A 56,235-nucleotide genomic window follows, 5' to 3' on the forward strand; every position below is an offset into this window, starting at 1 on the left:
TTGCCCTGGTCCTTGGTGTCGAGCTCGTCGACCTGCTTCTTCAGGGAGGCGTACGAAGCGGAGATCGCGTTGAGCTCCTTGACCGCGTCCTGCTGCTTCTTCTCGCCGTTCTCGACATCGGGCGCCCCGGCCTTGTTCACGGCCGTCCCGATCGCCTTGTAGGCGTCGGACATGTCCTGGAACGCCTGGGCGTCGGTCTTCTGGACGTCCTTCGGCGTGCTGTTGTCCGAGGTCTCCTTCTGGATCGCGGCATTGGCCGACTCGATCTTCTTGGCCTGCGGCTGTACGGCGTCACAGACCTGCTTGGCCCAGGAGTCCAGTTTGTCGTTGCTGTCGTCGCCGCCGCAGCCCGACAGCGCCAGTACCAGTACCGCACCGCCGGACAGTGCGGCCGCGAGCTTCTTGTTCACCGGATTGGTCCCTTCCATGGCTCTCGGCCCCGGAACATACACGCCAGATGCACGACAACCGCACGCCGGTCGTCCAATAAAACCTTTTTGTAACCTTTTGCACCAAGCGAGAGAAGGCTCACGCGTGAGCGTGTACCCACACAGCGCGGGCGGGCGACGCGTCAACACGCGCCGTCCGCCCGCACCTTGAGCTGGGGCTGGGGAACCTCCCTACGAAACCACCGCCGGATCGGCCGACTTGGGCTCCGAATCGGCGTTGTCTTCGTCACCCATGGCGATTCCGCGCCGCTTTGACACGTACACCGCCCCGGCGATCACGAGGAACGCGAGGACGGCGACCAGGATCCGCACCCCGATGCTCCGGTCCGGACCGTAGGAGAACTTGATCACCGCGGGTGCGATGAGCAGCGACACCAGGTTCATGACCTTCAGCAGCGGGTTGATCGCGGGGCCCGCTGTGTCCTTGAAGGGGTCGCCGACCGTGTCTCCGATCACGGTCGCCGCATGGGCCTCGCCGCCCTTTCCGCCGTGGTGGCCGTCCTCCACGAGCTTCTTGGCGTTGTCCCAGGCGCCGCCGGAGTTGGCGAGGAACACCGCCATCAGCGTGCCCGCGCCGATCGCGCCCGCCAGGAACGCGCCGAGCGCCCCGACGCCGAGCGTGAACCCGACGAAGATGGGCGCCATCACGGCCAGCAGACCGGGCGTGGCCAGCTCGCGCAGGGCGTCCTTGGTGCAGATGTCGACGACCTTGCCGTACTCCGGTTTCTCGCTGTAGTCCATGATCCCGGGCTTCTCGCGGAACTGCCGCCGCACCTCGTAGACCACGGAACCGGCCGACCGGGACACGGCGTTGATCGCCAGACCGGAGAAGAGGAAGACGACCGCGGCGCCGACGATGAGACCCACGAGGTTGTTGGGCTGCGAGATGTCCATCATCAGGCTCATCGGGGCGCCCTCCCCGCTGAGTTTCTCGCCCACGTCCCGCGCGCCGGTGATGATCGCGTCGCGGTAGGAGCCGAACAGCGCCGCCGCGGCGAGCACAGCCGTGGCGATCGCGATGCCCTTGGTGATCGCCTTGGTGGTGTTGCCGACCGCGTCCAGGTTGGTGAGCACCTGTGCGCCCGCCCCCTCGACGTCGCCGGACATCTCTGCGATGCCCTGCGCGTTGTCGGAGACCGGTCCGAAGGTGTCCATCGCGACGATCACACCGACCGTGGTGAGCAGGCCGGTGCCGGCCAGGGCCACCGCGAACAGCGCCAGCATGATCGACGTGCCGCCGAGGAGGAACGCCCCGTACACGGCGAGACCGATCAACAGGGCGGTGTAGACGGCGGATTCGAGACCGACGGAGATACCGGCCAGGACGACGGTGGCCGGGCCGGTGAGGGAGGTCTTGCCGATGTCCCGCACGGGTCGGCGGGTGGTCTCCGTGAAGTAGCCGGTCAGTTGCTGGATGAGGGCGGCGAGCACGATGCCGATGGCCACCGCGACGAGCGCGAGGATCCGCGGATCGCCGTCCTTGCCCTGGATCGCGGCGTCGGTGACCCCGTCGAGCTCGGAGTACTTCCCCGGCAGATAGACGAAGACGGCCACCGCCACCAGCACCAGCGAGATCACCGCGGAGATGAAGAAGCCGCGGTTGATCGCGCTCATGCCGCTGCGGTCGGCCCGCCTCGGCGCCACCGCGAAGATGCCGATCATGGCGGTGACCACACCGATCGCCGGCACGAGCAGCGGGAAGCCGAGCCCCACGTCCCCGAACGCCGCCGAGCCCAGGATCAGCGCGGCGACCAGCGTCACGGCGTACGACTCGAAGAGGTCGGCCGCCATGCCCGCGCAGTCGCCGACGTTGTCGCCCACGTTGTCGGCGATGGTCGCGGCATTGCGCGGATCGTCCTCCGGAATGCCCTGCTCGACCTTGCCGACCAGGTCGGCGCCGACGTCGGCGGCCTTGGTGAAGATGCCGCCGCCGACACGCATGAACATGGCGATCAGCGCGGCCCCGAGGCCGAAGCCCTCGAGCACCTTCGGCGCGTCGGCCGCGTACACCAGCACCACGCAGGAGGCGCCGAGCAGGCCGAGGCCCACCGTGAACATGCCGACCACGCCACCCGTGCGAAAAGCGATCTTCATCGCCTTGTGCGAGACCGCGGTCAGATCCTTTTCCGGCTCGCCTTGAGCCGGAGTGGCTTCACGCGCCGCCGCGGCGACACGCACATTGCTGCGGACGGCGAGCCACATGCCGATATAGCCGGTGGCCGCCGAGAACGCCGCTCCGATCAGAAAGAACACCGACCGTCCGGCACGCTGACTCCAGTCGTCCGCGGGCAGCAGCATGAGCAGGAAGAACACGACCACGGCGAATACGCCGAGCGTGCGCAGCTGACGGGCCAGATAGGCGTTGGCCCCTTCCTGTACCGCCGCCGCGATCTTCTTCATGCTGTCGGTGCCCTCGCCGGCCGCGAGTACCTGGCGCACCAGGACGCCCGCGACCGCCAGCGCCGCCAGTGCGACGACCGCGATGACCACGATGAGAACGCGGTTGCCATCGGTCAGTACGGCGGCTGCGAGGTCTGTGGGATGGCCCGACTGTTGTGAGAGGGAAAGCCCCGCCATTCGTCCTCCTTGACGCTTGGGCTGAGCTCAAGATGTGGACGGGATTGTAGGTACCGGAACCTGATCAAAACAGAGCGCGATAAACGGAATTGGCCTTCTGAGGTAATGCCCTGAAAGCATTCCGAGGCTGCCGGAGAGCACGCGAATGATCGTGAACGAATTCACGCGATGAACGGCACAGGAACTACTGTAAAGGCGAGCACTGACACCCGCACACGACGAAGGACCCCACGGGTGGTGGGGCCCTTCGGAGACACGGGTGCGAGCGGTGGCGGTGTCAGACCAGAATCGTCGGCGGCGGTGTGGTCGGCCAGGTCATCTTGATCAGCCCGCCGTGCTCCCCGGCGCTGACCTCGACGTCGTCGACGAGGCCACTGATGACCGCGAGGCCCATCTCGTCCTCGTCGGCCTCACCGTCGGGGTCGCCGGGTCCGGCGCCCGGCGCACCGGCCACCGCGTGCGCGGCCTCGTCGCCGACCTCGATGGAGAACTGCTTCTCCTCCTCGATCAGCAACACCTTCACCGGCGCCGAGATCCCGCCGGTCTGGTGCAGCCCGACGGCTCGGGTGCACGCCTCACCGACGGCGAGCCTGACCTCGTCGAGGACGGCCTCGTCCACCCCGGCCCTGCGCGCCACCGCTGCCGCCACCAGCCGGGCGGTCCTGACGTGCTCGGGCAGCGCGCTGAAGCGGAGCTCAACGGTGGCCATGCATCCCCCTCGCAATCACGGGCGTGCTGTCGAGGGGCTCCGGGCCGCCGAAACCCGGCCCCCTCGGTCTTCACTTTCGCCGAACATCGGCCGCCCCGGGCCGAGGGCCCGGGACCGGCGTCAGTCGGTGGCCGCAACCGCTTCCTCGACCGAGGTGTGAATCGGGAACACCTTGGTGAGACCGGTGATACGGAAGATCTTCAGAATGCGCTCCTGGTTGCAGACCAGGCGCAGTGAGCCCTCATGGGCCCGCACACGCTTCAAGCCACCGACCAGTACGCCGAGCCCGGTGGAGTCGAGGAAGTCCACGCCCTCCATGTCGACGACAAGGTGGAAACTGCCGTCGTTCACCAGCTCGACCAACTGCTCGCGCAGCTTGGGCGCGGTATATACGTCGATTTCGCCACCGACCCTGACGATCGTGCGATCGCCCATGGTTTCGGTCGACAGGGACAGGTCCACGGATCCTCCAGCACCTTGCTATCGAGCGGTCGCCCTAGGGGCATTCGGCTTCAGCCCCTGGACGCTTCGCCAGCCGCGATGGCATTCAATCACTTACCGGCAGGCGTGCACGACGCCTTGGCTCCATTGTCCGTCACGCCAGTGACACACTCGGTGCCGATGGCCAAGAATCACCGATCCGATCGAACCCCGCCGGACCCCGCCTCCCGGCCCGCGCCGGGCGCGGTCCTGGACCGGCTCGCGTCCGGTCCGAGCAGGGCTTCGCGCATTACTCATACGGAGCACTTGCCCCCGCGTGCGGGTCGCCATGCCGTCTGGCCCGACCGGATCCGACCGGAGGTCGTGGCGGCCGTGGCCGCCGCGGGCATCGAGCATCCGTGGGCCCACCAGGCACGGGCGGCCGAGCACGCCCTCGACGGCGACTCGGTCGTCGTCGCCACCGGCACCGCCTCCGGCAAGTCCCTGGCCTACCTGGTGCCCGTCCTGTCCACCCTCATGGACGGCGCCGAGGCCCCGAACGGCCGGGGCGCGACCGCCCTCTACCTGTCCCCCACGAAGGCGCTCGCGGCGGACCAGTGCCGGTCCGTGAAGGAACTTTCACACCCCTTGGGCCATTCGGTACGCGCCGCCGTGTACGACGGCGACACTCCGTTCGAGGAACGCGAGTGGATCCGCCAGTACGGCAACTACGTCCTGACCAACCCGGACATGCTGCACCGCGGCATCCTGCCGTCCCACCCCCGCTGGTCCTCCTTCCTGAAGTCGCTGAAGTACGTCGTGATCGACGAGTGCCACACCTACCGCGGTGTCTTCGGCTCACACGTCGCCCAGGTGCTGCGGCGACTGCGCCGGCTGTGTGCCCGCTACGGCGCGTCGCCCGTGTTCCTGCTGGCCTCGGCGACGGCCGCGGAGCCCGCGGTGGCAGCCCGCCGCCTCACCGGCCTGCCGGTGCTGGAGGTGGCCGACGACGCCTCCCCCCGCGGTGAACTGGTGTTCGCCCTGTGGGAGCCGCCGCTGACCGAGCTGCACGGCGAGAAGGGAGCCCCCGTCCGCCGCACGGCCACAGCGGAGGCCGCCGACCTGCTGACCGACCTCACCGTGCAGGGCGTGCGCTCGGTCGCCTTCGTCCGCTCCCGGCGTGGCGCCGAACTGATCTCGGTCATCTCCCAGGAACGTCTGGCCGAGGTCGACCGGTCGCTGTCCCGGCGTGTCGCGGCGTACCGGGGCGGCTATCTCCCGGAAGAGCGCCGCGCTCTCGAACAAGCCCTCCATTCGGGTGAACTGCTGAGCCTCGCCGCGACGAACGCCCTCGAACTCGGCATCGACATCTCCGGTCTCGACGCGGTCGTCATCGCCGGCTACCCGGGCACACGGGCCTCCCTGTGGCAGCAGGCGGGCCGGGCCGGACGGTCCGGGCAGGGGGCGCTGGCCGTCCTGGTCGCCCGCGACGACCCGCTGGACACCTTCCTCGTCCACCACCCCGAGGCCCTGTTCGACCGGCCCGTCGAATCGACCGTCCTCGATCCCGACAACCCCTACGTGCTGGCGCCGCACCTGTGCGCGGCCGCCGCGGAGCTGCCCCTGACGGACGAGGACCTCGACCTGTTCGGCCCGGCCAGCGAGGGCCTGTTGCCCCAGCTGGAGGCCGCGAAGCTGCTGCGCCGCCGTACCAGGGCCTGGCACTGGACCCGCCGTGAGCGCGCCGCGGACCTGACGGACATCCGCGGAGAGGGCGGACGCCCGGTCCAGGTCGTCGAGACCGGCACGGGCCGGCTGCTCGGCACGGTCGACGCCGGCGCCGCGCACTCGACGGTGCACGAGGGGGCGGTCCACCTCCACCAGGGCCGCACCTACCTGGTGCGGTCGCTGGACCTGGAGGAGTCCGTCGCCCTCGTCGAGGAGGCCGCCCCGCCGTACTCCACGGTCGCCCGCGACACCACGTCCATCTCCGTCCTGGAGACGGACGTGGAGGTCCCCTGGGGCGACGGCCGCCTCTGCTTCGGCTCCGTCGAGGTCACCAACCAGGTCGTCTCCTTCCTGCGCCGTCGGCTCATCACGGGTGAGGTCCTGGGTGAGACGAAACTCGACCTCCCTCCTCGTACGCTGCGCACCCGCGCCGTGTGGTGGACCGTCACCGAGGACCAGCTGGACCGCGCGCGGATCAACCCGGAGATCCTCGGCGGCTCCCTGCACGCCGCCGAGCACGCGTCGATCGGCCTGCTGCCCCTCTTCGCGACCTGCGACCGCTGGGACATCGGCGGCGTGTCGATCCCGCTGCACCCCGACACGCTGCTGCCCACGGTCTTCGTCTACGACGGCCATCCGGGCGGCGCGGGCTTCGCGGAGCGCGCCTTCCACACCGCCCGCACCTGGCTGACCGCCACCCGCCAGGCCATCGCCTCCTGCGAATGCGACGCCGGCTGCCCGTCCTGCATCCAGTCCCCCAAGTGCGGCAACGGCAACGATCCGCTGCACAAGAGGGGGGCGGTGCGGCTCCTCACCGTGCTGCTGGAGGGGGCCCCGGAGGAGAACCAGCGGGAGGACGAGGCGGCAGGGGGTGAGGCGCCGGATGACGCGACACCAGGGGGCGAGGCCCCGGGAGAGCAGGCCCCAGGGGGCGTGGCGTCGCGGCAGTCGCCGGGAGATCCAGCGGGGTCGTCGGAGGGCCCGCCCGCGCCCTGACCTCCACCGTGAACGGCCCCCGTCCGGACGCCGCCGTCACGTCCGAGATCTCCCCGGCGACCTCGCACCGCACCAGCCGCACGCCCTGCGCCCGGGCCACCCGTCCCGCCCAGCCGCAGGCCGCCGCACCCCCGTCGGCCCAGTGGTCGGCCGCGGCGAGCGCCGCGAGATCGGCACCGCCCGCCGCACGATGCCGGAGGACGACGGCCTGCCCGAGCGCGAGAACCACCCCGAACACCACGCACAGGACGGCGATCGCTCCGACGCTCCAGACGGTGGCGGAGCCCCGATCGGAATCAGCGCCCCACGGCCCCGCCGGCCCTCCGCCCGAACCGGCGCTCCGGACCCCGGCCGATCCCCGTCCCGCGCCCGCTCTCGCTCCGCACCCGCTCACGTGCCCACCGCCTCCTCCACCGACGCCACCGCCTCCTCACGCACGGCGAAGGACAGACCGCGCAGCACCGGCGGCTCGGCCACCACGGTCACCCGGACGTACTCCGCGTCCCGGCTGACCGTCACCTTCGCGCCGGGCGGCGCCGCCTCCCGGGTCAGTTCCACGACCGCGCCGGGCGGGTCCTGGCGGGCCGCCGCACGCGCGCCCGTCCGCGCCGCGTCCACGCACTGGATCTGCGCTGCCACCACCAGCAGCCCCGACACCAGCGCCATCGCGAACATCACCAGCACCGGCAGCACCACGGCCGACTCCGCCGTGACGAAGCCCCGGTCGGCGCCCCGCTCACATCCGCGCATTGAGGGCGCCCTTCACGATGTTCTGCAGCTCCGCACTGACCGGGCCGCTCGTGACGACCTTGTAGAGCACCACGGCGAACGCCACCGCGGCGACGATTCCCATCGCGTACTCGGACGTGACCATCCCCGCGTCCCGCCGCGCCGCACGCATCCCGCACACCAGGGCACACAGCCGTGCCCGTACCGCCTGATACATCCCAACCCCCGTAGGAAAGAGTCCGCATTTGTCGTTTGCTGTCGCTCACTTGTTCCGGGTCCGCTGCCGCGTCATCCACCACCCCCTCCGAGCACCCCGCCCGCGAGTCCGATCACCACGGGCAGCACGCCGACTGCGATGAACGCGGGCAGGAAGCAGAGTCCGACCGGTGCGCTGACCATCACGCCCGCCCGGCGGGCCCCGGCCGTCGCGGCGCGGCCCCAGTCGGCCCGGGCTTCGGCGGCGAGCCGTGCGACCGGCACCGCCGCGGGCGACCCGGACACATCGGCGCGCTCGAGAAGCCGGGCCAGACCTCCGGCACCCGGCAGGGCAGCCAACCTCCGCCAGGCCGAGCCCGGTTCGCCGCCCAGCCGCACCTCCGCCGCACCCCGGGCGAGGGCATCGCCGACAGGTCCGCCCAGGGCCTCACCCACCGCCTGTGCCGCGACGACCGGGCCGGCGCCCGCCGCGATGCACGCCGCCAGCAGGTCGGCGGCGAGGGGCAACTGCCGGGCCGCCTCGGCGAGTCCGGGCGCGCCCTGGTCCGCCTCGGACGTCTCCCGCCTCAGCCGCCACCGCCAGACCCCCGCCGCGCCGGCCAATCCGACCGCGGCCCCGGCGAGGCCTCCGACCAGCACCCACCCGGCGCACGCCACGCCCACGGGGGCCGACCACCTCCGTGCGGCCCCGCGCCATTCCGGCCGGGGGACGGCGATCGCCGCTTCCCGGATCCCGGACAGCTCGGTCAGTCGCCGGCGCATGCTCCGACGGCGCCGCGCCCGCACCAGCCGACGCGCCACCCATGCGGCGGCCAGCACGATCCCCACGGCCGCCCCCAGCCTGTGGACGACTTCCCCGCTCATGCCGCCGCCTCCGCGCCCCGCACGATCCGCCGCACCCACCACAGCCCCGCGCCCTCCAGCACTCCGCCGGCCGCCAGACAGCCCAACCCCGCTCCGGTGTGCAGCAGGACGTGGAGGGGGTCGGCGCCCAGGGCGGTGCCGATGAGGAGCCCCAGAGCCGGCAATCCGGCGAGCATCACCGCCGTGGCCCGAGCACCCGCCAACTGGGCTCGCAAGTCCTGCTGTTGATCGCGCTCGGCGCGCAGGGCCGCGGCGAGCCGGTCGAGTCCGGTCGCGAGTCCCGCGCCCTGGCCCACGGCCACCCGCCAGCACGCCGCGAGTCCCCGCAGCCCCTCGGCACCCGGTTGGCGTGCCGCCGTGGCGAGCGCGTCCGGCACGTCACCGCCGAACCGCGCCGCCGCCAGCACCGTGGACCGCGCGTCCGCGAGCCCGCCGCAGTCCCGGGCGGCCCGGAGCAGTGCCTCTCCCGGCTGCCGCCCGGCCCGGACCTCACCGGCCAGCGCCCCGCACAGCGCGATCACCGCGTCCGTCCGGCGCTCCCGGTCCCGCCGGGCCCGGGCGGCCAGCCGGGCCCGGCGCAGCAACGGCACCCCGGCCGCCCCCAGGACGGCCGGCAGCACCGACGTCCCGAGCACCGCCAGCAGCAACCCGGCCACCGGCGACCACCACTCGGCGCGCAGCCGCCCGCGGACGCGCCACCACGCGTCGGCCCTCCACCGCCACCCGGGCGACCCCCTCCCGGTGTGGCCGCCCTCCGCGAGCAGCAGGCGCGCCCGCCGCGCCGCCTCCTCTCGCTCGCCCAGCATCCAGACGGCAGCCCCCATGCAGGCCACGGCCGCACCCAGCGACATCTCAGACACCCCGGTCATGACACGCCCCTTTCATCTCACCCGGCTCCAAGCCACTCGCCCCGCCCCGCAGCAGTGCCCTCAATCGCTCCCATCCGCGCTCGCGCACGAATGCCTGCGCGCCCCACCGCAGCGCCGGCACCGTCCGCACCAGTCCCGACGCGTCCCGTTCCAGCACGTGCACCTCGGCGATCCGCCGCCGCCCGGTCCGGTCACGCACCAGGTGCAGCACCACGGAGAGGGCAGCCGCCAACTGGCTGTGCAATGCGGCCCGGTCCAGTCCCGCCGCCGTGCCGAGCGCCTCCAGGCGGGCCGGTACATCGGCGGCGGCGTTGGCGTGCACCGTCCCGCAGCCGCCCTCGTGGCCCGTGTTCAACGCGGCCAGCAGATGCACCACTTCGGGCCCGCGCACCTCGCCCACAACCAGCCGGTCGGGTCGCATCCGCAGCGCCTGGCGCACCAGGTCCTCGAGGGTGACGAGGCCCGCGCCCTCCTGGTTGGCGGGTCTGGTCTCCAGCCGCACGACGTGTGGGTGGTCGGGCCGCAGTTCCGCCGAGTCCTCGGCGAGGACGATCCGCTCGCCCGGCCCCACCAGTCCCAGGAGGGCACTGAGCAGCGTGGTCTTGCCGGTGCCGGTGCCGCCGCTGACGAGAAAGGACAGCCGGGCGTCGAGCAGGGCGCGCAGCATGCGGTCCCCGCCCGGCGGCACCGTGCCCGCCGCGACCAGCTCGCCGAGCGTGAAGGCTCGCGGTCTGACGACCCGCAGCGACAGGCAGGCGCAGCCCACGGCGACCGGCGGCAGCACCGCGTGCAGCCGCGTCCCGTCGGGCAGCCGGGCGTCGGCCCAGGGCCGGGCGTCGTCCAGCCGGCGTCCGGCCACCGCGGCGAGGCGCTGGGCGAGACGCCGCACGGCAGCGGCGTCCGCGAACCGCACCGGCGTCAGCTCCAGTCCGCCGCCCCGGTCCACCCAGACCCGGTCCGGTGCCGACACCAGCACGTCCGTCACCGACGGATCGGCGAGGAGCGGCTCCAGCGGCCCGCTTCCGACCAGCTCGGACCGCAGCTGTGCGGCCGCCCCGAGGACTTCGGCGTCCCCGAGGACCCGCCCCTGCTCGCGCAGCGCCTGCGCCACGCGCGCGGGGGTCGGCTCGGCCCCGCTCTCGGCCAGCCACCGCCGCACCCCGTCGAGCAGCGCCGCGCCCTCGAGTCCGGCCAGGGTGCTCATGTCGTACCCGCCTCGACGAGTGCGCGCTCCCAGAACCCCTTGCAGAACCGGGCGAGCGGTCCTCGCGGGGCGGCGCCCGGGGGTGCCGTGCCCTGGTCCGGGCGGGACAGGCCCGGCTCGACCGGAACCTCGCCGACCAGGGGCAGACCGAGCAGGCGGGCCACCTCGCGGTCGTCGAGCCCCGGCGGGTACGGCCCGCGGACCGCCACCCGCAGATCCCGCAGGACCATGCCGACCGCGGAGGCCACCCGCCCCGCGGCCGCGACGGCCCGCAGCTCGGCGGGCACCACGAGCACGCCCAGGTCCAGTTGGGAGAGGACCTCGGCGACGCCGTCGTCGATCCGGCGTGGCAGGTCGACCACGACGGTGCCACCCCGGCGCCGGGCCGCCGCGAGCACCGCGCGCACCGCCTGCGGCGGGACCGCGATCCGGTCGCCGCGGTCCCAGCTGAGCACCCGCAGCGCGTGCAGCTCGGGCAGCGACTCCTCCAGGGCTCCGCCACCGACCCGCCCGCGCGAGGATGCGAAGGCGGGCCAGCGCAGCCCCTCGGCCGTCTCGCCGCCGAGGAGGACGTCGAGTCCGCCGCCCAGCGGATCGGCGTCCACGAGGAGGGTGCGCAGCCCCTCCCGCGCGGAGGTGACGGCGAGGGCGCATGCGAGCGTGGACGCTCCGGCCCCGCCCCGGCCGCCGATGACGCCCACGGTGAGGGCGGGCCGGCCGACGCCCTCGGCCACGTCGGCAATCCGGTCGACCAGCCACTGCTCGCCGTCGGGGAGCATCAGGACGTGCTCGGCGCCGATCTCGACGGCCCGCCGCCACACCCCGGAGTCGTCCTGGTCCCGGCCGACGAGGACGACGCCCCTTCTGCGGGCGGCCCCGCGCACCCGCCGCGCGGCGTCGTCGCCGACCAGGACGAGCGGTGCGGCCTCCCAGCTGCCTCTGTGCTCCGGCACCCCGTGGTGCACCTCCGGTGTGGCGCCGGCTGCCGCGCACAGGCGCAGCAGGTCGTCGAGGAGTTCGGTGTCCTCGGTGACGATCAGCGGTCCTCCCTGCCGCCCTCCGGCGGCCGGCGGCGGATCGTGTGTGACGGTTCCGGCCACGGTTTCCAACCCCCTTCGCTGCATGACTCGCAGAGCCACTGCGGCCCCGCGATTCCCATAGGTGGGAAGAACCGACAAGCGGCCTCCCTGTGAACGGCCGACAGAAACCGGCCAAACGCTCCCGGGTACTCGGAACCGGCCATGAACTCGCCGCGAGCGGGATGCGTCGGAATCACGGTGCAGCGATCCCGGAAATCGTGTGGATCTTGGTGGATAACTGTGGACGTTCCGGGAGTTGTGAATATCGCGGTCACCCATACCGGTGAGTCACTCGGGCCCTGCGCACGGCCCTGTGCACGGCCCTCACAGAGCAGTCCCGCAGCTACACACCGTGACAAATCATGAGCATGACAACACTTTGCCGAAAGCCACACCTCAACGGCTGCCAGGCCACGCTGAGAAGGAAAAACCCACCCGGACATGCGACGACCCCCGCCGGGGGGGAGAGCGGGGGTCGTCCCCACGGCCGACTCGGGGGGGGAGGAGTCGGGCCGGGTTAGCACGGTCGCGAACGATCCGTGACTTCCATGGTGTACCCGAGAGCCTTCTCAGGCAAACCCACGCGCCCCACCTTACGCCGAATGGGCTGCGCCTATGCTCTGGGACGTGGAAAACCACTCGATGCCCCGCACAGCCGCCTTCTTTGACCTGGACAAGACGGTCATTGCGAAGTCGAGCACGCTCACGTTCAGCAAGTCGTTCTACCAAGGCGGTCTGATCAACCGCAGGGCCGTCTTGCGTACCGCATATGCCCAGTTCGTCTTCCTCGCCGGCGGCGCGGACCACGACCAGATGGAGCGCATGCGCGCATATCTGTCCGCCCTGTGCCGCGGCTGGAACGTGCAGCAGGTCAAGGAGATCGTCGCCGAGACGCTGCATGACCTGATCGACCCGATCATCTACGACGAGGCCGCCTCCCTCATCGAGGAGCACCACACCGCCGGCCGCGACGTCGTGATCGTGTCCACGTCGGGTGCGGAGGTGGTCGAGCCGATCGGCGAGCTTCTGGGCGCGGACCGGGTGGTCGCCACCCGCATGGTCGTGGGCGACGACGGCTGCTTCACCGGCGACGTGGAGTACTACGCCTACGGACCGACCAAGGCGGAGGCCATCAGGGAGCTGGCCGAGTCCGAGGGGTACGACCTCAGCCGCTGCTACGCCTACAGCGACTCGGCGACCGACGTGCCGATGCTGGAGTCCGTCGGCAACCCCCATGCCGTGAACCCGGACAGGGCGCTGCGCCGCGAGGCCCTCGCGCGCGGGTGGCCGATCCTGGACTTCCACCGCCCGGTCCGGCTCAAGCAGCGCATCCCCGCGTTCTCCGTACCGCCGCGCCCGGCGCTCGTCGCCGTCGCCGCGATAGGCGCCGCGGCGGCCACCGCGGGACTCGTCTGGTATGCGAACCGGCGCCGGGCCACAGTCGCTTGACCTCTGGCGTCACCGCTTCTTGCGTGAACCCGAAAGTAAAGAAGTACAACCTGGGCTTCCGCTTGCCGCGGGGCAGGAGTACAAAGGATTCAACGGCCCGCGAGACCAAGGACATCCGAGAGGATCACCTTTAAACGCATTTGGCCCCACGGACCGCGCATGAACACCGGGCACCCACGCGACGTCGACCCGTCGAATACGGGCCAGCCGCACCAGGTGACGGGCAAAGCCCCCGACCTGATGGGCACATATCGAGGACGCTTGGTAACCCGGTGCTCATGCCAGCGGCGGTACGAGAACTCGTACCGCCGCATCACTTTGTGGACCGGCAGATGTCACGCCGCTCCGCGCTGCAGCGCCTCGCACACCGCCATCGACTCGCGCGCTCCCAGTTCGACCGCCCTGCCGCAGTGGGCGATCCAGGCGGCGACGCCCTCCGGGGTACCGGAGACGTACCCGCTGAGGGCCTCCAGATAGGCGTCCCGCCCCAGCTCGGCGTGACCGACCTCGGCCGCGCACACCGACTTCGGGTCCAGCCCGCTGCCGACCAGGACGATGCGCTCGGCAGTGCGCGCGACCAGGCCGTTGTGGGAGGTGAAGGGGCGTAGCGCGAGGAGTTCGCCGTGCACGACGGCGGCCGTCACCAGCGCCGGCGCGGAACCGCCCGCGATGATCAGACCGGCCAGTCCGTCCAGCCTGCCGTGCGCCTCCGCGGCGCTCGGCAGCGGCAGCCCAACGAGCGGCTCGTCGACCGGTTCGCCCTCCTGCCGCGGCCGTCCCACCTGCTCTGCCTTGTCCGCCGCGGCCACCAGGTGCAGCCGGGCCAGCACGCGCAGGGGCGACTGCCGCCAGATCGACAGCAGCTGGCCCGCCTCCGCGGTGAGCCGCAGGGCGGCACCCACGGTGCGGGCCTCGTCGTCGCCGCTGAAGTCCGTGCGCCGGCGGACCTCCTCCAGGGCCCAGTCCGCGCCGGACAGCGCGGCCGAGCCGCGGGCGCCGCGCAGCGCGGCCTCGGAGGTGATGGCGTTGCTGCGCCGCCGCATGATCCGGTGCCCGTAGACCCGGTCCACGGCCTTGCGTACGGACTCCACGGAATCGGCCACTCCGGGCAGCGCCCCCAGGGCCGCGAGGGGATCGGCGCTCGCGCCTGCTGTACTCATGAGTACGACCCTACGCACCCCTGGGGCCCGCGCCGCGGCGGAGTGGCCATCTTCACGCGCGCGTGCGCCGTGCGATGTCCGCCCTGAGGGCTACCTCCCGGCCGCCGGAGCCCCGGGCACACCCTTGGGCGCCGGGGCGGGCCGGTCCGACAGGAAGGACGCCCAGCCCTCCTTGGGTGCCTGGCCCACCTGCAGGGTGCGCAGCTTCTCCAGCGTCTTCGGGTCCTGGGCGTCGAGCCAGTCGGCGAGCTGCCGGAACGAGACGCAGCGCACCTCCTCCTTGGTGCACACCGTCTCGATGACCTCCTCGACGGCCCGCATGTAGGTGCCGCCGTTCCAGGACTCGAAGTGGTTGCCGATGATCAGGGGCGCCCGGTTGCCGTCGTAGGCCCGTGAGAAGCCCTTGAGCAGGCCGTCGCGCATCTGGTCGCCCCAGAAGTCGTGCAGGGCGGGGTTGCCCTGGGTCTTGGTGCCCGACTGGTTGACCATGAAGTTGTAGTCCATGGAGAGCTGCTCGAAGGAGTGCCCGGGGAACGGCACGAGCTGCATCGACAGGTCCCACAGACCCATCTTCTTCTTCGGCCAGACCTGGTCGTTCACGCCGCTGGTGTCGTAGCGGAAGCCCAGGTCGCTCGCGGCGCGCATGAAGTTGCGCTGGCCCTCCAGGCAGGGCGTGCGGGCGCCGATCAGCTCCTTGTCGTAGTCGAAGGGCAGCGGCGCGGCGCCTTTCAGGCCGGTGTTGGTCTTCCAGGTCTTCACGAACTGCTTGGCCTGGGCGATCTCGTCCTTCCAGTCCTCCACCGACCACTCGCCGACGCCCCCGCCGCTGCCGCAGAAGTGGCCGTTGAAGTGGGTACCGACCTCGTTGCCCTCCAGCCACGCCAGGCGCAGCTGCTCGGCGGTGGCGGCGATGCCGCGGCGGTCGTTGAAGCCGATGTCGGAGCGGCCCGGGGAGTGCTGCGGCGGCCGGTACCGGTCGCGCTGGTCCTCCGGCAGCATGTACACGCCGCTCAGGAAGTACGTCATGGTCGCGTTGTTCTCCTTGGCGACCTTGCGGAAGTGCGAGAACAGCTTCTGGCTGTCCTCGCCCGCACCGTCCCAGGAGAAGACGACGAACTGCGGGGGCTTCTGGCCAGGCCGCAGGCGTTCGGGGCGTGGCAGGTGCGGCTGGGCGCCGGTGTAGGCGGTGGAGCCGTCTCCGATCAGCCGGACCGAGCTCTTCGGCGCCTGTGCGGGCATCGGCTTCCGCGGGGCCGGGGCCTCCTGCCGGGGGGTGCCGGTCGCGCAGCCGGCGAGCGATGCGGCGCAGACCGCGGCGATGACGGAGCCCGCGGCGATCCTGTGGGTGGCGGCCATGTTCCGCCCACCTTCTTCCTTCTCTCGGGTGCGGACAGCGCCGCCAAATTCGCACGAGACCGAGAAGGAATTAGTACGACAAGCCGACCAAAGAGCTACTTCACCCTTCAGAGTGATTTATGGGCCTATTTGCCCGTAAAGTCTATGCCTGCCCTTTACTCTGCATTACGATCCGTTTACCGACCGTTGTTTCATCCCGCCGTATTACGCCGTGACCGCCGCGACCGACAGCCCCGCCCCGAGCGGACCCCACTTCACGCGACCGCGCAGCCCCGGAGGAGACGGGAAACCATGTCAGCCTGCGTCCCCACACGCGCCGCCGACCCGAACCGGACCGAGCACACCCACCCACCCCACAGTCCGCCGCCGACCGGCCCCCGCCGATTCCGGATCGCGGGTGCCGACGTCTCGGCCTCGATCGCGGTCTTCCTGATCGCGCTGCCCCTGTCCCTGGGCATCGCCCTGGCCACCGGCGCCCCTCTCCAGGCCGGCCTCGTCGCCGCCGCCGTGGGCGGGCTCGTCGTCGGGCGGCTCGGCGGCTGCCCGCTCCAGGTGAGCGGCCCCGCCGCCGGGCTCACCGTCGTCACCGCCGACCTCATCCAGCGCTACGGCTGGCGGACGACCTGCGCCATCACTGTCCTCGCCGGCCTCGCCCAACTGGGCCTCGGCTGCCTGCGCGTGGCACGGGGCGCCCTCGCCGTCAGCCCCGCCATCGTGCACGGCATGCTGGCCGGGATCGGCGTCACCATCGCCGTCGCCCAGCTGCACATCGTGCTCGGCGGCACACCGCAGAGCTCCGTCCCGGACAACCTCCGCGCGCTGCCCGCCCAGTTGGCGCACATGCGCCCCGCGGCCGTGTCCGTGAGCGTCCTGACCCTGGCGCTGCTGTTGCTCTGGCCGAGACTGCCCGGCCGGGCCGGACGCCTGCTGCGCAAGGTCCCGGCGGCGCTCGTCGCCGTCGCCGGAGCCACCGCGGCCGCCGCCCTCGCCGGGCTCCGCCTGCCCAAGGTCGACCTGCCGTCGTGGAGCAACCACGCCCTGGCCGGGCTGCCCGAGGGCCCCGTGCTCGGCCTGGTCGCCGCCGTGCTCACCACCACGCTGGTGTGCAGCGTGCAGTCGCTGCTCGGCGCGGTCGCCGTGGACAAGCTGGTGGCCGGCCGCCCGGGGCTGTCGCCCCGTGTCGGGCGCTCGCACCTCGACCGCGAACTGCTCGGACAGGGCGCCGCCAACATCGTCTCCGGATCACTCGGCGGACTGCCCATCGCGGGTGTGGCCGTGCGGAGTTCGGCAAATGTCCACGCGGGCGCGGTCAGCCGGAACTCCACGATGCTGCACGGCGTTCTCGTAGTGATCGCCACGCTGCTGATGGTCCCGATCCTGGAGCTCATCCCGCTCGCCTCGCTCGCCGCCCTGGTGATGGCCGTCGGCATCCAGATGGTGTCCCTGAACCACATCCGCACGGTGACCCGCCACCGGGAAGTGTGGGTCTACGCCGTCACCACCCTCGGCGTGGTCTCCCTCGGCGTCCTCGAGGGCGTGGCGCTCGGTGTCGCCACGGCCGTCGGCGTCGCCCTGCACCGCCTCACCCGCACCCGCATCACGCACGACGAAAAGGAAGGAGTCCATCACGTACACGTCAGAGGCCAGTTGACGTTCCTCGCGGTGCCACGGCTCAGCCGGGCCCTGCATCTCGTGCCCCACGGCGCCGACACCGTCGTCGAGCTGGACGGGTCGTTCATGGACCACGCCGCATACGAGACGTTGCAGGACTGGCAGAAGACGCACACCGCGCAGGGCGGCACCGTCGAGATCACCGGCCGGCATCCCGGCACCCGTATCTCCGAGCCCCAGTCCTCCGGCGACTGCCGCTGCCGGCCCTGGACACCCTGGCGCAACCACCAGTGCGACAGCCCCCGGTCCGCACCCCCCGCCGAGAAGAACGCGGACGGACCGGACGGCTCCGAGCCGGATCCGACGGGCACCGGCGGCATCGGCGGAGGCACCGGGCACGAACTGGCGCGTGGCATCAGCGCGTTCCAGCGCAACACCGCACCCCTGGTGCGCAGCGAGCTGGCCCGGCTTGCCAGAGAGGGGCAGCAGCCGTCGCAGCTGTTCCTCACCTGCGCCGACTCCCGGCTGGTCACCTCGATGATCACCTCCAGCGGGCCGGGCGACCTGTTCGTCGTGCGCAACGTGGGCAACCTCGTCCCGCGCCCGGGCGAGGAGAGCGGTGACGACTCGGTGGCGGCGGCGATCGAGTACGCCGTGGACGTGCTGCAGGTGCGGTCCATCACGGTGTGCGGGCACTCGGGATGCGGCGCCATGCAGGCGCTGCTCAGCTCCGAGCCCGGCGGCGCGCAGACCCCGCTGAAGCGGTGGCTGCGGCACGGGCTGCCGAGCCTGGAGCGCATGGCCGACGACCGTCTGTCCTGGGGCAGGCTGGCCGGGCGCTCCCCCGAGGACGCGGTCGAGCAGCTCTGCCTGACCAACGTGGTCCAGCAGTTGGAGCACCTGCGCGCGCACGACTCGGTGGCCCGGGCCATCGACGAGGGCACCCTGGAGCTGCACGGGATGTACTTCCACGTGGGCGAGGCCGAGGCGTACCTGCTCACCGAGACGGACGCGGACGGCGTATTCGACCGCGTACGGGAGTCCGGCCTGACGGCATGAGCACGGCACGGGGCGCCGGGCCAGGACATCCTCCCGCCCGGCGCCCCGTCACGTCGCCGCCCCACCGGCCCGCCGGGGCGGGGTCTCTGCCGCTCGGCCCTCCGGGTCAGGGTCTCTCCCGCCCGACATGCCGGGCGCGGTCTCTCCCGCCCGGCACGCCGGGCCACGGCATCTCCCGCCCGGCCCCAAGGGTGAGGGCGTGCCCCCGTGCCGGTGAACTTTCCCTGGTCGGCGTCCGTGGGTACGGATGACCCCCGGTCCCGACCGCACCGCCGACAGGTCTAAACCAATCGGCGGTCGGCCCTTGTCATCGCACCCCCGGGTCTGATGAGCTGTGGCCTGGGACACAACGGACACCCTGGGAAAGGCAGATGCCGTGAGCAACGAGAGCCTGGCCAACCTGCTCAAGGAAGAGCGCAGGTTCGCACCCCCCGCCGACCTGGCCGCGAACGCCAACGTCACCGCGGAGGCGTATGAACAGGCCAAGGCTGACAGGCTCGGCTTCTGGGCCGAGCAGGCCCGTCGGCTGACCTGGGCCAAGGAGCCCACCGAGACCCTCGACTGGTCGAACCCGCCGTTCGCCAAGTGGTTCAAGGACGGCGAGCTCAACGTCGCCTACAACTGCGTCGACCGCCATGTGGAGGCCGGGCACGGCGACCGGGTCGCCATCCACTTCGAGGGCGAGCCCGGCGACAGCCGCGCCATCACCTACGCCGAGCTCAAGGACGAGGTCTCCAAGGCGGCCAACGCCCTGCTGGAGCTGGGAGTCCAGGCGGGCGACCGGGTCGCCGTCTACATGCCGATGATCCCCGAGACGGCGATCGCGATGCTGGCCTGCGCCCGGATCGGCGCCGCCCACTCGGTCGTCTTCGGCGGCTTCTCCTCCGACGCGCTCGCCACCCGCATCCAGGACGCCGACGCCCGCGTGATCATCACCTCCGACGGCGGCTACCGCCGCGGCAAACCGTCCGCGCTCAAGCCGGCCGTGGACGAGGCCGTCGAGAAGGCCGGCATCGTCGAGCACGTCCTGGTCGTACGCCGCACCGGCCAGGAGGTCGCCTTCACCGAGGGCCGCGACGTGTGGTGGCACGACCTGGTGGAACGGCAGAGCACCCAGCACACCCCGCAGGCCTTCGACGCCGAGCACCCGCTGTTCATCCTCTACACCTCGGGCACCACGGGGAAGCCGAAGGGCATCCTGCACACCTCCGGCGGCTACCTCACGCAGACCGCCTACACCCACCACGCCGTCTTCGACCTCAAGCCGGAGACCGACGTCTACTGGTGCACCGCCGACGTCGGCTGGGTCACCGGCCACTCGTACATCGTCTACGGCCCGCTCGCCAACGGCGCGACGCAGGTCATGTACGAAGGCACGCCCGACACCCCGCACCAGGGCCGCTTCTGGGAGATCGTGCAGAAGTACGGCGTGACGATCCTCTACACCGCGCCGACCGCGATCCGTACGTTCATGAAGTGGGGCGACGACATCCCCGCCAAGTTCGACCTGTCCAGCCTGCGCGTGCTGGGCTCGGTCGGCGAGCCGATCAACCCCGAGGCCTGGGTCTGGTACCGCAAGAACATCGGCGGCGACCGCACCCCGGTCGTCGACACCTGGTGGCAGACCGAGACCGGCTCGATGATGATCAGCCCGCTGCCGGGCGTGACCGCCACCAAGCCCGGTTCGGCGCAGACCCCGCTGCCCGGCATCTCCGCGACGGTCGTGGACGACGAGGCCAACGAGGTGCCCGACGGCGGGGGCGGCTACCTGGTGCTCACCGAGCCGTGGCCGTCGATGCTGCGCACCATCTGGGGCGACGACCAGCGGTTCATCGACACGTACTGGTCGCGCTTCGAGGGCAAGTACTTCGCCGGTGACGGTGCCAAGAAGGACGACGACGGCGACATCTGGCTGCTCGGCCGGGTCGACGACGTCATGCTCGTCTCCGGGCACAACATCTCCACCACGGAGGTCGAGTCGGCGCTCGTCTCCCACCCCTCGGTCGCCGAGGCGGCCGTGGTCGGCGCGGCGGACGAGATGACCGGACAGGCCATCGTCGCCTTCGTGATCCTGCGCGGCACGGCCGCCGAGACCGAGGACCTGGTCGCCGAGCTGCGCACGCACGTCGGCACCACCCTCGGCCCGATCGCCAAGCCGAAGCGGATCCTGCCGGTGGCCGAGCTGCCCAAGACCCGCTCCGGCAAGATCATGCGCCGACTGCTGCGGGACGTCGCGGAGAACCGCCAGCTCGGTGACGTCACCACGCTGACCGACTCCACGGTCATGGACCTCATCCAGGCCAAGCTGCCGGCCGCGCCCAGCGAGGACTGAGCCGGCACCGTGAGGACTGAGCGGGCATAGCGGAACCGACGACGGGCACCCGGCGGCCAGCGAGCCGGGTGCCCGCGTGGGTGCCCGTGGTGCCCGTCGTGAGGTGCGCGGGTGCGCCCCCGCCCATGGTGAGGGCGCTGAAAGTGCGCCCCGCCACACCCTTAGCTAAACTAAGCAAAACAAGTGCTCCATGGTGCGCCGGGAAGTCTGGTCGGCATGCGTTCAGCCCTGCCCACCGACCGGAGGTTTCCCTCGTGACCGCGCCCCGCCCCAGCACCCCCCGCAAGGTCCTCGGCCGGCTGTCGCTGCCCGAGCGGACGTATGTGGCGGACGCGCTGCGCACCGAGACCGTCGGCGGGGTGCTGCTGCTCGTGGCCGCGGTCGCCGCGCTGCTCTGGGCGAACATCCCCGCGTTGCAGAGCAGCTACGAGAGCGTCTCCCACTACCACCTGGGCCCCGCCGCCCTCGGCCTCGACCTGTCCGTCGCGCACTGGGCCGCCGACGGACTGCTCGCGATCTTCTTCTTCGTCGCCGGCATCGAGCTCAAACGGGAACTCGTGGCGGGCGACCTGCGCGACCCGAAAGCCGCCGCGCTGCCCGTCGTCGCCGCGCTGTGCGGCATGGCCGTACCGGCGCTCGTCTACACCGTCACCGCCGTCGCGGGGGGTGGCTCCCTGGCCGGCTGGGCGGTGCCGACCGCCACCGACATCGCGTTCGCGCTCGCCGTCCTCGCCGTCATCGGCAGCTCCCTGCCGAGCGCGCTGCGGGCCTTCCTGCTGACCCTCGCCGTCGTCGACGACCTCTTCGCGATCCTGATCATCGCGGTGTTCTTCACCGCCGACCTGAACTTCGCCGCGCTGGGCGGGGCCGTCGCGGGGCTGGTGCTGTTCTGGCTGCTGCTCCGCAAGGGCGTGCGCGGCTGGTACGTGTACGTGCCGCTGGGCCTCGTCGTCTGGGCGCTGATGTACAACAGCGGCATCCACGCCACCGTCGCCGGTGTCGCCATGGGCCTCATGCTGCGCTGCCACCGGCGCGAGGGCGAGGACCGCTCCCCCGGCGAGCGCATCGAGCACCTGGTGCGGCCCCTGTCGGCGGGGCTCGCGGTGCCGCTGTTCGCGTTGTTCAGCGCGGGCGTCGCGGTGTCCGGCGGGGCGCTCGCCGACGTGTTCACGCGGCCGGAGACCCTCGGTGTGGTCCTCGGTCTCGTCGTCGGCAAGGCGGTCGGCATCTTCGGTGGCACCTGGCTGACGGCCCGTTTCACCCGGGCCTCGCTCAGTGACGACCTCGCCTGGGCGGACGTGTTCGCGGTGGCGAGCCTCGCCGGCATCGGCTTCACCGTGTCGCTGCTCATCGGCGAACTCGCCTTCGACGACGACCAGGCGATGACCAACGAGGTCAAGGCCGCCGTCCTGCTGGGCTCGCTCATCGCCGCGGCACTCGCGACCGTCCTGCTGAAGATCCGCAACGCCAAGTACCGGCGCCTGTGGGAGGAAGAGGAGCGCGACGAGGACGCCGACGGCATCCCGGACGTCTACGAGGAGGACGACCCGGCGTACCACCTGCGGCTCGCCGCCCTCTACGAGCGCAAGGCGGCCGAGCACCGCAGGATCGCCCAGGAGAAGGCGGCGGCGCGCCACGGGCTTGCCGAAGTGCCGGGCGGGGCAGGCGAGGACCACCACCGTCCGGCATGATCTGACGAGACGGTACAAAAGACGGGACCGTACGCAGTCAGGCCGCACCCAGTCGGACGACTGCGGCGGGTCAGGAACAAGACGCGGAAAACGGACCGTACGCAGAAGAGGGAGACCGCGATGAGCGCACCCGACGGCAGCCCGGTCGGCGCCGAACGCAGCATCGGCCAGCTGTTCGCCTCGGCGACGGCGGAAATGTCGGCGCTGGTGCACGACGAGATCGCGCTGGCGAAGGCGCAGCTCAAGCAGGACGTGAAGCGCGGTGCGACCAGTGGCGGCGCCTTCTCGGCGGCCGGCGCGGTACTGATCTTCTCGCTGCCGATGCTGAACTTCGCGCTGGCGTACGGCATCCGCACCTGGAGCGACTGGAACCTCGCGGTCTGCTTCCTGCTGTCGTTCGCGGCGAACGTGCTGGTCGCCGGGGTGCTCGCGCTGATCGGCGTGACCTTCGCGAAGAAGGCCAAGAAGAGCAAGGGCCCGCAGAAGGTCGCCGCGTCGATGAAGGAGAGCGCGGTCGTGCTGCAGAAGGCCAAGCCGCACCCGCGTCCGGAGCTGCCGCAGGACCGGGTCCCCGAGGCCATCGAGGCTGTGGCACGCTCGTCGTCATGACGGGCTCCTCCACCCCTGCGGGACAGACACCTTCGGAACCAGCGGCTCCGGCCGTCCTGCTGGACGGCCCCTGGAGCCATCGGGACGTCGCCGCCAACGGCGCCCGCTTCCACATCGCCGAGCTGGGCGACGGGCCGCTGGTGCTGCTGCTGCACGGCTTCCCGCAGTTCTGGTGGACCTGGCGGCACCAGCTGGTGGCGCTCGCCGACGCCGGCTTCCGGGCCGTCGCCATGGACCTGCGGGGAGTCGGCGGCAGCGACCGCACACCGCGCGGCTACGACCCGGCCAACCTCGCGCTCGACGTCACCGGCGTCATCCGCTCCCTGGGCGAGCCGGACGCCGCGCTGGTCGGCCACGACCTGGGCGGATACCTCGCGTGGACGGCGGCCGCGATGCGCCCCAAGCTGGTGCGGCGGCTGGCGGTCGCGTCCATGCCGCACCCGCGGCGCTGGCGTTCGGCCATGCTGCGGGACGTCAAGCAGACCCGTGCCGGGTCACACATCTGGGGGTTCCAGCGGCCCTGGATCCCGGAGCGGCAGCTCACCGCCGACGACGGGGCGCTGGTGGCGGAGCTGATCCAGGAGTGGTCCGGGCCGCGCCCGCCCGAGGACGAGGCGCTGCAGACGTACCGCCGCGCCATGTGCATCCCCTCCGCGGCACACTGCGCGGTCGAGCCGTACCGCTGGATGGTGCGCTCCCTGGCCCGCCCGGACGGCATCCAGTTCAACCGGCGGATGAAGCGGCCCGTGCGGGTGCCGACGCTCCATCTGCACGGCTCGCTCGACCCCGTGATGCGCACGCGCAGCGCGGCCGGGTCCGGGGAGTACGTCGAAGCCCCCTACCGCTGGCGTCTGTTCGACGGCCTCGGGCACTTCCCGCACGAGGAGGACCCCGTCGCGTTCTCCTCCGAACTCGTCAACTGGCTGCGGGATCCCGAACCCGACCGGTGACCGGGCGACCCCGCCCCGTACCGGCCTGTGAACGCTTGTCCTACGAACGGCCACTTGCCTGGCGCATAGGCCAATTGGACGCCTCGGGAGCGGTTATCGACCATGGGGCGGGGGCACACGTCGGGGTATGGGCTGGACGCACGACTACAGTGACGCAACCCGCAATCGCCGCTCGGCGAGCGGTACGAACCCCCACCAGCGAAGCGGCGCACCGCAGATGGTGACCGCGGATCCCAGGGTGGGGATCCCGCGCATCCTCCGCCGCCGGGCCCGCTGGGTCTCCGTACGTCTGCGCCACACACGCGACTGAGACATCACTCGCGCGAGTGACACCCCGCCACCTGACCAAAGGGCCGAAAGGGCCTGACGACGGGCCCTAGAGGGCGCAGCTGTCGCTGCCCACCTGCTCGTTGGCGGCGCGCCCCTTGGTGATGTCCTCCTGGATCTCGTCCACGGTCAGCGCGTATCCCGTCTCGGCGTCGTCGAGCGACTTGGCGAACACGACGCCGTAGACCTTGCCGTCGGGTGTGAGCAGCGGGCCGCCGGAGTTTCCCTGACGGACGGTCGCGTAGAGGGAGTAGACGTCGCGTCGGACTGTGCCCCGGTGGTAGATGTCCGGGCCGTTCGCCGTGATGCGGCCGCGTACGCGCGCGCCCCGCACGTCGTACGACCCGTTCTCCGGGAAGCCCGCGACGATCGCGCTGTCGCCGCTGCTCGCGTCCTTCGGGGTGAACCGCAGCACGGGCGCCTTCAGATCCGGCACGTCGAGCACGGCGATGTCGCGCCGCCAGTCGTAGAGCACGACCTTGGCGTCGTACTTCCTGCCCTCGCCGCCGATCTGCACGGTCGGCTCGTCGACTCCGCCCACCACGTGCGCGTTGGTCATCACGCGGCGGTCGGAGAAGACGAAGCCGGTGCCCTCCAGGACCTTGCCGCAGCTCGGGGCCGTGCCCGTGACCTTGACGATGGAGCGCTGGGCGCGGTCCGCCACGGGGCTGTCCGCGAGCGCCGGGTCGGGCGGCTGGACGTCGGTGATGGGCTCGTTGGAGAACGGGCTGAAGACCTGCGGGAAGCCGTTCTGCGCGAGGACGGAGGAGAAGTCCGCGAACCAGGTGGCCGCCTGGTCCGGCAGGGCCTGTGAGACGCCCAGCAGGACCTTGGAGTTGCGGACCTCCTTGCCGACCGTCGGCAGCGTCGTGCCCGCGAGGGCGGAACCGATCAGCCAGGCCACCAGCAGCATCGCCAGGACGTTGACCAGGGCGCCGCCGGTGGCGTCGAGGGCGCGGGCCGGGGACCAGGTGATGTGCCGGCGCAGCTTGTTGCCGAGGTGGGTGGTCAGGGCCTGGCCGACGGAGGCGCAGACGATGACGACGACGACCGCCACCACGGCAGCGGTCGTGCTCACCTCCGCGTTGTCCGTCAGCGCGTCCCAGATGACGGGCAGCACGTAGACCGCGACGAGGCCACCGCCCAGGAAGCCGATCACCGACAGGATGCCGACGACGAACCCCTGGCGGTATCCCACGACCGCGAACCACACGGCGGCGACCAGCAACAAGATGTCCAGCACGTTCACGAAGGCCACCCTGTCATGCGCGCCAGTCGAGGGGGACCTGCTTCTCGCGGTCCCAGGGGCGCTCCCAGCCCGCGAAGTGCAGCAGACGGTCGATGATTCCGGCCGTGAAACCCCAGACAAGGGCTGATTCGACCAGAAATGCCGGACCTCGGTGGCCACTGGGGTGGACGGTGGTGGCGCGGTTGGCGGGATCCGTGAGATCCGCCACGGGGACGGTGAAGACTCGGGCGGTTTCGTTCGGATCGACGACCCCGACCGGGCTCGGCTCGCGCCACCAGCCCAGCACGGGGGTGACGACGAAGCCGCTGACCGGGATGTAGAGCCGGGGCAGGACGCCGAAGAGCTGGACGCCGGAGGGGTCGAGGCCGGTCTCCTCCTCCGCCTCGCGCAGGGCGGCCCGCAGCGGGCCGTCGCCGTGCGGGTCGCCGTCCTCCGGGTCGAGGGCGCCGCCCGGGAAGGAGGGCTGGCCGGCGTGCGAACGCAGCGAGCTCGCACGCTCCATGAGCAGCAGCTCCGGGCCGTGCGCGCCCTCACCGAACAGGACCAGCACGGCGGACTGCCGCCCCGCCCCGTCCTTCGGCGGCAGGAACCGGCTCAGCTGCGTCGGGCGGACGGTCTCCACGGCGTGCACCACGGGGGCCAGCCAGCCGGGCAGACCGTCCTTGCTCAGCGCCACCGGCCCGCCCTGTGTGTCGCTCGCACGCGTCATCGCCACCCCCGTCGTCCTGCCGCGCCCAACGCACGACGCCCCTGAGATCGTTCCGCGCCCGCCCGGGATCCCCTGAACGAGCGGCTCATCCGGCCCCCAGGGGCGGCGCCGGTCTGCCGCCCGCGTCCAGGTAGGCCTGCGGCGGCTTCAGACGCTGGCCGGGGAAGCCGCCCTTCTCGTACTTGAGGAGCTTCTTCGCCTTCTCCGGGTCGGTCTCGCCCTCGCCGTACGCCGGGCAGAGCGGAGCGATCGGGCAGGCGCCGCACGCGGGCTTGCGGGCGTGGCAGATGCGGCGGCCGTGCCAGATCACGTGATGCGACAGGTCCGTCCAGTCGCTCTTCGGGAAGAGCGCGCCGACGGCGGCCTCGATCTTGTCGGGGTCGGTCTCGCCGGTCCACTGCCAGCGGCGCACCAGGCGCTGGAAGTGCGTGTCCACCGTGATGCCGGGGCGGCCGAAGGCGTTGCCCAGCACGACGAACGCGGTCTTGCGGCCCACGCCGGGCAGCTTCACCAGGTCCTCGAGCCGGCCGGGCACCTCTCCCCCGAACTCCTCGACCAGGGCCTTCGACAGCCCTATGACGGACTTCGTCTTGGCCCGGAAGAAGCCGCACGGGCGGAGGATCTCCTCCACCTCCTCGGGGTTGGCGGCGGCCAGATCCTCCGGGGTCGGGTACTTCGCGAAGAGGGAGGGCGTCGTCTGGTTGACGCGCAGGTCGGTCGTCTGGGCGGACAGGACCGTGGCGACGACCAGTTGGAAGGGGTTCTCGAAGTCCAGCTCGGGGTGGGCGTACGGGAAGACCTCGGCGAGCTCGCGGTTGATACGGCGGGCCCGGCGGACCAGGGCGGTGCGTGACTCGTCACCCGGCGGGTGGACGACGGCCTTCGCGGGGGCGGCCTTGACCCGGGCGGCGGCCTTCTTGGGCGCCACCACGACCTTCTTGGCCGCAGGCGCCTTCTTCACGGAGGCGGCCTTCTTCGCCGGGGCGGCCTTCTTCGCCGGGGCGGCCTTCTTCGCCGGGGCGGCTTTCTTCGACGAGGTGGCCTTCTTCGCGGCCGCGGCCTTCTTCGCCGGGGTGGCCTTCTCCGCCGGGGTGGCCTTCTCCGCGGAGGCGGCCTTCTGGGCGGAAGCAGCCTTCTTCGCCGGGGCGGCGGCCTTCTTGGCAGAGACGCCCCGATGTGCGGAAGCGGCCTTCTCCGCGGCCGCCGTCTTCTTCACTGGTTCCGCCTTGTTCTGTTTCGCCGTTTTCCTACCGCCATCGGGGCTCTGTTCGCCCACAGCGGAATCGCGACGTACAACCACCCGCGCAGCCCCCTCGGCCTGTGCTCTCACCGGCGATTTGGACACCCGGCCAGCCTACGACCCGGCACCGACATCCGCCCCGGCCCCTGAAGATCGGCGCCCAATTGGACCCCTGCCGCGTACCCCGGGACACGTGTGCGGCATCCTTGTGACAGATCACACTGTTTGGACCGCCCGACAAAATGGGCACCACGGTCCCTCGGTACACGGGGGAGCAAGATCCCCTGAGCAGGTCGACAAGGAGAGAACTCGTGGACGACGTTCTGCGGCGCAATCCGCTCTTCGCGGCGCTCGATGACGAGCAGGCCGCGGAGCTCCGCGCCTCCATGAGTGAGGTGACCCTCGCCCGCGGTGACTCGCTGTTCCATGAGGGCGACCCCGGTGACCGCCTCTACGTGGTCACGGAGGGCAAGGTGAAGCTCCACCGCACGTCCCCCGACGGCCGCGAGAACATGCTGGCCGTGGTCGGCCCCGGCGAGCTCATCGGTGAGCTCTCGCTGTTCGACCCGGGCCCGCGCACCGCGACCGCCACGGCACTGACCGAGGTCAAGCTGCTCGGCCTCGGCCACGGCGACCTCCAGCCCTGGCTGAACGCCCGCCCGGAGGTGGCCACGGCGCTGCTGCGCGCCGTCGCGCGCCGGCTGCGCAAGACCAACGACGCCATGTCCGACCTCGTCTTCTCGGACGTCCCGGGCCGGGTTGCCCGCGCCCTGCTGGACCTGTCGCGCCGGTTCGGGGTGCAGTCCGAGGAGGGCATCCACGTCGTGCACGACCTCACGCAGGAGGAGCTGGCCCAGCTGGTCGGCGCGTCCCGTGAGACGGTCAACAAGGCCCTGGCGGACTTCGCGCAGCGCGGCTGGCTGCGCCTGGAGGCCCGCGCGGTGATCCTCCTGGACGTGGAGCGCCTCGCGAAGCGCTCGCGCTGACGCGCACACCCCGCCGTACGTCATCGGGCCCCGCCTCCTCAGGAGGCGGGGCCCGACGTCGTCTCCGCGCACGGTCAGATGAGCCCGTGCTCCTCCAGGTAGTCCAGCTGGGCCCGGACCGACAGTTCCGCCGCCGGCCACAGGGAGCGGTCCACGTCGGCGTAGACGTGGGCGACGACCTGCGCGGGGGTGCGGTAGCCGTCCTCCACGGCCGTCTCGACCTGGGCGAGGCGGGTGGCGCGGTGGGCGAGGTAGTACTCGACGACGCCCTGGGCGTCCTCCAGGACCGGGCCGTGGCCCGGCAGGACCGTGTGCACGCCGTCGTCGACCGAGAGGGAGCGCAGCCGGCGCAGGGAGTCCAGGTAGTCGCCGAGACGGCCGTCGGGGTGGGCCACGACCGTCGTGCCCCGGCCGAGGATCGTGTCCCCGGTGAGGACCGCCCGGTCGGCCGGGAGGTGGAAGGACAGGGAGTCGGCGGTGTGGCCGGGGGTCGGCACCACGCGCAGTTCCAGCCCGCCGGTGGTGATCACGTCTCCGGCGGCCAGCCCCTCGTCGCCCAGGCGCAGGGCCGGGTCGAGGGCACGCACGCGCGTGCCGGTCAGTTCCGCGAAGCGGGCGGCGCCCTCCGCGTGATCGGGGTGACCGTGGGTCAGCAGGGTGAGGGCGACGCGCTTGCCGGCCTGCTCGGCGGTGGTGACGACCTGCCGCAGGTGCCCGTCGTCCAGGGGCCCCGGGTCGATCACTACGGCCAGGTCGGAATCGGGCTCGGAGAGGATCCAGGTGTTGGTGCCGTCCAGGGTCATCGCGGACGCGTTCGGGGCCAGGACGTTGACGGCCCGTGCGGTGGCGGGTCCCGAGAGGACCCCGCCGCGGGGCTGGCCGGGAAGGGCGCTTGCGTCCGTCATGCGGTGGCTCCCCCGGTCGCGATGTGCTTGGTGAACTCGTCGTGGCCCGGCCAGGAGAGCACGATCTCCCCGTCCACCAGGAGGGCGGTGGCCAGGACGGGCGTGAGGTCCCGCGCCGGAGCGGCGTCGAGCGCCCCGGCGGCCGTCTCGTACGCCGTGAGCTGGCGCAGGGTCGCGATCGTCGGCGGCATCATCAGCAGCTCGCCCCGGTCGTACCCGGCCGCCGCCTCGCGCGGGGCGATCCACACCGTGCGGTCGGCCTCCGTGGAGGCGTTGCGGGTGCGCTGTCCCTGAGGGAGGGCGGCGACGAAGAACCAGGTGTCGTAGCGGCGGGCCTCGAACTCGGGGGTGATCCAGCGGGTCCAGGCGCCGAGCAGGTCGGAGCGCAGGAGCAGGCCGCGGCGGTCCAGGAACTCGGCGAAGGACAGGTCCCGGGCGACCAGGGCGGCCCGGTCGGCCTCCCAGTCGGCGCCGGTGGTGTCGCCGACGACCGAGCCGGAGTCCGGCCCGGCGAGCAGGACGCCCGCCTCCTCGTAGGTCTCACGCACGGCCGCGCACACGATCGCCTGGGCCGCCGTCTCGTCGACGCCGAGCCGCTCGGCCCACCACGCGCGCGTGGGGCCCGCCCAGCGGACGTGGTGGTCGTCGTCACGCGGGTCGACCCCGCCGCCCGGATACGCGTACGCGCCTCCGGCGAAGGCCATGGAGGCGCGTCTGCGCAGCATGTGGACGACGGGGCCGCTGCCCGTGTCCTTCAGCAGCATGACGGTGGCCGCGCGCTTGGGGGTCACCGGGGTGAGGGTGCCGGCCGCGAGTGCGCGGATGCGGTCCGGCCACTCCGGGGGGTACCACTGACCGTTCGCCATGGGCGCGAGGCTATCCCGGGACGGGCGGATGTTCGAGTGGCCCCCGGGACGGATTCCGCAGCTGGGACCCGCCGACGGACCCCACGGGTGTTACGCGAGCTCCACCTGGATCTCGACCTCGACCGGCGCGTCCAGCGGCAGCACCGCGACACCGACCGCGCTGCGCGCGTGCACGCCCTTGTCGCCGAGGACCTCGCCGAGCAGCTCGCTCGCGCCGTTCAGCACCGCGGGCTGACCCGTGAAGTCCGAGGCCGAGGCCACGAAGCCGACGACCTTCACCACACGCGCGATGCGGTCCAGGTCACCGGCGACGGACTTGACGGCGGCCAGGGCGTTCAGCGCGCAGGTGCGTGCCAGCTCCTTGGCCTCCTCGGCGGTGACCTCCGCACCGACCTTGCCGGTGACCGGAAGCTTGCCGTCCACCATCGGGAGCTGCCCGGCGGTGTAGACGTACGGGCCGGACTGCACGGCCGGCTGGTACGCGGCGAGCGGCGGGACCACGTCGGGCAGGCTCAGGCCGAGCTCGGCCAGCTTCGCCTCGACGGCGCCCACTACTGCTTCTCCCGCTTCAGGTAGGCGACGAGCTGCTCGGGGTTGTTCGGCCCGGGCACGACCTGGACGAGCTCCCAGCCGTCCTCGCCCCAGGTGTCCAGAATCTGCTTCGTGGCGTGGACGAGCAGCGGCACAGTCGAGTATTCCCACTTGGTCATGCGGCCGACTCTAGCCCCTGGCGGGCGGGGGCCACGCGGCCCACCACCGCACCGGTTGTCCACAGCCTCCCGCGTAGCCCGGGCGCGGACTGGTTAGGCTCGAATACGTGAGCAGGCTCCAGGTCGTCAGCGGCAAGGGCGGTACCGGCAAGACCACGGTGGCCGCGGCCCTAGCGCTGGCCCTGGCCACGGAGGGGAAGCGGACGCTTCTCGTCGAGGTCGAGGGCCGTCAGGGCATCGCGCAGCTCTTCGAAACGGAGGCGCTGCCTTATGAGGAACGGAAGATCGCGGTAGCACCCGGGGGCGGGGAGGTGTATGCCCTCGCCATCGACCCCGAACTGGCCCTTCTGGACTACCTCCAGATGTTCTACAAGCTGGGCAGTGCAGGACGGGCCCTGAAGAAGCTCGGCGCGATCGACTTCGCCACCACCATCGCGCCCGGCCTCAGGGACGTCCTCCTGACCGGCAAGGCGTGCGAGGCGGTGCGCCGCAAGGAGCGCAGCGGGCGGTTCGCCTACGACTACGTCGTCATGGACGCCCCGCCGACCGGGCGGATCACGCGCTTCCTGAACGTGAACGACGAGGTGGCCGGCCTCGCCAAGATCGGCCCGATACACAATCAGGCGCAGGCCGTGATGCGGGTGCTGAAGTCGCCCGAGACGGCTGTGCACCTGGTGACGCTGCTGGAGGAGATGCCCGTCCAGGAGACGGTGGACGGCATCGCCGAGCTGCGTTCGGCCCGGCTGCCGGTGGGCCGGATCATCGTGAACATGGTCCGGCCGGAGGTGCTGGACGAGACCGACCTGGAACTCCTGCGGACGGTCCCGCGTTCCACTGTCGCGCGGTCCCTGTCGTCCGCCGGGCTCGGCGGGGCGCGGCGCGGGGGGCACGCCGAGCGGCTGGTGGACCCGCTGCTCACGCAGGCCGATGAGTACGCCGAGCGGTACACGCTGGAGCACGAGCAGCGTGCGGTCCTGGCCGAGGTGGGCCTGCCGCTGCACGAACTGCCGCTGTTCGCCGAGGGCATGGACCTGGCAGGGCTGTACGAGCTGGCCCGCGAGCTGCGCGAGCAGGGCGTGTCATGAGGGGGCACGGACCGGGCACGCGGGCAGGGCGTGTCATGGGCCGGCACGGCCGCGGAACGCGAGCAGGACGTGTCATGAGCCGACCCGGAGCGGGCACGCGGGCAGGGCGGGTGCCGAGCCGGGACGGACTGGAAGCGCGGACCTGGCGTGTCATGAGCCAGGGCAGACAGGCAGAACCCGTCATGAGTCGGAAGCAGGGGATGTCATGAGTCGTCCGGACCCGGCCCACCACCATCTGTCGCCGGCGCGCCTGCTCGACGTCGATCCGCTGCTGGAGGACCCGCAGACCCGGATCATGGTGTGCTGCGGCTCGGGCGGGGTCGGCAAGACCACGACCGCGGCGGCCCTGGGCCTGCGCGCGGCCGAGCGGGGCCGCAAGGTGGTCGTGCTGACCATCGACCCGGCCCGCAGGCTGGCCCAGTCCATGGGCATCGACTCGCTCGACAACACCCCGCGCCGGGTGAAGGGCATCGACGAGACAGCGGGCGGCGAGCTGCACGCGATGATGCTCGACATGAAGCGCACCTTCGACGAGATCGTCGAGGCGCACGCGGACCGCGAGCGGGCCGCCGCCATCCTGGGCAACCCCTTCTACCAGTCGCTCTCGGCGGGCTTCGCGGGCACGCAGGAGTACATGGCGATGGAGAAGCTCGGGCAGCTGCGCGCCCGGGACGAATGGGACCTGATCGTCGTCGACACCCCGCCGTCCCGTTCGGCGCTGGACTTCCTGGACGCGCCCAAGCGGCTCGGCTCCTTCCTGGACGGCCGGCTGATCCGGCTGCTGACGGCACCGGCGAAGCTGGGCGGCCGTGCCGGGATGAAGTTCCTGAACGTCGGGATGTCGATGATGACCGGCACCCTCGGCAAGCTGCTCGGCGGTCAGCTCCTCAAGGACGTCCAGACGTTCGTGTCGGCGATGGACACCACCTTCGGCGGCTTCCGTACCCGCGCGGACGCGACGTACAAGCTGCTCCAGGCGCCCGGCACGGCGTTCCTCGTGGTGGCGGCCCCGGAGCGGGACGCGCTGCGCGAGGCCGCCTACTTCGTGGAACGGCTGGCCGCGGAGGACATGCCGCTCGCCGGTCTGGTGCTCAACCGGGTGCACGGCAGCGGCGCCGACGGGCTGTCGGCCGAGCGGGCGCTCGCCGCCGCGGAAAATCTTGAAGAGCCCCGCATTGTGGATCAGGAGGACGGGAAAGCACTACTTCGTAACTCCCCCGACGCACAGGACAGTTCAGGCTCTCCCACGCCCGGGACACCAGCTCTGGCATCGGCTCCCGAAGGTGGCTCCCCCACCGAACACGCCGAGGACACCGAGCCCTCCGGGGACGCGGAGCACGCCGAGGACACCGAGCGGTCCGTCGACCGGCTCACGGCAGGCCTGCTCAGGCTGCACGCCGACCGCATGCAGCTGCTCTCCCGTGAGCAGCGCACGCGTGACCGCTTCACCGCGCTCCACCCGGAGGTGGCCGTGACGGAGGTCGCCGCGTTGCCTGGCGACGTGCACGACCTCGCGGGTCTGCGCGACATCGGCGACCGGCTGGCGGCCGACGCGCGTGAGCTTCCCGACCCCGCGGACCGGACGGAAGCGCCCGAGGCGAGCGCCTGAGGGCAACCCGGCCGGGGCAGTCCGGCCAGAGCAGTCCGGCGCAGGACGTCCGAGGCGAGTACGGAGGGCGACCCGGCGCGCGGGCGAGGGCGCGTGAGCGACGGCGCGGGTGGCGCCGGACTCACCGGTGATGGCGAAGGGCCCGGCAAGGGGCCCTCAGACCTGGACCTGGGGAGCTCCCGGAGGGGAGTCCTCAGCTCACCGCCGCGTAGTTCTCGTAGATCTCGTCGTCATCGAGGGGCATGACACCGCACCCCCGCTCGTACTCCGTGCGCGCCGTCTCCAGCAGCCGGCGCCAGGAGGTCACCGTGGGACGCCTGCGCAACAGCGCGCGGCGCTCCCGCTCCGTCATGCCTCCCCACACGCCGAACTCGACGCGGTTGTCGAGCGCGTCGGCCAGGCACTCCGTCCGCACCGGGCATCCGGTGCACACCGCCTTGGCCCTGTTCTGCGCTGCTCCTTGGACGAACAGTTCGTCCGGATCGGTAGTGCGGCAGGCCGCCTGCGCACTCCAGTCGACTACCCAGCCCATACCGGCGCCGTCCTCTCCCGAATCGAGGCTCCCCCACGGCGGCAGCGGCATATTCACCGCCGCCAGTTGAGGACGTTACGGAAGGCGGGCACAGCGCAACACCCCCAGCGGGCCCAATCTTGAATGGCCCGAACGGACTATGGGTAAGCGGCAGATCACCCGGGGGAGTGAGCTGGTGGCATACGTAACTTTCCCGGCAAACCGGGACAGTTCAGTTGCGTCACATGGGACGCCGCATGACACACAAGGCGGATTCGGACACGCCCCCAAGAAAAAACTCGGGGAACACCCAGAACGATTCGGGTTCGCCGGACGTATTGATACGTGACCTCACTGCTGTGACAGTTGAGAGCAGCTTAGGCCAAGGCCTATACGCCTGTCCGGCGATTGAGAACGTAGGCTGCCCTCATGCCAAAGAAGCGCTCGGGCGGTGGTCTGTCTCCCACGCAGCAGGCCGCCAAGTTCCTCGGTGTCAGTGTCCTCGCGGGGGCCGTGCTGGCCGGCATCGCGCTGCCCGCCGTGGGCGCGCTGGGGCTGGCGGCCAAGGGATCCGTCGAGAGCTTCGACGACCTCCCGGTCAACATGAAGACCCCGCCGCTGAGTCAGCGCACCACCATCCTCGACGCCGACGGCGGCCAGATCGCCACGGTCTACTCGCGCGACCGCACGGTGGTCCCCCTCAAGGACATCTCGCCGTACATGCAGAAGGCGATCGTCGCGATCGAGGACTCGCGCTTCTACCAGCACGGCGCCGTGGACCTGAAGGGCGTCCTGCGCGCCCTCGACAAGAACGCGCGCAGCGGCGAGGTCGCGCAGGGCGCCTCGACGCTGACGCAGCAGTACGTGAAGAACGTCTTCGTCGAGGAGGCGGGCGACGACCCGACGAAGGTCGCGCAGGCCACCCAGCAGACCATCGGCCGCAAGATCCGCGAGCTGAAGTACGCGATCCAGGTCGAGGAGGAACTGGGCAAGAAGAAGATCCTCGAGAACTACCTGAACATCACGTTCTTCGGCCAGCAGGCCTACGGCGTCGAGGCCGCCGCACAGCGCTACTTCTCCCGGTCCGCCAAGGACCTCACCCTAGAGCAGTCGGCCCTGCTCGCCGGCATCGTCCAGTCGCCCAGCCGCTACGACCCGGTCAACGACGAGGCCGAGGCGATGAAGCGGCGCAACACCGTGCTGCAGCGCATGGCGGCCGTGGGCGACATCTCCGGGGCGCAGGCCGCCGAGGCGACGAAGGCACCGCTCGGCCTGAAGGTCAGCAAGCCCAAGAACGGCTGCATCACGGCGGCCAGGGGCGCCGGCTTCTTCTGCGACTACGTGCGCGAGGTCTTCCTGACCGACCCGGTCTTCGGCAAGACCAGGAAGCAGCGCGCGAAGATCTGGAACCAGGGCGGCCTCACCATCCGCACGACCATGGACCGGCAGGCCCAGAAGGCCGCGCAGCGCTCCATCAAGGACCACGTCTACAAGAGCGACGAGGTGGCCACCGCCGCCAGCATCGTCCAGCCCGGCACCGGCAAGATCCTCGCCATGGGCCAGTCGCGTCCGTACGGCTTCAAGAAGAACGAGACGCAGATCAACCTCTCCGTCGACCAGTCGATGGGCGGCGGCATGGGCTACCAGCCCGGTTCGACGTTCAAGCCGATCGTGGCCGCCGCGGCCCTCGAGGACGGCACGCCGGCGAACAAGGTGTACTCGTCGCCGTACCAGATGGCGTACCCGAGCCCGGTCTCGGCGTGTGACGGCAAGCGGTGGGTGAACGACCCCAACAGTCCCGCCAAGCTCCAGAACGAGAACTCCTCCGAGGTCGGCCCGTACGACATGCGGGAGGCGACCGCCAAGTCGGTCAACACCTACTACGTGCAGATGATCAGCGACATCGGCATCTGCCCCGTGACGACCATGGCGAAGAAGATGGGCGTGGTGCGGGCCGACGGCGACAAGATGCCGCAGGTGCCGTCCATCGCCCTGGGCACCCAGGAGATGTCCCCGCTGACCATGGCGAACGCCTACGCGGCCTTCGCCGCGCGCGGCATGTACTGCACGCCGGTCGCCATCGAGTCGGTCAACCGGCGGGTCGGCGACAAGACCACGTCGATGGAGGTCCCGAAGTCGACCTGCTCGCGCGCGATGTCGGAGAACACCGCCGACACCATCAACACGCTGCTGAAGGGCGTCGTCGAGGACGGCACGGGTTCCAAGGCCGGTCTCGGCAGCCGCCCCAGCGCGGGCAAGACCGGTACGACCGACGAGCGCTACGCGGCCTGGTTCGTGGGCTACACACCGAACATGGCCGGAGCGGTGTGGGTCGGCGACCCGGCGCACAAGCGGAAGATGACCGGCATCACCATCGGCGGCCGGTCGTACGGCAAGGTCTTCGGTGGCGAGGTCCCCGGCCCGATCTGGCGCGACATGATGTCCGGCGCGCTGGAGGGCAAGCCCGTCGAGAACTTCAACACCGTCCACATCCCCGACAGCAAGCCGCGGGACCGCGGTGACGGCGACAACGACGACGGTGGCCGCGACGACGACGGCAACGACGACGACGGCTTCATCGGCGGCCTGGTCGGCGGCAACAACAACGGCGGAGGCGGCGGCGAGCCCGTCCCGACGCCTTCCTTCTCCATCCCGGAGGGCTTCTTCCGGGGACAGAACAACGGCGGCGGCAACGGGAACGGCGGCCGCTTCGGCTGAGCGGGCAGTGCGACGGAACGCGGACGGCCCCCTTCCACCCCTGCGGGTAGGAGGGGGCCGTCGTCGTCCGGCTGAAGGGTCAGCCCACGGCGCACCAGCCGGGCCGATCACCGGGTCGGCCGGCCTGGGGCACCAAGGGTCCGACCACCGGTTAACGCCACCGGGTCGATCACGAGGCCAGGCGGCGGGTAGCACCACCGGGCCGATCATGAGGTCAGCCACCGGTTAGCACCACCGGGTCGATCACGAGGCCAGGCGGCGGGTAGCACCACCGGAACGATCACGGGGTCAGCCACCGGTTAGCACCACCGGGTCGATCACGAGGCCAGGCGGCGGGTAGCACCACCGGGTCGATCGCGGGGTCAGCCGGCCAGCTGCTTCTTCACCGCCGCGGCGACGCGGCCGCCCTCGGCCTGCCCGGCCACCTTCGGGTTCACGATCTTCATGACCGCGCCCATGGCCCGCGGCCCCTCGGCACCGGCCGCCTTCGCCTCCTCGACCGCCTGGGCGACGATCTGCTGGAGCTGCTCGTCCGACAGCTGCTGCGGCAGGTACGTGGCGAGGACCTCGCCCTCCGCCTTCTCCCGCTCGGCCTGCTCGGCCCGGCCACCCTGCGCGAAGGCCTCCGCCGCCTCGCGGCGCTTCTTCGCCTCCCGGGTGATCACCTTCTGGACTTCGTCGTCGGAGAGCTCGCGCTTCTCCTTGCCCGCGACCTCCTCCTTGGTGATCGCGGCGAGCGTCAGCCGGAGCGTCGAGGAGCGCAGCTCGTCGCGCTCCTTGATCGCAACGTTGAGGTCTTCCTGCAGCTTCGACTTGAGCGTGGTCATGGGGTCGATTGTCGCAGGTCCGGGAGGAACGACGCCCCCGATTTAGTCGGGCCCCGCCGGAAGGGCCGGTGCCGTCACGGGATTTCGGGCACCGCCCGCACCGTCGTGGCGCGCCGGGCGGGCACGGACGGCGGCCGGGGTCTGACACGATGGTCGTATGCGCACGCGATACGGAATCCCCCTGGGAATCGCGGCGGCTGGCGCCGCCGGTCTGGTGTACGCGGCGGGCTTCGAGGCCCGCTCCTTCCGCCTCCGCCGGGTCACCGTCCCGGTCCTGCCCCCGGGGATGCGTCCCCTGCGTGTGCTCCAGGTCTCCGACATCCACATGGTCGGCGGTCAGCGCAAGAAGCAGCGCTGGCTGCGGTCCCTGGCGGGTCTGCGCCCGGACTTCGTGATCAACACGGGCGACAACCTGTCCGACCCCGAGGGCGTCCCGGAGGTCCTGGACGCGCTCGGCCCCCTGATGGAGTTCCCGGGCGCGTACGTCTTCGGCTCCAACGACTACTACGGCCCCAAGCTGCGCAACCCCGCCCTCTACCTGCTGGAGAGGGCCCAGGGCCGCCACGGGCTCAACGGCAACGACCCGGCCCAGGGGGTGGTGCACAACCCGTGGGAGGACCTGCGGGACGGTTTCGACGCGGCGGGCTGGCTGAACCTGACCAACACGCGAGGCGAGCTCAAGCTCGAGGGCGGCTCGGTGGAGCTCACGGGCCTGGACGACCCGCACATCAAGCGGGACCGCTACGCGCAGGTGGCGGGCGGTCCGTCCGAGACGGCGGACTTCTCGATGGGCGTCGTGCACGCCCCGTACCTGCGCAGCCTGGACGCCTTCACGGCCGACTGCTATCCCCTGATCCTGGCCGGTCACACCCACGGCGGCCAGCTGTGCATCCCCTTCTACGGCGCGCTGGTCACCAACTGCGACCTGGACACGGACCGTGTGAAGGGTCTGTCCACGCACAGGGCGGAGGGCCGTACGTCGTACCTGCACGTGTCGGCGGGCTGCGGCACGAACCGCTACACGCCGGTGCGGTTCGCGTGCCCGCCGGAGGCGACGCTGCTGACGCTGGTCGGACGCGAGGCCGTGGGCAGGTAGGGCAGGTACGGCAGACAGGTCCGGCAGGCAGGTCCGGCAGGCAGGGGGAGGAGAGGCGGTGGAGGCAGGCTGGGAACCGAGGGTCGGCCCGGGGGTGAGGTAACCCGCACAGCCCTACCCACATCGCCCCCTATGTCCGTTTCTGCGAGCGTGGGGGCATGCCCGCCCCGATACCCCGGGACATCCCGGACCTCCCAGCGATACCGTCCCCGCCGGCGCTGAAGCCCTCCCCCGTGCCCGCCACGGCCGTCGTCGCCCCGGTCCGACGCCCCGCGGTCGCGGCCTTCCGCCTGCTGATCGCCGTCGCGGCGGCAGCGGGCGTGACGCTCGAACTGCTCCTCGGCGACCCGACCCGGGCCCTGAGCCACTTCGTGATCCAGAGCAACCTGCTCCTGGCGCTGGTCATGGGCCTCTCGGCCCGCCGCACCTGGACGGCCGGCCGCCCGTTGCCGGCTGCTGTGCTGGGCGCGACGCTGCTGTACGTCGTCATCGCGGCCTTGGTGCACCACCTGTTCCTGGCGAGCGAGGCGAGCCCGTACTCCCTCACGGGCGAGGCGGCCACGCCGACGGGCTGGCAGGCCCTCTCCCACGGCGTCCTGTACACGGTGACGCCGATCGCCGCGGCACTCGACTGGCTCCTGCTGACTCCCCCCGGCCGCCTGCGCCTGCGTCAGACCGGCGCCTGGCTCCTGTATCCGCTGGTCTACCTGGCCTTCTGCCTCATCCGGGGCGAGCTGCTCCTGCCCGGCACCCCCGGCCGCTACCTCTACCCGTTCCTGGACGTCGGCCAGGACGGCTTCAAGCGGGTCCTCGGCAACGCCCTCCTCCTGGGCCTGTCCTTCTCCGCCCTGGCGGTCCTCCTCGTGGGCCTCGACCACGTCCGCCCGAACCCCATCCGCCACCGCGGCAAAACCGGATTTCGTCTCTAGCCACCGGTGGGCTAAAGTAAACGTCGTCGCCGCGACAGCAGCGACATCGGGGTGTAGCGCAGCTTGGCAGCGCGCTTCGTTCGGGACGAAGAGGTCGTGGGTTCAAATCCCGCCACCCCGACGCTGGTCAGAGGGCCAATCGCTTGATCGCGATTGGCCCTCTGTCGTGCTTGGGGGGCCAAACGAAGTTGAAGCCATCCCCGGCCTTGGTCTTCCACACACCCAGGCCTCTTGCTGCGCCAACCCCTCATGATGCTCTGAAGCGCATGGACACCCGTTGGAATCCAGCGCAATGCCCCCACGGCCCCACGCCGCTGGCAGCCAGATCGGGGCACGGCGGCTCGTCCTGGCGCCACCCCGGCAAGCGTGAGCGGTGCACAGCGCGCCCGACGTAAGCCCGCAGGCCAGCCATGGTCACCACATACGCGTAGGTGACACCGACGGAAATATTGAAACCCCAACTTAACAACGAAAGATCAAATGGCACATGACATGCGCCACTCCGGAAATTGAAATTCGATCTCCGAGCACATCTGTACAATTCAAGCCTTTGAGTAAAAATCCGTTGACTCGATCTCTTTTCTTGCGGTATTAAAAGTTCTCACACCTTCGAGGGAGGGTGCCAGCAAGTGAAGCGCGGGGGATAACATGAGCCACAAAGATCCAAGCGCAAAGACCCGTCGGAGTTTTCTGCGCAGCACGAGCCTTGCGCTAATTGGTGGTGCAGGCGTGACTGCTACGACAGCGGGACGATGCAAGGCACCCAAACCCAAGAAGGCCCCCCAGATTCAGCCGCCTCAACAGAATACGGCTCAGGCTGAACCGTGAGATCGCCGATCGCGCCTGATTAGACGGATCAATGGCGGAAGGTGAATCGATGAGTAGCGAAATCGATCCGGGTGCCACAAATGCCCCGACGGGACCAAATGAACCCATATCGCCATTGGATAAGTTCAACGCCTCGACGGGTGCCGTGGGAGCGGCAACCGGGGTCGCGGGCCTCGCTAAGGATATGGGAGAAAATGGCACGGAAGCGGACAGTGAAGGTCTAATATCCGGAATCCTGGAAGCTGGAAATGAAATTCTGGAAAATGTCTGGGACTTCCTTGGCTGGTAGCTTCACGCAATGGAAGCAAAATGCATTAGGCTTACTTTCGGTCGAATGCCCACATCGCGACCCAGGCAGAAACTAAGTTGCGGCAGGCGCCTATCGAGAACTGCGAATAGCCACCTGCCGCACTCTACGACGATGCAAATGGATCAGGCTAAAGCGCTGCGGTAGTCGTATCGCCAGCGAATATCTCGCACCCAGAGGGGTATTCATGGCGCTTGACCGTGATGCGCGTTGGGACGCCGGCACAACCCCGTGGGCCCGGCGCTCGCTGGAAGCCGGCCAGACAGTGCGGTGCTACTTCTGTGGTGGGGAGACAGCTATCTCTTCGTATGGGGACCTCCCTGGCGACACGAGTCGACTAGAGCTGTACTGCGACAAAAAGCTTTGTGATGCCCGTGAAGTCGTCGTCCTCGTGAGCCGGGACAGCAAAGGCGCCCATCTTCGAGCTGACGTCCGTGCGCTGGAGGCAATCGATGAAGGGCCCGGGCGTCCTTCCGGCCCATCCCTCGATGTCTTCGAGCGGAACGAAAACTCGAAGCAGAAGGCACCGCGGCGGCAGGACACCACTCCGTTCACGCTGGACGTCCGGTAGAACCCAAAGCCCTGGTAACACCCCTAAAACTCGACCGAGGCGGTCATCTCGGAAGGGCCAAACGGGGGGCCAAACGGTGCAGCCGCACGAGGACGGTCCCGGACAGTAATGGACTGTACCGGAGGGGAACGAGCAGGTCAGTAACCCCGGACCAAGGTCACAGAGGGGCTTGATCGCGTTCGGGACGAAGAGGTCGTGGGTTCAAATCCCGCCACCCCGACAGAGAAACAGCAGATCAGCCAGTCTACTCACATTAGTAGGCTGGCTGATCTGCTTTCTGCGTGACTACGCTTGGGCGCGATCGCGAAGCCGTCTTCGTGATCCCGCGACACCTCCTTGAGCTTGCCAGCTTGATGTTGGTGCGCGGGATACCTCCCGCAGCACTTCGAACCCAGCCGCCGGCTCAAGCCTGCACACCGCGGCAGGACACCGATGGCCTGGTTAACCTTCGGGTGCGAATCGACGGCCCTGGCGCAGCTGCGCATTCTCCTGCTCCAGCCAGGCCACCACCACGTCATCACGACCGACGGCGGGGCCGGGGGCGCTGGGCACGGGAAGTCGCAAAAGCGGAGACCACGGTGAAAGCAGCAGAAGCAGCGAACCGGCCGTTCGAACAGATCAGCGCCTACGACAGAGCCCCGGTGCCCGCAGCTTCCCAGGCACACGGCCGTTCGGGGGATACGCGGGCGGCTTCAGAGACGTATCCCGCCTTGCGGGGGCATCCCTTGCTGGGACGAAAGGGAGACATGATGCCGCTCTATCTATCGAGGTTCAGCTACACGCCGGAGACCTGGGCGAGACTCATCGGCCACCCCGAGGACCGCGCAAAGGCCGCTCAGTCGTACATCGAGTCCGTCGGCGGCAAGCTCCACGGCTTTTGGTACGCGTTCGGCACCCGCGACGGTTACAACCTGTGGGAGGCCCCCGACAACGTCTCCATGGCCGCGGTCGCCCTTGCGATCAGCGGAGGCGGCGCACTCAGCTCGTTCGAGACGACCGTTCTCCTGACCGTCGACGAAACCATCGACGCCCTGCGCAAAGCCGGGCAAGTCCAGTACCGGGCTCCCGGCGCGTAGCGGTCCGGATCAGAAGGCTCTGACATCTACAGCTGACATCAACGAGACCGGACGGGGACGTACACCAGCAACCCTGTCCGGCCGTCGTATCGATCACGGTCCGGGGCCTTTGACATCCAGCTTCGAACCGACCGGGAACCTCGACGTAAGGAAGCATCCTCGCCGGCGAGGCCACCGTCTTCCGGCGCGCCCCTGTATCAGGGGACCAAGCACTCGTTCCGGTCGGAACGCCGAGCACAACAACCCCTCAACCTGATCAGGGTCATCCGGTGCCGGTATCAGCCTTGTGCAGCATCTGGGCCAACAGCAGGGCGCCTCCGGTCGCTGCCCCTACCGCTCCGGCGGCCAGGAAACCGCGAGAGGAACGCCAGGACAGCACCGACCACCGTGACTGCGCGGAAAACAAAGATCCTGTACTCAGCCACGACCCGGTTGAGATCAGCGACAGGGCGGAGCCGATCGAACCGACCGACAGGGCGCTTCCGATCGAGCCCACTGACAAGGCCGAACCGACGGACCCCACAGACAGCACAGACCCCACTGAACCGATCGACAACACAGAGTCCTGTGACCACAAGGACAGCACTGAACCAGAGGAGGCACGTCGAACTGACCGTACGGACAGTTTTGTCATGAGGCCATCCTGCCCGCTGGTCGCTTTGTCCTGGGAGGTTGTGGACCGATGACGCGGGTCTCGGGTGAGGGCCTTCCGGCATCTGGCTCGACGAACACCGGCGGACGCCCACGCACACCCACGGACCATCCCAGCAGCTCAGAGCCACACCGTCCCAAGGCGGCGCCCTTGCCCAAGTTGCTTCGGGACGAAGCGGTCGCTCCGCTGGGGTCCGCCGCATGACCGACGCCCCGGCCTGTCCCGAGTGTCGAGGGCGCCGGCACCATCCGAAGAGGCGCCCCATGCGCTGCGCAGGCAAGAACCTGGTGGGACCGGTCCCGTGTGAGTGGTAGGGCACCGACCATCCCAGGCCCGACCCGGTGGCCCCGGTCTCGTGCATGGCACGATGCCTGATCACGGACGGGCACCAGGAGGTCCCATGAACGATCAAGGCACCCCTGTATCGGCGGATGGCTTCAGGGTCGTCGCTGTTGATGCCGACTGGCCCGAATCACGGCAGTTCATGGGTAGCGGGCACAACCAAGTCACCGGCGACATTCATGTGTGCCTGTGGTTCGGCTCTGCGTCCTTTGACCCACAGGTCGCGCACGTCATGGTTTTCAGCGCCTCCTCCGGCAATGCAAAGGCCTTCGAGGCCCTGGAGGACGCTTTGGAGGACTACTGCCACCCCGGTGAGGGACTTCCGGCCAGCCTGCCGGTCTCCGAACCCGTCACCATCACCGCAGAGGGGAAACCCGTGCCGTTCGAACTCTGGCGGAACAGCAGCAACCCTTACTGGGTCGCCCGGGGCCGTGTCGAAAACACCGAAGTGGTGCTGTCCGGCTCCGAGATAGACGCCAGCGAGCTGCGCCTGGTCCGCGTGAACGACCTGGCCCCGTACTCCACCCCCATCGCGTTCCTCCCGGCCCGGGAGGCGATCTCCGTTGCCATGGGAAGTGATCTCCAGGCGGCGGGGCCCAGCCGGCACTTGCAGATCGAGGAGGCGGACACCGCGCTGCGGGCCCTGCGCGACATCGCCACCCGGGGTGCCGCCCTAGGAGGACCCGGCCGGGAACTGCACGGCGAGGAGGCGGACACGGTGACGCGCGCCCTGCGCCACCTCGCCCAGGATGCCGGCCTCGCGGGAGAACCGGGAGCAGAGAGCTGATCAGCTCCCGCCGCCCTGGCCCACTCCGCGAAGGCCGCCGGGCTCTCGTGGCCCGCGCTCCGCTGACCGACGGCATGCCGGGTCACGACGACCGCGGCAGCGACGGAGAGCGTGACGTGCCACCTGTGCCCCGAGCGAGTGCCTGGACCGTACGAGCGCTTGCCGTCATGATCTGGCGATGGACGAGTATGGGTGGGCCGCGGGCCCTGAAGTGCCGGCTGCGGAGGCGGTACGGGCGAGCTGGGTGGCGACCGTCGCGTCCTTGCCTGTAGGGAGCCGGCTCATCGGAACGGTCATCGGACGCCGGCCTTTCGGGATCTTTGTACGTATCGACGGCGTGCCGGACGCCATAGCGCTCGCGGAGATCTCGCGCATGCCGCTGGGAATGGAGCTTCCGGCCCTCGGGGCCTTGGTCAGCGGTGAGGTCTACTGGCACGACGACCGCAACCACCAGGTCAGGGTCCGGCTTGACGAGTGGCAGGGAGCCGACGAAGCGACGTAGGCCTCGCAGCCGAAACAGGCATCCTGGTCATCGGCCGACTCGACCACGGACCCGCCGACGACCTCACCTTGCCTCGGCCTGGAGTCTACGAGGGCCACGCCTGGGGGCAGGGCCGTCAGGCAGCCGCCGACTACGACGACACCACCCTCGACCAGCTCACCGACGACCTCTGAAATCCGTACGTGCCGGCGCGGCAGCAGGGTCGGGAGGCCCGGTGGGTCGTCGTCGGTGTCAGGTGTCGGGGCCGGTCGGTAGGGCCAGGAGGCGGCGTAGGTGTGGTGTGGCCAGGGCGGTCGTCGTGCCGACCGTCAGGACGAAGCCGCCCAGGAGCAGGAAGTACGCCGTCGGGGACAGGACCGTCGTCAGGCGGAAGAGTTGGCCGCCTGCCACCACTCCCACCGCTCCGAACAGGCCGTTGACCGCGAGCAGGCGGCTGGTGCTGCCGGGGGGCGCCACCGTGGCGGCCAGGGCCAGGCCCGCGGGGGCCAGTGCGATCTCGCCGCAGGAGTAGAGGAGATAGACCAGCAGGAGCCACTGGGGCCCTACCGGACCGTGTGCGGCGAGTTGGGACGCCAGCGCCATGAGGAGGAAGCTGACGCCCGCTGCGATCAGCGCACCTGCGAACTTGACCGGTACGTCCACCCGCGGCGCCCGGAGCCAGAGGCGGGCGAAGAGCGGGGCGACCAGCAGCACGAAGAGCGGGTGCACGGACTGGAACCAGCTGGCCGGGACCTCGAAGCCCAGCACGTCCCGGTCCGTGTGCCGCTCGGCGAAGAGGCTCAGCACCGAACCGCTCTGCGCGAAGATCATCCAGAAGGCCGCCGAGGCTGCCATCAGGAGCGTGAAGCCCGCCAGGCGGCGCTGGTGGACCGTGCCCAGTGCGTGGGCCCGGCGCAGCGAGCGCAGGTACCAGAACGGGAGGGCGACCGTGGTGAGGCCGAGGGCGGCGAGCACCGCGGGGAGTGGGAGCAGGCCGTAGGACACCGGCAGCACCACGAGCCCGCCCACCATCCCCGTGACCCACACCGCGCGCCGGAGCATCGCGGTGGCCTCGGGGCGCGGCACCGGGTGGGGCGGGCGCGCGCCCACGTCCCCGTACCGGCGCAGCCCCAGGGCGAACTGGATCAGCCCCGCCGTCATGCCGAGGGCGGCCGCCGCGAAGCCGAGGTGCCAGGCGATCCGCTCGGCCAGCAGCCCGGTCACCACCGGGGCGATGAGCGCGCTGACCTGGATGCACATGTAGAAGAGCGAGAAGGCCGCCTCGCGGCGGCCCTTCCCCTCCCCGCTGACCCCGGCGACCATGGTGGCCATGGCCGGTTTGACCAGGCCCGTCCCCGCGACGACCAGCAGCAGACCGGCGTAGAGCGTGCCGGTCACCGGCAGGGCGAGGACCGCGTGGCCGCAGGTGATCAGCGCGCCGCCGAGCAGCACGGCCCGGCGCGCGCCCAGCACCCGGTCCGCGAGCCATCCGCCCGGCAGCCCGGCCATGAAGCTGAGGGACATGTACGCCGCGAAGACCGCGGTGGCCGTTTGCGGCGCCATGCCCATGCCTCCGCGGGCTTCGGAGGCGGTCAGGTAAAGGACCAGGATCGCCGCCATGCCGTAGAAGCTGAACCGCTCCCACAGGTCGACCGCGAGCAGCGTGCCGAAGCCGGGCCTGCCCCCACCCGCTCGCCGTGGTGCGGCGGGTGGGGCGGCCGGTGCGGAGTCCTGCGGGGTGAGGGAGGTGTCCACCCCGGGTCACCCGGCCGGTTTGAGTGCCACTCCGGCCAGCATCGCGAGCGCCGGGTCGGGGGCCTCGGCCGGTTCCGGGCGCCACAGCGGGGCACGCACCACGCCGGGCTCCACCAGCTCGAAGTCCTCGAACAGCGCGGTGAGTTCCCGGTTGTCGCGCCAGATCACCCGGCTCACCGCGCCCCGGTACTGCTCGGCCGCCTCCGGCGCCGTCCTGGGCACCTCCTCCGCGCCGGCGTGCGAGATGACCAGCGCGCTGCCGGGTGCCAGCCGCTCGGTGTACCGGCGCACCAGGGCGAGCGGTTCGTCGTCGTCCGGGACGAAGTGCAGTACGGCGGCGAGGATCAGCGCGACCGGCCGGTCGAAGTCGATCAGCCGGCGGGTCTCCTCCGCGTCGAGGATCTCGTGGGACTTGTACAGGTCGCCCTGGAAGACGGCCGCCCGGGGTTCGTCGGCGAGCAGGGCCCTGCCGTGTGCGACGGCCACCGGGTCGATGTCGACGTAGACGACCTTGCTGTCCGGGTGGGCGGCGAGGGCGACGTCGTGCACGTTGCCCTCGGCGGGGATGCCGGAGCCGATGTCGAGGAACTGCCGTATGCCGAGCGCGGACAGCTCGCGCACCGCGCGGCGCAGGAAGGCGCGGTTGGCCCTGAGGGTGGCCGGGAGGTCCGGGTTGCCGGCCGCGACCGTGCGGGCGAGTTCCCGGTCCACGGGGAAGTTGTGGGTGCCGCCGATCCAGAAGTCGTAGACCCGGGCGATGCTCGGGGTGTCGATGTCGACCTCGGGCGGGGCCCAGGAGGGGCGTTGGGTGTCCTGATGTTCCACGGGTGTGTCCTCCAAGGGGGGCGGGGCGGGGTCGGCGGTCAGGCCGTGAACACCGGGAGTTCTTCGAGGCCGCGCATCATGAGGCTGCTGCGCCAGCGCAGTTCGTCCGCGTCCACCGCGAGCCGCAGCCCGGGCAGGCGCGTGAACAGGCGGCTGAGGACGATCTGCCCCTCCAGCCGGGCCAGCGGGGCGCCCAGGCAGTGGTGGATGCCGTGGCCGAAGGCGACCGAGGCGGTGTGGGCGCGGGTGATGTCCAGGCGGTCGGGGTCGGGGTAGCGGGCCGGGTCCCGGCCGGCGGCGCCGAGCGAGATGGTCACGAACTCGCCCTCGGGGATGGTGACCGAGCCGACTTCGACGGGCTCGGTGGTGAACCGCCAGGTGGCGTTGGTGACCGGCCCGTCGTAGCGGAGGAACTCCTCGACGGCCGCGGGCCACAGCGACTCGTCCGTCGCGAGCTGCCCCCGCACGTCGGGGTGGGTGAGCAGGGCGAGGGTGCCGTTGCCGATGAGGTTGACCGTGGTCTCGTGGCCGGCCACCAGCAGCAGGAACGCCATGGAGATCAGTTCGTCGGACGACAGCTGGTCGCCGGCGTCCTGGGCGTGCACGAGGTCGGTGAGCATGTCGTCGGCCGGTTCGGCCCGCTTGGCCTCGATGAGGGCCTTCAGGTACGCGATCATCGACGCGCTGGCTTCGCTCACCTCGTCGGTGCCCGCGCCGGAGACGAGCAGGTTGGACCAGCGGCGGAAGGCGGCCCGGTCGTCCGGGGGGACGCCGAGCAGCCAGCAGATGACCGTGAACGGCACCGGGAAGGCCAGCGCCTCCATGAGGTCCAGCCGCTCGTGCCGGGCCATCACGTCCAGCAGCTCGTCGGTGAGCCCGGTGATGCGCGGCCGCAGCGACTCGACCCGGCGGGCGGTGAAGGCGCGGCCGACGAGCCGGCGCAGCCGGGTGTGGTCCGGCGGGTCGCTGTCCAGCATGTGCACGCTGAGGACGTGCGGGAACTGGCTGCGCTCCCCCGATTCGGCGAGGAACCGGCGCTGCTTCTCGGGGTCGGTGAAGTTGCGCGGGATGAGGTCCCGGCCGACCCGCATGTCCTTGCTCAGCCGGGGGTCGGCGAGCAGGGCGCGGGCGTGCTCGTAGCCGGTGACCAGCCAGGTGCGCAGGCCGTTGGGTGTCGTCACGGGCACGGCGGGCGCGGTCTTTCGCAGGCCGGCGAGCGCGTCGTGCGGGTTCTGGTGGAAGGCGGGGGTGAACAGGTCGGTGGGCGGGCCGGCCGGTGGGGCCGTGTCCCTGGCGTCCGTGCGGGCCATGCTCAGACTCCTTCCTTCAGCTTGGTGCCGGTGGCTGCCTTGGCGCCGGTGGCTGCCGCGACGTCGGCGGGGGCGACGGGGGTCGCGGCCCGGTCTCCCGCGTACGCGGCGAGTTCCCGGTAGATCTCGAAGGGACGGTCCCGGCCGGTGTCGCGCAGCGGGCGCAGCGGGGCGGTCTGGTCCTTGTGGGCGGGGCCGCTCTCCCAGGCGGTGAACGCCTCCCAGTCGGCCCAGCGGCTGACCACGACGTAGGAGCGCGGGTCGCCCAGGGCGTGCAGCAGCTTGTTGCCGAGCAGGCCCGCGGTGCCCGCCATCCTGCGGCTGGCCTCGTGGTAGGCGGGCAGGACCCGGTCCGGGTCGTCGCTCAGGTGGTAGAGCACGACCTCGACGGCACCGCCGCTCACGAGGCGGCGCCGGACAGGGCGGCGACCACGTGCATGGTCGTCATGGAGCCGCCGCTGCGGTACGGGTGCAGCTTCTGGCGGTGTTCCAGGTGCCGGTCGCTGGTCTCGAACGCGCGGAACAGCGGCTCGTTCACCCAGTCGCTGACGATGTAGTAGACGCCCTCCTCCTCGGCGCTGCGGGACAGCCACTGGCCGAGGTTCGCGGGGTGGGAGGTGACCGAGTCGCCGACCTCCAGCCACACCTTCTCGAAGTCGTCCTCCATGCCGGGCTTGATCTGCATGCGCAGCGTGACCCGGAAGACCTGGTCGGTGGGCTCGGACATGTCAGATGCCCCCGTCGACGTTGAGGGTCTCGCCGGTGATGTAGGCGGCGGCGTCGGAGAGCAGGAACAGCACCGGGCCGGCGAGTTCCTCCACGGTGCCGAGGCGGGCCAGCGCGGTCTTCTGCGCGTACGTGGCGCGCAGGCCCGCCGCGCGGTCGGCGGGCATCGCGGCGAACGCCTCGGTCTCGATGACGCCGGGGGCGACCACGTTGACGCGGATGCCCTTGGGTCCGAGCTCCTTGGCGAGCGAGCGGGTCAGTCCGATCATGGCGGCCTTGGCGGCGGTGTAGTGGGCGCGCAGCGGTATGCCGGCGGCGGCTCCGCGCGAGCCGATGTTGACCACCGAGGAACCGGCGCCGAGCAGCGGCAGCGCCTGGTGGATGATCCGGTAGGCGGCGGTGAGATTGGTGTCGAGGATCCGCGACCACTCGTCGGCGGGCAGTTCCCCGAACGGGATGTGGCTGATCACGCCCGCGTTGTTGACGACGCCGTCGAGCCGTCCGTAGCGGTCCTTGGCCTCGCCGACGAGTCGGTCGACCTCGGCGGTGTCGCCGACGTCCGCGCGGATCACGTGGTGGTCGCCGGCGGTCTCCTTCAGTGCGGCGGTGAGGCTGTCGACGGCCTCGCTCTCCTGCCGGTAGCAGGTGAGGACGTCGGCGCCGGCCCGGGCCGCGGCGAGGACGATGCCCCGGCCGATGCCGCGGGTGCCGCCGGTGATGAGCAGCTTCCTGCCGTGCAGTGCGAGTTCCACTTCGGTTCCCTCCATGGCTGGGCCGCGGCTCAGACGCAGCCGTCGACGTGGATGTTCTGGCCGGTGACGTAGCCGGCGTGGTCGCTGACGAGGAACAGCACGGCCTGGGCGATGTCGTCGACGGTGCCGAGCCGGCCGAGCGCGGTGAAGGAGGCGAAGGTGGCACGCTGCCGCTCGGCCTCCTCGGCGGGCAGTTCGTCGAGCGCCTCGGTGGCGATGCGGCCGGGCGAGACGGTGTTGACGCGGATGCCGCGCGGTCCGAGCTCCCGGGCCAGTGAGCGGGTCATGCCGACCAGGGCGGACTTGACGGCGGTGTAGTGGACGCCGCCGGTCATGCCGATGAAGGCGACCGTGGAGCCGATGTTGATCACCGACGAGCCGGCCGGCAGCAGCGGCAGGGCACGCCGGGTGACCAGGTGGGTGGCGGTCAGGTTGCCCTGGAGGGTGGCGGCCCACTCGGCGGGTGAGAGGTCGGCGTAGGGCTGGGGGCGGAACGTGCCGGCGTTGTTGACGACGGCGTCCAGTCCGCCGAGGCTCGCCTCGCACGCCGTGACCAGCCGGTCCACGTCCGTCTCGTCGGCGGCGTCGGCCCGCAGCACCTGGTGCTTGCCGGGGGTGCCGGCGAGTTCCTCCTCCAGGGAGGCGACGGCGTCGCCGGGGGTGCGGTAGCAGGTGACGACGTCGGCCCCGGCCCGGGCCGCGGCGAGGACGATGCCCCGGCCGATGCCGCGGCTGCCGCCGGTCACCAGGACGCGCTTGCCCTGGAGTTGGCGGCCGACGCGGGCGGCGCTCTCCACCTTGGCCTTGATCAGCCGCATCTGGACGGCGGTGTTGCGGTTGAGCCGGGCGGTCATCCCGGCGTCGTCGATCGGGGCGTCGGGCTTCATCGCGAAGTCCTGGATCCAGCGCATCCGTACGCCGCCGGGCACCTCCTCGTACTCCCAGCGGATGTTCATGTACGCGAAGGGGCCGGTCTCGACGCGGCGGGCCTCGACGGTGCGGGTGGCGGCGTCGGGGGTGCGTTCGGAGACCCAGCTCCAGACCTTGCCGTTCTCGTCGGGGTGCAGGGCGAGGCGGAAGGTGACGGTGTCGCCGTCCCGGCCGAGGATCTCGGCGGAGGCGTACTCGCTGAACAGCCGCGGCCAGGCGGCGACGTCGTTGGTCATCGTCCACACCAGGTCCATCGGTGCGTCGACGACGATCGCGTTGTCGGTGTGTCCTGCCATCAGACGCGGGCCTCCGTGAGCCGGGCGCGGACGTAGGCGAGGGCCTCGCCCGGGGTCTGGGTGTGCGCCAGGTCGCCGTCGGGGATCTGGATGCCGTACTCGCGCTCGATGCGGTTGACGAGTTCCAGCAGGGCCAGCGAGTCGTAGCCGAGATCGGCGAACGCGGTGTCGGCGAAGTGCTCGCCGTCCAGGTCGGTCTGCTCGTCGACACCGCCGCTGGCCCGGAGGATGCGGCGCACGTCGTCCAGGGTGAACTCCGGCATGGGAAGCCTTTCGTGGGTCGGGTGTGGACTGCGGGTTGTGGGGGCCGGTCGCGCAGGTCCCGGCGGCCCCCGGTCGGGCGGGGTCCGTCACCTCCTGAGGGCGCCGCGGTCGCCGGCGCCGACCACCAGCGCGGAGGTGAAGCCGCCGTGCCCGCGGGCCAGGACGAGGGCGGTGCGCGGGTCGGTCTGGCGGGGGCGGTCGAGGACGAGGTCGATCTCGCAGCCGGGGGCCGGGCGGCCGAGTCCCGCGGTGTGCGGGACGACTCCGGCGCTCAGGGCGAGCAGCGCGGTCGCCACGTCCAGTGCGGCGCCGCCCGCGTAGAGGCGGCCGGTGAGGGTCTTCGGCGCGGTCACCGGGACGCCGCCGGGTCCGAACACCTCGGTGAGGGCGTGGGCTTCGGCGAGGTCGTCGGCGGGTGTGCCGGAGGCGTCGGCGAAGACCATGTCGACCTCGCCCGGGGCGAGCCCGGCGTCGGCGAGGGCCCGCCGGATCACCGACACCAGCACGGAGCGGCGGGCGGTGGGGCGGTTCGGCGCCGGCGGCTGCGCGGCAGTACCGTCCGCCACGGGCAGCCGCGTGCCGTCGTGTGCTGTGGCGGGCCCTGCGGCGGTGTCCGTCGCCGGCAGCTTGGGCGTGGCGTCCGCGGTGGGGTCGAAACCGGCGGCGTAGCCCAGGAGTTCGCCGTACGCCGGGACCCCGCGGGCGTGTGCCGCCTCGGCGCTCTCGACGACGAGCATGGCGCCGCCCTCGCCCGGGACGAAACCGGAGGCGGCCGCGTCGAAGGGCAGGTAGGCGCGGGCCGGGTCGTCCTCGGTGGACAGCCGGCCGGTGGACAGCTGCGCCACCAGCCCGTACGGGCACAGCGAGGCGTCGGTGCCGCCGCTGAGCACCAGCCGGGAGCCGGTGTCGAGCAGCCGCCGGGACTGACCGAGGGCGTCGAGGCCTCCGGCCTGTTCGCCGCAGATGACCCCGCACGGGCCACGCATGCCGTGCCGGATGGAGACCTGGCCGGTGGTGGCCGCGTAGAACCAGGCGATGGACTGGTAGGCGCCGACCCAGGAGGAACCCTTCTGGTAGAGGTTCTCCATCTCGTGCTGGCCGAACTCGGTGCCGCCCGAGGAACTGGCGGTCACCACCGCCATCTCGTACTCCGGCAGGGCCGCCGGGTCGGCGGCGGCGTCCGCGAGGGCGTCCTGGGCGGCGGCCAGCGCGAAGTGGGTGAAGCGGTCGGTCTGCGGGACGAGCCGTCCCGGCACCTGTTCACGGGCGTGGAACCCGGGCACCTCGCCCGCCACGCGAACGGGGTAGCCGGTCGGGTCGAAGCGGGTGATGCGGCCGAGGCCGCTCTTGCCCGACAGCACCGACTCCCAGTGCCGGGCGGCGCCGATCCCGGTGGGCGCGACCACGCCGAGCCCGGTGACCACGGACCGGCCGCGCCGGCCGGGGCGTATGCCGGAGGCGCTCATGCCGCCTCCCCGTGGGCGAGGGCGGGCCGGCCGAGGACCATCGCCGTCTGGAAGCCGCCGAAGCCGCTGCCGACGCTGAGGATCCGGTCCATGCGGTGCTCGCGGGCCGTCACCGGCACGTAGTCGAGGTCGCACTCGGGGTCGGGCGTGGACAGGTTGGCCGTCGGCGGGACGACCTGGTGGCGCAGGGCGAGGGCGCAGGCGGCGATCTCCAGGGAGCCGATGGCGCCGAGCGAGTGCCCGATCATCGACTTGATGGAGCTGACCGGTACCTCGTGGGCGCGCTGCCCGAGGCTGCGTTTGAAGGCGGCGGTCTCGTGCCGGTCGTTCTGCTTGGTGCCCGAGCCGTGCGCGTTGATGTAGTCGATGCCGTCCGGGTCGAGCCGGGCCCGGTCCAGGGCGACCCGGACGGCCTCGGCCATCTCCCGGCCGTCGGGCTTGAGTCCGGTCATGTGGAAGGCGTTGCTGCGTCCGGCGAAGCCGAGGATCTCGGCGTACACGGTGGCGCCGCGGCGCCTGGCCGACTCCAGCTCCTCGATCACCATGACGGCGGAGCCCTCGCCCAGGACGAAGCCGTCACGGCGTCCGTCGAAGGGCCGGGAGGCGTGTTCCGGGTCGTCGTTGTGGGCGGTGGTGGCCTTGATGGCGTCGAAGCAGGCGGAGGTGATCGGCGACAGCGGGGCGTCGGTGGCGCCGGCGAGCACGATGTCGGCGCTGCCCTCCTCGATCAGCTGGACGCCGTGGCCGATGGCGTCCAGGCCCGAGGTGCAGCCGGTGGAGATCAGCGCGACCGGCCCCTCGGCACCCGCCTGGCGGGCCACCTCGACGGCGAGGGTGCTGGGCACCATGTAGCCGTACAGGTGGGGGACGCCGTAGCTGTGGTCGACGAGCCAGTCGCGGCCGCCGTCGGAGAGGACGGCGTACTCCTCCTCCAGGCCCATGGTGCAGCCGACGGCGCTGCCGATGCTGACACCGACGCGTTCGGGGTCGGCGCCGGGCAGGTCGATCCCGCTGTCGGCGACGGCCTCGCGGGCGGCGACGACCGCGAACTGGCCGGCCCGGTCCATCCGCCGGATCTCCTGGGGGGTGAGCCCCGCGGCGAGCGGGTCGAAGTCGCACTCGGCGGCGACCTGTGAGCGGAACCCCGCCGGGTCGAACAGGCTGATACGGCGGGTGGCGGTGCGTCCGGCGGTGAGCAGGTCCCAGTAGGCGTCCCGCCCGATCCCGCCGGGCGCGACGGCTCCCACGCCGGTGATCACCGCGCGTCGGGGTCCGGACGTCATCGGGCCGCTCCCACGTCGGGATTGCCCGCGGCCGCGTCGAGCGGCTGCTCGGTGTCGATGTGGCCCAGTTCGGGGCGCGGCGCGAGCGGCGAGAGGTGGAAGACCGCCTCGGCCGGCACGGTCCCGGTGTTGACCAGGCGGTGGCGGACCCCGATGGGCACCAGCAGCGAGTCGCCGGGGCCGAGAACGACCGGGGTGCCGCCGTCCAGCGTCATCTCCAGCCGGCCCTGGACGACGTGCAGGAACTCCTCGGAGTACGGGTGGAGGTGCTCGGTGACGTGGTGGCCGGGGGCCAGCCGCAGCACTCCGCCGAAGCCCGAGGTGCAGCCCACGGTCTTGGGGCTGAGGGTGACGCGGATGTCGCCGCCGCGCTTGGTGTTGGCGGCGACCTCGTGCGCGGAGACCTTGGTGGTGGCGGGGGCGCTCATCGGGCACCGCCCAGGTTCGCCGAACGCGGGGCGCTGGTCCGCGGGCCCTCCTGGGGCGTCCAGGAGTAGAAGGGGACGGCCATGGCGTCCTTGGGCTCGCGCCAGTCGGGGTCGTAGGGCGAGATGAACTGGCCGAGCCGGGTGTTGATCTCCTCGTAGAGCGGGTGGCTGCGGGCCTTGTACAGGTTCGGCGCGATGTCCTGGTCGGCCTCCACCAGGTGGAAGTACAGGTTGTGGAACGCGAACAGGGTCCGCCTCGACACCCCCACCAGATGCGGCAGTTCGGTGCTGTCCGAATCGGCGAAGACCTGCGCGACGCCCTCGGCGTCGGCGAGGTCCATCCTCGCCACGATCAGCGTTCGGTGCACGATGTCCTCCCGGCTTGTCGGTGCTGTGTTCACCCTGGTCGGCGGGGGTCGAGACGCTCTCGAAGGCGCCTGGAGAACCGCTGGCGCGCCACCGGCCGCTGGCGGACAGCACGACGGCCCGCCGCACCCGGGGGGTGCGGCGGGCCGTGAGGGGTCCTGTTACCGGCGGACGTCGGCCTTCATCAGGGTGACGCCGGTGCCGCGGACGGCGCCTGCGCCGACCATCCGGCCGTTCGGTACGTCGCCCGCGGGCGCGTCCCGCGACAGCAGGATCAGGGCCTGCCGGGTGAGCCGGGGCACGGAGTACAGCAGCCGGGCGTCCGGGGTCAGGAGCTCCTGCACGAGGTGGACGTCGACGAGGTATTCGAGGAGGGTCTCGGCGTCCCCGATGCCGGGGCGCAGCCGGGTCACCACCTCGTCGAGGCTCCATCGGGGGCGCTCGCGCTGGAGCAGCAGGCGCAGCAACTCCCGTGACGGGGCGGGCAGGTGCCGGTGGCTGGCGGCCACCGTGGTCATCAGCGACTGGGTGCCGTCGGGCAGTTCGAGCAGCATCCGGGGGTTGCCGCGCAGCCGCAGCGCCAGCCGGGCCGCCGACCAGCCGGGCCGTGCGGTGAGCCGGCCGGCCACCGCCCTGATCGCCAGGGGCAGTCCCTCGCACAGCCCCGTCAGCTCCTGCACTGCCGTGGGGTCCTCCTGCCGGGAGCGTTCCCCGGCGACCCGGTCGTAGAGCTGGAGGGACTCCTCCGGGGACAGGGCGGGCAGGACGATCTTGCGGCCGGTGGAGAGGCTGTGCGCCCGGTAGCGGTTGGTGGCGATCACCGCGCAGCCGGACCCGCCGGGCAGGACGGCGCGGATCTGGGAGGCGGTGAGGGCGTCGTCGACGACGACGAGCACCCTGCGGTCGGCGGTCCAGGTGCGGAAGAGCCTGCTGAGCTCGTCGAGTCCGCTGGGCTGTTTCTCGCGC

The 56,235-nt window shown here is 71.2% G+C and carries 53 protein-coding genes, 1 tRNA gene and 2 pseudogenes (2 of these 56 only partly in view); 19 read left to right on the plus strand and 37 right to left on the minus strand.

All coding sequences use genetic code 11. The features are described 5' to 3' along the window. The 4 genes from ACFZDI_RS21145 to bldG form a co-directional block, all read right to left on the minus strand. Window positions 1–428, minus strand: partial view of a small secreted protein gene (locus tag ACFZDI_RS21145; protein ID WP_234750004.1) — the 5' portion only. 163 nt of this gene lie to the left of the window's left edge; only the first 428 of its 591 coding nucleotides appear in the window; it begins with the start codon at window positions 426–428; the stop codon falls past the left edge of the window. Window positions 429–620: 192 nt separating this feature from the next. Next, entirely contained in the window at window positions 621–3,026 is a 2,406-nt protein-coding gene (locus ACFZDI_RS21150) for a sodium-translocating pyrophosphatase (RefSeq protein ID WP_234750006.1), read from the minus strand. A 277-nt stretch (window positions 3,027–3,303) separates the two neighbouring features. Beyond that, a complete protein-coding gene (locus ACFZDI_RS21155) occupies window positions 3,304–3,735 on the minus strand; it encodes an ATP-binding protein (protein ID WP_234750008.1) in 432 nt (143 codons plus the stop codon). Between the two features lie 120 nt (window positions 3,736–3,855). Next, window positions 3,856–4,197: an anti-sigma factor antagonist BldG gene (gene bldG / locus ACFZDI_RS21160; RefSeq protein WP_003991900.1), complete on the minus strand. Its 342-nt coding sequence runs from the start codon at window positions 4,195–4,197 to the stop codon at window positions 3,856–3,858. Between the two features lie 78 nt (window positions 4,198–4,275). On the opposite strand from bldG, the gene ACFZDI_RS21165 reads away from it, so the two are divergent. Further along, entirely contained in the window at window positions 4,276–6,879 is a 2,604-nt protein-coding gene (locus ACFZDI_RS21165) for a DEAD/DEAH box helicase (protein ID WP_391252407.1), read from the plus strand. On the opposite strand, the pseudogene ACFZDI_RS21170 reads toward ACFZDI_RS21165, so the two are convergent. The 7 genes and pseudogenes from ACFZDI_RS21170 to ssd all read right to left on the minus strand — a co-directional run. Then, window positions 6,806–7,273, minus strand: a pseudogene (locus tag ACFZDI_RS21170) (Rv3654c family TadE-like protein); the annotation flags it as partial. The gene ACFZDI_RS21165 and the pseudogene ACFZDI_RS21170 overlap by 74 nt on opposite strands. Next, window positions 7,270–7,629: a TadE family type IV pilus minor pilin gene (locus ACFZDI_RS21175; protein ID WP_234750011.1), complete on the minus strand. Its 360-nt coding sequence runs from the start codon at window positions 7,627–7,629 to the stop codon at window positions 7,270–7,272. The gene ACFZDI_RS21175 and the pseudogene ACFZDI_RS21170, both read right to left, overlap by 4 nt. Then, the gene (locus tag ACFZDI_RS21180; protein ID WP_234750013.1) at window positions 7,616–7,825 is read right to left on the minus strand and encodes a DUF4244 domain-containing protein; all 210 of its coding nucleotides are present in this window, start codon (window positions 7,823–7,825) and stop codon (window positions 7,616–7,618) included. The genes ACFZDI_RS21175 and ACFZDI_RS21180 overlap by 14 nt, the downstream gene beginning before the upstream one ends. Window positions 7,826–7,896: 71 nt before the next feature. Further along, window positions 7,897–8,688 (minus strand): type II secretion system F family protein, encoded by a 792-nt coding sequence (locus ACFZDI_RS21185; protein WP_391252410.1) that lies wholly within the window; start codon window positions 8,686–8,688, stop codon window positions 7,897–7,899. Continuing rightward, entirely contained in the window at window positions 8,685–9,557 is an 873-nt protein-coding gene (locus ACFZDI_RS21190; RefSeq protein ID WP_391252412.1) for a type II secretion system F family protein, read from the minus strand. The genes ACFZDI_RS21185 and ACFZDI_RS21190 overlap by 4 nt, the downstream gene beginning before the upstream one ends. After that, complete coding sequence (locus ACFZDI_RS21195) at window positions 9,541–10,761, minus strand: TadA family conjugal transfer-associated ATPase (protein WP_391252413.1); 1,221 nt, start codon at window positions 10,759–10,761, stop codon at window positions 9,541–9,543. Before ACFZDI_RS21195 ends, ACFZDI_RS21190 begins: the two co-directional genes overlap by 17 nt. Continuing rightward, entirely contained in the window at window positions 10,758–11,861 is a 1,104-nt protein-coding gene (ssd, locus tag ACFZDI_RS21200; protein WP_234750021.1) for a septum site-determining protein Ssd, read from the minus strand. The genes ACFZDI_RS21195 and ssd overlap by 4 nt, the downstream gene beginning before the upstream one ends. Before the next feature lie 594 nt (window positions 11,862–12,455). On the opposite strand from ssd, the gene ACFZDI_RS21205 reads away from it, so the two are divergent. Beyond that, complete coding sequence (locus ACFZDI_RS21205) at window positions 12,456–13,289, plus strand: HAD family phosphatase (RefSeq protein WP_234750023.1); 834 nt, start codon at window positions 12,456–12,458, stop codon at window positions 13,287–13,289. Between the two features lie 335 nt (window positions 13,290–13,624). Here the strand turns inward: ACFZDI_RS21205 and ACFZDI_RS21210 are convergent, their stop codons facing one another. Continuing rightward, window positions 13,625–14,449, minus strand: a complete 825-nt coding sequence (locus ACFZDI_RS21210; protein ID WP_391252416.1) for an oxidoreductase — start codon at window positions 14,447–14,449, stop codon at window positions 13,625–13,627. 90 nt (window positions 14,450–14,539) lie between these two features. After that, window positions 14,540–15,805: a hypothetical protein gene (locus ACFZDI_RS21215; RefSeq protein ID WP_391252418.1), complete on the minus strand. Its 1,266-nt coding sequence runs from the start codon at window positions 15,803–15,805 to the stop codon at window positions 14,540–14,542. 291 nt (window positions 15,806–16,096) lie between these two features. Between ACFZDI_RS21215 and ACFZDI_RS21220 the strand changes: the two genes are divergently transcribed. The 6 genes from ACFZDI_RS21220 to ACFZDI_RS21245 all read left to right on the plus strand — a co-directional run bounded on the left by ACFZDI_RS21220 (window position 16,097) and on the right by ACFZDI_RS21245 (window position 24,367). Then, window positions 16,097–18,475, plus strand: a complete 2,379-nt coding sequence (locus ACFZDI_RS21220; RefSeq protein WP_391252420.1) for a SulP family inorganic anion transporter — start codon at window positions 16,097–16,099, stop codon at window positions 18,473–18,475. 376 nt (window positions 18,476–18,851) lie between these two features. Next, complete coding sequence (gene acs, locus ACFZDI_RS21225) at window positions 18,852–20,807, plus strand: acetate--CoA ligase (RefSeq protein ID WP_391252422.1); 1,956 nt, start codon at window positions 18,852–18,854, stop codon at window positions 20,805–20,807. Between the two features lie 254 nt (window positions 20,808–21,061). After that, window positions 21,062–22,498 carry a Na+/H+ antiporter NhaA gene (gene nhaA, locus ACFZDI_RS21230; RefSeq protein ID WP_391252424.1) on the plus strand — a complete coding sequence of 479 codons (1,437 nt, stop codon included), beginning with the start codon at window positions 21,062–21,064 and terminating at the stop codon, window positions 22,496–22,498. A 120-nt stretch (window positions 22,499–22,618) separates the two neighbouring features. Beyond that, a complete protein-coding gene (locus ACFZDI_RS21235; protein ID WP_234750035.1) occupies window positions 22,619–23,107 on the plus strand; it encodes a phage holin family protein in 489 nt (162 codons plus the stop codon). Further along, entirely contained in the window at window positions 23,104–24,057 is a 954-nt protein-coding gene (locus ACFZDI_RS21240) for an alpha/beta fold hydrolase (protein WP_234750037.1), read from the plus strand. The genes ACFZDI_RS21235 and ACFZDI_RS21240 overlap by 4 nt, the downstream gene beginning before the upstream one ends. Window positions 24,058–24,184: 127 nt before the next feature. Further along, window positions 24,185–24,367, plus strand: coding sequence for a hypothetical protein (locus ACFZDI_RS21245; protein WP_079129072.1), 183 nt, complete (start codon window positions 24,185–24,187; stop codon window positions 24,365–24,367). Between the two features lie 66 nt (window positions 24,368–24,433). Here ACFZDI_RS21245 and ACFZDI_RS21250 read toward each other — a convergent pair whose 3' ends face one another. The 3 genes from ACFZDI_RS21250 to nth form a co-directional block, all read right to left on the minus strand. Next, entirely contained in the window at window positions 24,434–25,633 is a 1,200-nt protein-coding gene (locus ACFZDI_RS21250; protein WP_234750039.1) for a MarP family serine protease, read from the minus strand. A 13-nt stretch (window positions 25,634–25,646) separates the two neighbouring features. Further along, entirely contained in the window at window positions 25,647–26,342 is a 696-nt protein-coding gene (locus ACFZDI_RS21255) for a CoA pyrophosphatase (RefSeq protein WP_234750041.1), read from the minus strand. A gap of 85 nt (window positions 26,343–26,427) precedes the next feature. Beyond that, window positions 26,428–27,558 (minus strand): endonuclease III, encoded by a 1,131-nt coding sequence (nth, locus tag ACFZDI_RS21260; RefSeq protein ID WP_391252427.1) that lies wholly within the window; start codon window positions 27,556–27,558, stop codon window positions 26,428–26,430. A 335-nt stretch (window positions 27,559–27,893) separates the two neighbouring features. Between nth and ACFZDI_RS21265 the strand changes: the two genes are divergently transcribed. Continuing rightward, on the plus strand, window positions 27,894–28,568 hold the full coding sequence (locus tag ACFZDI_RS21265; protein WP_010031945.1) for a Crp/Fnr family transcriptional regulator: 675 nt from the start codon (window positions 27,894–27,896) through the stop codon (window positions 28,566–28,568). 74 nt (window positions 28,569–28,642) lie between these two features. On the opposite strand, the gene ACFZDI_RS21270 is transcribed toward ACFZDI_RS21265, so the two are convergent. The 4 genes from ACFZDI_RS21270 to ACFZDI_RS21285 form a co-directional block, all read right to left on the minus strand. Next, window positions 28,643–29,473, minus strand: a complete 831-nt coding sequence (locus ACFZDI_RS21270) for an MBL fold metallo-hydrolase (protein ID WP_234750044.1) — start codon at window positions 29,471–29,473, stop codon at window positions 28,643–28,645. Continuing rightward, the gene (locus tag ACFZDI_RS21275; protein WP_391252430.1) at window positions 29,470–30,339 is read right to left on the minus strand and encodes an NUDIX hydrolase; all 870 of its coding nucleotides are present in this window, start codon (window positions 30,337–30,339) and stop codon (window positions 29,470–29,472) included. Before ACFZDI_RS21275 ends, ACFZDI_RS21270 begins: the two co-directional genes overlap by 4 nt. A gap of 90 nt (window positions 30,340–30,429) precedes the next feature. Then, window positions 30,430–30,891 (minus strand): RidA family protein, encoded by a 462-nt coding sequence (locus ACFZDI_RS21280; RefSeq protein ID WP_234750046.1) that lies wholly within the window; start codon window positions 30,889–30,891, stop codon window positions 30,430–30,432. Beyond that, window positions 30,891–31,049, minus strand: a complete 159-nt coding sequence (locus ACFZDI_RS21285; protein WP_097218487.1) for a DUF4177 domain-containing protein — start codon at window positions 31,047–31,049, stop codon at window positions 30,891–30,893. The genes ACFZDI_RS21280 and ACFZDI_RS21285 overlap by 1 nt, the downstream gene beginning before the upstream one ends. Before the next feature lie 107 nt (window positions 31,050–31,156). On the opposite strand from ACFZDI_RS21285, the gene ACFZDI_RS21290 reads away from it, so the two are divergent. Then, entirely contained in the window at window positions 31,157–32,134 is a 978-nt protein-coding gene (locus ACFZDI_RS21290; protein ID WP_234750047.1) for an ArsA-related P-loop ATPase, read from the plus strand. A 205-nt stretch (window positions 32,135–32,339) separates the two neighbouring features. Beyond that, complete coding sequence (locus ACFZDI_RS21295) at window positions 32,340–33,743, plus strand: ArsA-related P-loop ATPase (RefSeq protein ID WP_391252433.1); 1,404 nt, start codon at window positions 32,340–32,342, stop codon at window positions 33,741–33,743. A 193-nt stretch (window positions 33,744–33,936) separates the two neighbouring features. On the opposite strand, the gene wblA is transcribed toward ACFZDI_RS21295, so the two are convergent. Further along, a complete protein-coding gene (gene wblA, locus ACFZDI_RS21300) occupies window positions 33,937–34,275 on the minus strand; it encodes a transcriptional regulator WblA (RefSeq protein ID WP_234750049.1) in 339 nt (112 codons plus the stop codon). Window positions 34,276–34,683: 408 nt separating this feature from the next. Between wblA and ACFZDI_RS21305 the strand changes: the two genes are divergently transcribed. Further along, window positions 34,684–36,972, plus strand: a complete 2,289-nt coding sequence (locus ACFZDI_RS21305; RefSeq protein WP_391252435.1) for a transglycosylase domain-containing protein — start codon at window positions 34,684–34,686, stop codon at window positions 36,970–36,972. A gap of 362 nt (window positions 36,973–37,334) precedes the next feature. Here ACFZDI_RS21305 and ACFZDI_RS21310 read toward each other — a convergent pair whose 3' ends face one another. Further along, complete coding sequence (locus ACFZDI_RS21310; RefSeq protein WP_234750051.1) at window positions 37,335–37,799, minus strand: GatB/YqeY domain-containing protein; 465 nt, start codon at window positions 37,797–37,799, stop codon at window positions 37,335–37,337. 157 nt (window positions 37,800–37,956) lie between these two features. Between ACFZDI_RS21310 and ACFZDI_RS21315 the strand changes: the two genes are divergently transcribed. The 5 genes from ACFZDI_RS21315 (at window position 37,957) to ACFZDI_RS21335 (ending at window position 42,606) form a co-directional block, all read left to right on the plus strand. Further along, entirely contained in the window at window positions 37,957–38,895 is a 939-nt protein-coding gene (locus tag ACFZDI_RS21315) for a metallophosphoesterase (RefSeq protein ID WP_391252438.1), read from the plus strand. A gap of 158 nt (window positions 38,896–39,053) precedes the next feature. Further along, a complete protein-coding gene (locus tag ACFZDI_RS21320) occupies window positions 39,054–39,824 on the plus strand; it encodes a Pr6Pr family membrane protein (RefSeq protein WP_391252440.1) in 771 nt (256 codons plus the stop codon). Between the two features lie 47 nt (window positions 39,825–39,871). Next, window positions 39,872–39,945: transfer RNA gene (locus ACFZDI_RS21325), tRNA-Pro, on the plus strand. 756 nt (window positions 39,946–40,701) lie between these two features. Further along, entirely contained in the window at window positions 40,702–40,941 is a 240-nt protein-coding gene (locus ACFZDI_RS21330; protein WP_391252442.1) for a hypothetical protein, read from the plus strand. A gap of 1,338 nt (window positions 40,942–42,279) precedes the next feature. Beyond that, complete coding sequence (locus ACFZDI_RS21335) at window positions 42,280–42,606, plus strand: GYD domain-containing protein (protein ID WP_308287281.1); 327 nt, start codon at window positions 42,280–42,282, stop codon at window positions 42,604–42,606. Between the two features lie 262 nt (window positions 42,607–42,868). On the opposite strand, the gene ACFZDI_RS21340 is transcribed toward ACFZDI_RS21335, so the two are convergent. After that, window positions 42,869–43,240 carry a hypothetical protein gene (locus ACFZDI_RS21340; protein WP_234750057.1) on the minus strand — a complete coding sequence of 124 codons (372 nt, stop codon included), beginning with the start codon at window positions 43,238–43,240 and terminating at the stop codon, window positions 42,869–42,871. Window positions 43,241–43,832: 592 nt separating this feature from the next. Between ACFZDI_RS21340 and ACFZDI_RS21345 the strand changes: the two genes are divergently transcribed. Continuing rightward, a complete protein-coding gene (locus ACFZDI_RS21345) occupies window positions 43,833–44,387 on the plus strand; it encodes a hypothetical protein (RefSeq protein WP_391252444.1) in 555 nt (184 codons plus the stop codon). A gap of 178 nt (window positions 44,388–44,565) precedes the next feature. After that, a complete protein-coding gene (locus tag ACFZDI_RS21350) occupies window positions 44,566–44,889 on the plus strand; it encodes a hypothetical protein (RefSeq protein WP_391252446.1) in 324 nt (107 codons plus the stop codon). 231 nt (window positions 44,890–45,120) lie between these two features. Here the strand turns inward: ACFZDI_RS21350 and ACFZDI_RS21355 are convergent, their stop codons facing one another. The 14 genes and pseudogenes from ACFZDI_RS21355 to ACFZDI_RS21420 form a co-directional block, all read right to left on the minus strand. Next, window positions 45,121–46,623 carry an oligopeptide:H+ symporter gene (locus ACFZDI_RS21355; protein WP_391252448.1) on the minus strand — a complete coding sequence of 501 codons (1,503 nt, stop codon included), beginning with the start codon at window positions 46,621–46,623 and terminating at the stop codon, window positions 45,121–45,123. A 6-nt stretch (window positions 46,624–46,629) separates the two neighbouring features. Next, a complete protein-coding gene (locus tag ACFZDI_RS21360) occupies window positions 46,630–47,448 on the minus strand; it encodes an SAM-dependent methyltransferase (RefSeq protein WP_391252450.1) in 819 nt (272 codons plus the stop codon). A gap of 38 nt (window positions 47,449–47,486) precedes the next feature. Then, a complete protein-coding gene (locus ACFZDI_RS21365) occupies window positions 47,487–48,758 on the minus strand; it encodes a cytochrome P450 (protein WP_391252452.1) in 1,272 nt (423 codons plus the stop codon). Between the two features lie 2 nt (window positions 48,759–48,760). Beyond that, window positions 48,761–49,162 (minus strand): antibiotic biosynthesis monooxygenase, encoded by a 402-nt coding sequence (locus tag ACFZDI_RS21370; RefSeq protein ID WP_391252454.1) that lies wholly within the window; start codon window positions 49,160–49,162, stop codon window positions 48,761–48,763. Beyond that, the gene (locus ACFZDI_RS21375) at window positions 49,159–49,485 is read right to left on the minus strand and encodes an antibiotic biosynthesis monooxygenase (protein ID WP_234750066.1); all 327 of its coding nucleotides are present in this window, start codon (window positions 49,483–49,485) and stop codon (window positions 49,159–49,161) included. The genes ACFZDI_RS21370 and ACFZDI_RS21375 overlap by 4 nt, the downstream gene beginning before the upstream one ends. Window position 49,486: 1 nt before the next feature. Next, window positions 49,487–50,236, minus strand: a complete 750-nt coding sequence (locus ACFZDI_RS21380; protein WP_234750067.1) for an SDR family NAD(P)-dependent oxidoreductase — start codon at window positions 50,234–50,236, stop codon at window positions 49,487–49,489. Between the two features lie 29 nt (window positions 50,237–50,265). Continuing rightward, window positions 50,266–51,033: an SDR family oxidoreductase gene (locus ACFZDI_RS21385; RefSeq protein ID WP_391253212.1), complete on the minus strand. Its 768-nt coding sequence runs from the start codon at window positions 51,031–51,033 to the stop codon at window positions 50,266–50,268. Then, a pseudogene (locus ACFZDI_RS21390) lies at window positions 51,016–51,462 on the minus strand (SRPBCC family protein); the annotation flags it as partial. The pseudogene ACFZDI_RS21390 and the gene ACFZDI_RS21385, both read right to left, overlap by 18 nt. After that, on the minus strand, window positions 51,462–51,725 hold the full coding sequence (locus ACFZDI_RS21395; protein ID WP_234750069.1) for an acyl carrier protein: 264 nt from the start codon (window positions 51,723–51,725) through the stop codon (window positions 51,462–51,464). The gene ACFZDI_RS21395 and the pseudogene ACFZDI_RS21390, both read right to left, overlap by 1 nt. An 87-nt stretch (window positions 51,726–51,812) precedes the next feature. Next, window positions 51,813–53,192, minus strand: coding sequence for a beta-ketoacyl synthase N-terminal-like domain-containing protein (locus ACFZDI_RS21400; protein WP_391252457.1), 1,380 nt, complete (start codon window positions 53,190–53,192; stop codon window positions 51,813–51,815). Then, the gene (locus tag ACFZDI_RS21405) at window positions 53,189–54,475 is read right to left on the minus strand and encodes a beta-ketoacyl-ACP synthase II (protein WP_391252459.1); all 1,287 of its coding nucleotides are present in this window, start codon (window positions 54,473–54,475) and stop codon (window positions 53,189–53,191) included. Before ACFZDI_RS21405 ends, ACFZDI_RS21400 begins: the two co-directional genes overlap by 4 nt. Next, the gene (locus ACFZDI_RS21410) at window positions 54,472–54,903 is read right to left on the minus strand and encodes a cupin domain-containing protein (RefSeq protein WP_391252461.1); all 432 of its coding nucleotides are present in this window, start codon (window positions 54,901–54,903) and stop codon (window positions 54,472–54,474) included. The genes ACFZDI_RS21405 and ACFZDI_RS21410 overlap by 4 nt, the downstream gene beginning before the upstream one ends. Then, the gene (locus tag ACFZDI_RS21415; RefSeq protein WP_385657240.1) at window positions 54,900–55,271 is read right to left on the minus strand and encodes a TcmI family type II polyketide cyclase; all 372 of its coding nucleotides are present in this window, start codon (window positions 55,269–55,271) and stop codon (window positions 54,900–54,902) included. The genes ACFZDI_RS21410 and ACFZDI_RS21415 overlap by 4 nt, the downstream gene beginning before the upstream one ends. A 159-nt stretch (window positions 55,272–55,430) precedes the next feature. Further along, on the minus strand, window positions 55,431–56,235 hold the final stretch of the coding sequence (locus tag ACFZDI_RS21420) for a BTAD domain-containing putative transcriptional regulator (RefSeq protein WP_391252463.1). The gene runs 1,112 nt beyond the window's last position; 805 of the gene's 1,917 nt are visible here — the last part of the coding sequence; its start codon lies off the right edge, out of view; the stop codon is at window positions 55,431–55,433.

Source organism: Streptomyces sp. NPDC007907 (assembly GCF_042959365.1).
GTDB lineage: Bacteria > Actinomycetota > Actinomycetes > Streptomycetales > Streptomycetaceae > Streptomyces > Streptomyces indiaensis.

Coding starts and splice junctions, on each gene's coding strand:
- ACFZDI_RS21150 (WP_234750006.1), bottom strand. CDS start 3,026: ATGGCGGGGCTTTCCCTCTCACAACAGTCGGGCCATCCCACAGACCTC.
- ACFZDI_RS21155 (WP_234750008.1), bottom strand. CDS start 3,735: ATGGCCACCGTTGAGCTCCGCTTCAGCGCGCTGCCCGAGCACGTCAGG.
- ACFZDI_RS21165 (WP_391252407.1), top strand. CDS start 4,276: ATGGCATTCAATCACTTACCGGCAGGCGTGCACGACGCCTTGGCTCCA.
- ACFZDI_RS21175 (WP_234750011.1), bottom strand. CDS start 7,629: ATGCGCGGATGTGAGCGGGGCGCCGACCGGGGCTTCGTCACGGCGGAG.
- ACFZDI_RS21180 (WP_234750013.1), bottom strand. CDS start 7,825: ATGTATCAGGCGGTACGGGCACGGCTGTGTGCCCTGGTGTGCGGGATG.
- ACFZDI_RS21185 (WP_391252410.1), bottom strand. CDS start 8,688: ATGAGCGGGGAAGTCGTCCACAGGCTGGGGGCGGCCGTGGGGATCGTG.
- ACFZDI_RS21190 (WP_391252412.1), bottom strand. CDS start 9,557: ATGACCGGGGTGTCTGAGATGTCGCTGGGTGCGGCCGTGGCCTGCATG.
- ACFZDI_RS21195 (WP_391252413.1), bottom strand. CDS start 10,761: ATGAGCACCCTGGCCGGACTCGAGGGCGCGGCGCTGCTCGACGGGGTG.
- ACFZDI_RS21205 (WP_234750023.1), top strand. CDS start 12,456: ATGCTCTGGGACGTGGAAAACCACTCGATGCCCCGCACAGCCGCCTTC.
- ACFZDI_RS21210 (WP_391252416.1), bottom strand. CDS start 14,449: ATGAGTACAGCAGGCGCGAGCGCCGATCCCCTCGCGGCCCTGGGGGCG.
- ACFZDI_RS21215 (WP_391252418.1), bottom strand. CDS start 15,805: ATGGCCGCCACCCACAGGATCGCCGCGGGCTCCGTCATCGCCGCGGTC.
- ACFZDI_RS21220 (WP_391252420.1), top strand. CDS start 16,097: ATGTCAGCCTGCGTCCCCACACGCGCCGCCGACCCGAACCGGACCGAG.
- ACFZDI_RS21235 (WP_234750035.1), top strand. CDS start 22,619: ATGAGCGCACCCGACGGCAGCCCGGTCGGCGCCGAACGCAGCATCGGC.
- ACFZDI_RS21240 (WP_234750037.1), top strand. CDS start 23,104: ATGACGGGCTCCTCCACCCCTGCGGGACAGACACCTTCGGAACCAGCG.
- ACFZDI_RS21245 (WP_079129072.1), top strand. CDS start 24,185: ATGGGCTGGACGCACGACTACAGTGACGCAACCCGCAATCGCCGCTCG.
- ACFZDI_RS21255 (WP_234750041.1), bottom strand. CDS start 26,342: ATGACGCGTGCGAGCGACACACAGGGCGGGCCGGTGGCGCTGAGCAAG.
- ACFZDI_RS21270 (WP_234750044.1), bottom strand. CDS start 29,473: ATGACGGACGCAAGCGCCCTTCCCGGCCAGCCCCGCGGCGGGGTCCTC.
- ACFZDI_RS21275 (WP_391252430.1), bottom strand. CDS start 30,339: ATGGCGAACGGTCAGTGGTACCCCCCGGAGTGGCCGGACCGCATCCGC.
- ACFZDI_RS21285 (WP_097218487.1), bottom strand. CDS start 31,049: ATGACCAAGTGGGAATACTCGACTGTGCCGCTGCTCGTCCACGCCACG.
- ACFZDI_RS21295 (WP_391252433.1), top strand. CDS start 32,340: ATGAGTCGTCCGGACCCGGCCCACCACCATCTGTCGCCGGCGCGCCTG.
- wblA (WP_234750049.1), bottom strand. CDS start 34,275: ATGGGCTGGGTAGTCGACTGGAGTGCGCAGGCGGCCTGCCGCACTACC.
- ACFZDI_RS21305 (WP_391252435.1), top strand. CDS start 34,684: ATGCCAAAGAAGCGCTCGGGCGGTGGTCTGTCTCCCACGCAGCAGGCC.
- ACFZDI_RS21310 (WP_234750051.1), bottom strand. CDS start 37,799: ATGACCACGCTCAAGTCGAAGCTGCAGGAAGACCTCAACGTTGCGATC.
- ACFZDI_RS21315 (WP_391252438.1), top strand. CDS start 37,957: ATGCGCACGCGATACGGAATCCCCCTGGGAATCGCGGCGGCTGGCGCC.
- ACFZDI_RS21320 (WP_391252440.1), top strand. CDS start 39,054: ATGCCCGCCCCGATACCCCGGGACATCCCGGACCTCCCAGCGATACCG.
- ACFZDI_RS21330 (WP_391252442.1), top strand. CDS start 40,702: ATGAGTAGCGAAATCGATCCGGGTGCCACAAATGCCCCGACGGGACCA.
- ACFZDI_RS21335 (WP_308287281.1), top strand. CDS start 42,280: ATGCCGCTCTATCTATCGAGGTTCAGCTACACGCCGGAGACCTGGGCG.
- ACFZDI_RS21340 (WP_234750057.1), bottom strand. CDS start 43,240: ATGACAAAACTGTCCGTACGGTCAGTTCGACGTGCCTCCTCTGGTTCA.
- ACFZDI_RS21345 (WP_391252444.1), top strand. CDS start 43,833: ATGGTTTTCAGCGCCTCCTCCGGCAATGCAAAGGCCTTCGAGGCCCTG.
- ACFZDI_RS21350 (WP_391252446.1), top strand. CDS start 44,566: ATGGACGAGTATGGGTGGGCCGCGGGCCCTGAAGTGCCGGCTGCGGAG.
- ACFZDI_RS21365 (WP_391252452.1), bottom strand. CDS start 48,758: ATGGCCCGCACGGACGCCAGGGACACGGCCCCACCGGCCGGCCCGCCC.
- ACFZDI_RS21375 (WP_234750066.1), bottom strand. CDS start 49,485: ATGTCCGAGCCCACCGACCAGGTCTTCCGGGTCACGCTGCGCATGCAG.
- ACFZDI_RS21395 (WP_234750069.1), bottom strand. CDS start 51,725: ATGCCGGAGTTCACCCTGGACGACGTGCGCCGCATCCTCCGGGCCAGC.
- ACFZDI_RS21400 (WP_391252457.1), bottom strand. CDS start 53,192: ATGAGCGCCTCCGGCATACGCCCCGGCCGGCGCGGCCGGTCCGTGGTC.
- ACFZDI_RS21405 (WP_391252459.1), bottom strand. CDS start 54,475: ATGACGTCCGGACCCCGACGCGCGGTGATCACCGGCGTGGGAGCCGTC.
- ACFZDI_RS21410 (WP_391252461.1), bottom strand. CDS start 54,903: ATGAGCGCCCCCGCCACCACCAAGGTCTCCGCGCACGAGGTCGCCGCC.